We start from the raw sequence: 56,480 nt of genomic DNA on the forward strand, positions 1-56,480 counted from the left end.
TGGTCAGACGCCTCCTCGCCTTACGGTAGGGCTTTGGATTCTCGAATACTTCCCCGTCGGAGCAGGTGGCCAAGTGATGGATCCCTAAGTCCACTCCCACAACTTCCCCGGTCTTCTCCACTTGAGGCGCTGGAGCTTCATATTTGAAGGAGATGTACCAGTGTCCGGCGCGAAGACTGATGACCACGTTCTTGGGTGTGGTCGCCGGAAGTAACTCTGCACAGCGCAGCCAACCGAAGATAGGCACCTTGATGCGGTCGCCAGAAATGCGGATGCTGCCTTCTAGGTAAAAGCTGTCTCGCACTCCCTTGCGTTTGAAGCGGGGGAACTTCCCCAACCCACCCCGCCAGCGCTTAAAGGCTTGCTCCAAGTTGCGTAATGCCTGCTGAGGAGCGCATTTGGAGACCTGGTAGTACCAGGGGTTTTCCTTCTTAACCTCGGCTACCAGGCGCTTGTGCAGGTCAATGGCGGTGGGGAGTTTCTGCCGGTTCTCCAGGGCTTGCCGACAGATGGCCAGGCCCCAGTTGTAGGCGTGACGGGCTACCCCAGCGTGCTGAGCGGCTAGGGTCTTCTGCCGGTTATTCAGCTCTAAGCGGGTGCGGAATCCAAGCAGCATTCAGATAGAAATTGCAGGAGCCCCGTACGGTACCCGTAGGGTCAGTGTCGGGAGGAATGCTATAATGGTACTGCGGGCACCAGAAACAGCTTTTAGGGCACTGGTAACGGTCGATTGGGGGTGCAGTAAACCACCCCAGAGGCTCGTGGTTGGCTTGCTAACTGCAGGGCTACTAAAAGCCCGCTCCGTACCGCCTAGCGGTTGGTGTCGGGTAGTTTACATAGCCGCGGCCAACATGCTTAGTTTAATGGCTATTTCGGTTCCGCAAAGTAACCAATTGTTCAGCAGATCGGGGACTAGAGGCAGCCCCTGTAGCTTGTTCGCGAAAGCGTCACGCAGCGGTAAGGGCGCGATCCAACAATTCCATCGGGTGATAGATGGGGATCCCGGCTTTGCCCTGTAGGCGCAGATGTTTCTGGATTTGTAGGCGGCAGCCGATATTGGCAGAGACGATCCCCTGAGCACCGGTGTTAAGCAAGTTCTTTACCTTCTGGGATCCCAGCTCGTCCGCCACCTGGGGTTGCAACAGGTTATAGACGCCGGAGCTACCGCAGCAAAGGGCGGCATCGACGGGATCCCGCAGCTCCAGCCCCGGGATTTGCCGCAGCAGGTGTCGGGGTTCCTGGCTGAGCCGCTGCCCATGCAGCATGTGACAGGCATCCTGGTAGACCAGCACCAGGGGTTCCGGCTGCAGCGGGTGTAGGGGAGCCGTTAACCCCACCTGAGCGAGAAACTCCTGAATGTCCTTGACCTGGGCGGCAAATCGGGCTGCCTTCTCTTTGTAGTCGGGATCCCTGGCCAACAGGTGGCCATACTCCTTCAGGGTATGCCCGCAGCCGGAAGCGGTGATCAGAATGGCATCCAACTCGTAATCGGCAAAGGCATCGATCATCTGGCGGGCCAGGGTTTCCGCCTGCTGCAGTTGCCCTTGATGGTGGGGCAAGGCCGCACAACAGCCCTGGACAGGCGGGATCACCACCTCACAGCCGTTGTGGGTCAAGACGCGAATGCTGGCCTCATTTACCTGTGGGGCAAACAGGCGCTGCACGCAGCCCAAAATGAGTCCCACCCGAAAACGGCGTTCTCCCACCGCCGGGATCCGCTCAGGGTAACGCTTGGGCAGCAGTTGCTCCACCTCCAGGGGGGGCATCAGGGATTCCATGGCCGCCAAACGCGGGGAGACCTTTTCCAGACCCTTTCGGATCCAAGCGCCGATCCCCATTTTTTGGTACAGCCAGAGAGGCCACAGCAGCGGTTGCAGCCGCTCCGGGTAAGGAAACACCGAGAAGATGAACTGGCGGTAAAGCCGATCCCAAAAACTGCGGGAGTAGTTGCGCTCAATCTGCGGGCGGGTGGCGGCAATCAGCCGGTCGTAGCGCACCCCCGAGGGGCAAGCCGTTACACAGGCCAAACAGCCCAGGCACGTGTCGAAGTGGGAAACCACTGCCGCTGAGAGAGAGATTTGGCCCTGATTGAGGGCGTCCATCTGGTAGATGCGGCCCCGAGGTGAGTCCATCTCCTTGCCGAGGACGCGATAGCTGGGGCAGGTGGTCAGGCAAAACCCACAATGCACACAGGCATCGATCAGCTTCGGATCCGGGGGATCCACCCCATCAAAACCCGGCCCTTGCGATAAACTCATTGGCTTCGACCTATCGCGCTCTCAGCTCTACATGGCCATGCAGGGAGACAATTGGCAGCTTGCCATCCTGCCTGCAGTTTTTCTGCATCTTAATCCCAGAGTGAGGGGGTTGATTACATCCCACGGCAGAGCAAAGCTGCCAGGCCTGGCCAGAGCCTCCCAAAAAGGTCAGCTCCCGCCCTTGGGAGGCGGCACCCGGAAGCCACTTGGCAGCTTCTCGCCCTGGGCAGCCGCTTCCAGCGCCGCTAGGAGGAAGGCTTCGAATTGACGCACCGCCCCTAGGTCGAAGTACAGGTGCGTTTTGGCTGCTGCTACAGCCTTGCTGGCAAAAGCGAGGCAGCGTTCTTGGTCACGAGCAAAAGCAAGGGCTGTGGGCGCATAGTCCTCGATGGAGGGGGCAATAGGCGCAATCTCGGCGATCCCCATCTGCTCGTAGGCTGCTGCCACAAAACGCCCACGGGCAAAGCGCCCAGGCCAGGTGACAATTGGTTTGCCGTAAGCCATGGACTCGTAGAGAGTGTTGCCTGAGCCGAAATGAATGGGATCCAGCAAAACATTACAGTGGGCCACCAAAGCCATGAAGCGATCAAGCGGCTGGCCCGGCAGGAAGCAGACCCGTTCGTTGAGGATAGGGGCACTCTTTGCCCAGCGCGCCCTGAGCTGCTCGCTCCAAGCCTTGGCGAAGTTCTCAATCATGACAATGTGGCCCTCGGGGTCGCCCTCAGCAATGGCTGCTAGCACCGCGTCGAAGTCAGGGTGCAGCTTAAACCAAGATTGAGGGCAGCCGTAGAGCCGGCCGTGCTCTGGCAGGCCCAGTTCTGTGCGGGAGGGAATTGACGTTGGCAAGCTGAAAAGTTGGTAGCAAAAGGGGAGGCGGGTAAAACGCACCAAGCGCTCACTGTAGTAGGCTTCTGCTCCTTCCGGTTCCACCGGCGCATCTCCCCCTAGGAAGTAATCAACTGTATCGATGCCGGTGGTATCCGGATGGCCGTAACTAACCATCTGCACAGGCGCAAGCCGCGCATAGGCCAGAAAGTAGGTGGATGGCCACATGCCAATGTCGGGGTAGAAGAGAGCATCGAGTTCAAGGGCTGCAACTTGTGCTTGCCACTGGGGAAGTCGACCGCTGAGGGTCACCGTTCGGTCGCAAGCAGCTTCCAACCTAGCTCGCAGTTGGTCACGCTTGGCTTGTGGTGGGTAGATGAGGATGACCTCAAAGCGGGAACGGTCAAGCTGAACCAGAAGGCCCTGGTAGAGCTTGCCGATGGTGTGGTTGACAAGCACCTGGGAGCAAAAGCCAACCCGGATGCGCCGACCTGTAGGGAACTGCCAGCGGGCAACATGCGGCGCTTCAAAGTTCAACTGCGGCGCCTTAGCCCGAAAGAGCCGACAGAGACCTTCCATGAGCGCTCGGTCGTCGGCGTTGTGGTAGGCAAGGTAGAAGAAAAGAGAGCCGCTGAAGAAGTATTGGGTTGGGTCGGTCAAGGTTCCAGGCAGGTCCAGCAGAGCGTTAAGGCCCTCCCGATAGCGAGCTCGCCAGTGGGCAATGGCCGCTTGGGACTCGGGGATGGCTGGTAAGTGAAGCCGACCCGCAATCTGGGTGGCAAGGATCCGCTCGGCCGCATCGGAGGGCTGGGGTCTACATTGGCGGGCCGCCTGTAACACTTCCTCAGCTTCCCCATCCTTTCCTTGAGCTGCCAAAGCAAAGGCCAAAGCTAGATGGGCGTCGAAGTGGTGCGGCTTTTTCTGCAGGGCAAGGCGCGCACAGCTTTCTGCTTCTTGGAGTTGGTCAGAAAACTTGTAGACTCTTGCCTTTTCCAGGAGGCTCTCAACAAAGTGGGGACAAAGGGTTAGGGCTTTGTCAAAGTAATCCAGCGCCTTGGGAAAGTCATAGTTAACTACGGCCAATAGTCCAAGGCCGTAGAGTGCTTCTACCCGCTGTGGGTTGAACTGCAGTGCCGCTTGGTAGGCGCTTGCAGCTCGCTCCCCTTCGCCACTTCCCAACAGCGCACTTCCATAGTTGACCCAAGCGTCGGCATAGGTTGGGTTAAGCTCAATTGCCCGCAAGGCAACCGCTTGCGCTTCAGGCCATTTGCCAATCTTTTGCAACAGAGCTGAAAAATAGCTGTATATCTCGGCATCCTTGGGATAAGCCAGCAGTGCCTGCCGGAAGAGAGCTTCATTTTCCTCATAGCGCTCTTGGGCATGAAGAGATAGGGCCAGGGCAAGCAGGGCCTCGCGCTGATTGGGCTCAATGGCAAGAGCCCGCCGAGCTGCCTCTTCCGCTGCCACTGCCTCCCCCTGTTTCCAGCGCACCTGGGCAATAATGGCCCAGGCCAGGGCAAGACCTGGGTTTTTGGCAAGTAGCCGCTGGGCTTTTTCCAAAACAAGGGCTAGGTTGCCACTGTTGTAGGCAGCTGCTGCTTCCTGTAGCTCGCTGGCTTCTTCCTCGGTGGGGGGCTGCGTTGCTGGCAGAGGGTCAGGAGAGGGAGCTTCTCCCTTCAGGGTGGCGGCCGCTAGCCGCGCAGTTAGCTCGACAACAGCGGGCCCTTCCAAACCGTGGGCGCACGCTTCGGCAAGAACCCGCTCGGCCTCCCCGTATTCACCACACTCCAGCAGGGCTTCAACCAAAGCTAGCCAATATTGACCAACCGTTGGATTGGCGCTGACTGCCGTCACCAAATGGGACAGTGCCGACCGGGGCTGCCCCCGCTGACGGGCAAGTTGGCCCAGAAGGTGGTGGGCGTAGTGGTGGCGGGGGGCAACCTGCAGGATGGCCCGATAGAGCCGCTCTGCTTCTTCCAGGTGCCCCTGCTGGTGGTGGTCAATAGCTTGCTGCAGAAGGTTGCTTAGCTCCATCATCGGCCCTCTAGTTTGGGCAAGGCATAGGGATGAGCAGAATGCCAGTAGTCGACTAGTTGCCCTTGGTGCTCGATAAGCACCTGCTTTGGCTCTATCCCAAGCCTAGCCATCTCGGCAACAATGTCAGCGGCGCGCCATTGGGTTGGGATGATGACCACGTCTGGGGTCTGCGTTTTCAGCTCCTCTGGGCTGACAATTTGCTGGCCAACGCCGGCAACATAGGTGCCAACTTTGTTTGGATCGGAATCGACAACCCAGGTAAGCCAATTGGTCTTAACCCCAAAGTGGTGCATGAAGGCTGCCCCTTTCCCCGTGCCTCCCCAGAGGGCAACTCGCAGGCCACTGTTAGCCAGCTCTTGAAGCTGGGCAGCAATTTTGCGGCGAGCCTTTTGGCTGCCTTGCTCAAATTTGGCTGCTGCTTCAGCCCGGAGCCGCCAGGCTAGCGGTAGCTGCAGCTCAACGATGGCCAACACCACTTCCCCATCGTAGGCGTGCCACAAGCTCACAATTGCACCGACGCGCTGTAGCAGGGCACGCAGCGACTCAGTGCTAAACTGCTGGGGGTGTTCGTAGTAAAAATCCACCAGTCGCCCTGTGGCAAAGACCCGGTCGATACAGGGCACTTCAGCAAGCAGGCGCACAGTCTTTTTACAGCAACCTGCAGCCCATGCCAACTGCTGTAGGAAGGCTGCTGGTTGGCTAAAGTGCTCCAGGACATGACGCATCACCACCAGATCCGGCTGGAGGTGCAGCAGATCTTCAACAGGGTCAAAAAGCCGAGCCTCAAATTGAAACTCACTGGGGAAGTCGTCCGGTTGGTGAGGGTCAAATCCAATGTACCGCCCTTGCCGGCGAGCAGCTAAAGACCGCAGAAAGTGACCACAACCGCAGCCAATCTCAACCACGGTTGGGTTCTCAGGTAGGCGGGTCAGCACCTCATCGACCAGTTGCGCCAGATGCCGGTTCCACAAGACCCCGGCGTTGAACATGAGGTTCGGCTGACTGCCGTACGGGACATCCTCATAGCGGAAGGCGCGATTCCAGACATGGCCACAGGCGAGGCACTGCACAAAGTCAAGCCGATAGGGGGGCATGGCCCGTGCCTCCTCTTCAGTACGTGGCCAGCCCAATGTGGCAAGTGGCGCAGCCCCTCCGTCAAAAAAAGGGTGAGCCACTGATTCGCCACAGGCAGGACAGGGATCCGTATAAAGAGGAGTCATGCTCTACACTTACTCGAGCACAGTATAAGACATGCTCGTCGCGTAAGGGAAGCGAAAGAGACGGAGATTGCGGAGGCCCAGCATCTCGATCGTTGCCAGTGTTTCACCCGGAAACTGACGCATGTTGAGCTCATCGAACAAGATCACAGCTCCCTTTGGCATGCGTGGCACAAGCAACTCCAGCGCTAGCTTTGTCTGCAAATTGCTCCTTGAGTCGCTTCATTTTCACCCTCGCTTATCGTAAAGTCTTCCAAGCCTCTGCTGCCTCCTGGGAGAGAGTGCCGGCATAGTAGCCCTGAATCGGAAAGCAAAACGGTTGATCTTCAGCAGGCTTGCGCAGAACACAGTAAAGCAAGGCGTTTTGGCCAATCTGGTTTTTAGTGACCAGTTCGAGGATATCCTCGCGTTTCCATAGCTGTACGAACTTCAGTGGATTATACTCGACGTAGAGATAGGCCATTATCGTGTAGCTGTTTGCCTGGGCTAGATCCCAGAAAAAGGTCGGCTGCACGTTGTAAAAACCGTGATCGAGCCAGCCGGTAAATGGCAGACCGTGGATCATTAGGCCACCAGGCAGCGTGTAGTCGTGTATGGTTTTCATCACCTGGGCAATATTGAAGATGTGCTCGGCTGTGCCAAGGTTAAAAACAGCATGGTAACGCTGAGGCAACTCGATAGGGAAATTGAGATCCAGCTTGAGAGCTGCCTCCGTGCCATGAAGATCCACCGCTGTCATCGAACGTGGCTGCCAGAAGGTGCGCCAAAAGACCTTGGCGATCTCGAACAGCATTCCAGGGCGCTTAGCCTGAGTAATTTCATCAAGTTGACGGAAGAGGGCAGTACGTTCTTCCTCTTTGGCAAAGCGATAAATGTCTTGGCCAAGCTGCTCGACAGCCACGTCGCCGTACCAGTTGGCCTCGCCCAGTTCCAAACAGTCGCCTCCAAGCGGAATAGCGTTTTGTTGCCGCATTTGGCTAAATAGAACGTATTCGATGGCAGTGATAGCCATGGATCTCTCCTTGTTTAAAGGAAGTTGCAGCGGCGGCATGGCTCTACCTGCAGACGGTTGTCCACCGTCGCGCGCAGTCGGCGATAGCTTGGGCTGTTGTAGATGTCGAGGACATGCTGCTCCTGAACGTTGCCTATGGGGTAGCGTGCCTGGCCATCGGCGCAACAGTGGGCTACCACACCCGTTGCCGTGATTGATATGTCAAACCAGCGAGTGCAGGCTATGGGCGGTGCCGTGGGAGGCGACACATCGACCTGGCCAAGCCAGTTCATGCGCGGAAAAATGCTAACTTCGAACAATGGATACGTTGTCCTTACCCAGGTAATGAAATCCTCATCAGCTGCTGTGCCGTCTCCAACACGGGATAGCACAATGCGCATTGGCAAGCGTCCCTCAGCTTTTGCTTTGTGAAGTCTGTCCAGGCTTTCGCGAGTCCGTCTGTAGGGCAACTTCATCGTTGCCTCGTATTCGTCTGGGCGGTGATCGTTGAAGCTAACCTACAAGTAACCAAGATTGGGAAACTGTGTTAATCGTTCCACAATCCGCTCGTTGATGAGGGAGCCATTGGTAGTCAAGGTGATGGTAGCGTGCGGTAGCTCAGACTGAAGATATGTAAGCAAATCGAAGATCCGTGTATCCAAAAATGGCTCATTAACCTTAAAAGGACTTAATTGAAAGCGATGAAGACGCGGAATGTCTTTGAGGTCATTGACAATTTTTTCTATTAGAGAATCATCCATCTTTGCTCCCTTTCTTTCCAGTGAAGAATAGGGACAAAAGTTGCAGGCAGCGTTGCAACGTGCCATCGTTTCCAGATGGACATGAGCTGGAAAGTCAATGTATGAACTCTCCCGCATCGCCAGAGCTCTGCGCTGATAGTCCAGCAAGTTCGGCGGAATTGTGCTCATCTCACTGTCCTCCTGCAGCATGCAATTGTCTACTCATTAAAACATTGCAACAGGCTCCCCCGTGTGGGCGCTTCGCACCCCTAGCAGGAACGCTGCTGCCTGCGGTAACTCTAACCTAGAGCATGACTCTAGTCAGTAATAAGCTCAACCATACTGAAAATAATGTATAATATGTTCAGTACGGATTACTACCAGTTGATCTTTCTGTTTACTTTCGAGTCTGCCAACATGGTAGCCAAAGCAAAGCAGAAAATTGGTAGTAAGACGACACGGAAACTGCGCTTTGGGTATTCTACTCAAAGCTTTGCGGGATACCGCCATTCTGTTTGGAAACAAACAGAATGCTATCGCTGCATAGTTGAACAGTGATGTTCAGCAGTGTTCAGCGTAAATGTATCAGAACTTGTCCGAACTATTCCCTCTGGAGAGCCATGAACTGGCAACACCTCTTCACTCGCGCTTTTTGGGCGGCGACCCTCGCCAGCTTGTGCCTGCCGGGAGCGGTTCTGGCCCAGGCTAACCTGCGGGAGCTCCCCCCCGATCTGGCGGAACAGCTCACCACAGAGCAAATTTTGCAAGCCTGCGCCAACAACCAAGCAGATACTTTGCCCAGCCCTTTCCCGGATGTGGTGCCAAGCGATTGGGCCTACAAGGCAGTGCTTACCCTCTACTACTGTGGAGCCTACCGAGGGGCCATTCCACCGGAGCAATTCCGGCGCTACTTGGAGCAACAACGGGGATCCCAAACCTAGAAGGCTGGCCCTACTTCAAAGATCGGTACATCTCCTCGATGAGGTGAGCGTAGCGCTCCGCCACGGGGTTGCGCTTAATTTTCAGCGTCTGGGTCATGAGGCCATTTTCCACACTCAGGGGCTCTGGCAAGAAGCGAAAGTCAGCAACTTGCTCGTCGGGCCGATAGCCAGGGCGTTCTTGGATGCGGCGGCGCACCTCCTGCAAAATCAAGGTGCGGGTCTGGGGCTGGGCCAGCAGCTCGGCATCCTCAGCCGGGATCCCTTGCTCGGCAGCCCAGGCTTTGAGGGCATCGAGGTTGGGGTAGATGAGGGCAGCCAATTTCTTTTGGTCTTGCCCGACGATCACGATCTGACTGATGTAAGGAGACTGCAGACAAGCATCTTCCAGCGGCTGGGGCTCGATGTTCTCCCCATTGAGTAGGACAATGACATCCTTGGCTCTGCCGGTGATCACCAGTTGCCCGTCGGGGGTGAGCCAGCCCAGATCCCCGGTTTCAAACCAGCCGTCGGAGCTGAGCACCTTGGCAGTGGCTTCGGGGTTGTTGTAGTAGCCCATCATCACCTGCGGGCCACGGGCCAGGATCAACCCCTTTTGGCCGGAGGGCAGGGGCTGTCGGGTTTCAGGATCCACAATGCGAAACTCCGTCCCCGGCAGAGGGGGGCCAGCCGTACCGCGCACATTGTTGTCTGGACGCCGCGCGCACAACACCGGCGAAGTTTCGGTGAGGCCGTAGCCATTCAAGATGGAAATGCCCACCACCTCGTAGAACAGATCCAAGTAGGCAGGCAGGGATCCACCGCCGCTGATGGCATGTTGAAAATTGGGGCCCAACGCCCGTCGTACCTTGCGGTAGATCAGCACATCGGCCAATCGGTGCAGGGGCCAGAGCAGCCAATGTTGCAGGCGAGCCTGCAGGCGCACCCAGGGGCTGACTCCGTAATGCAAAATCGACTGGTTGCGAGCTATCCGTCCAGAGAGCACATACCTCTCACTCACGGCCATCAGAGCGCGGATCAGCCGCTGCATCAGGGGGCTTTTCTCTTTGAATTGCCGTTGGATCCCTTCATAAACGGTTTCCCAAATCCGCGGCACTGCCACCAGAAAATGGGGGTGCTCCTGTTGGAAATCTTGTTTGATAAAGCGAGGGCTGGTATAGACCAGCATGCAGGCACGGCTGAGGAGAAAATACTCGCAAGCCCGCTCATAAGAGTGCCAAGTGGGCAGAATGGTCAACACCTTATTCCCCGGTTGTGGCTGTACGACCACGCCCAAGTTCTCCACCTGGTGCATCAGGTTGCCGTGGCTGAGCATCACCCCCTTGGGCCGACCGGAGGTGCCGGAGGTGTAGATGATGGTGGCCAGTTGGGATCGCTCCAGCTTTGGGGGTTGGTAGGTGTGTTCCCGACCCTTTTGCAGCCATTGGGAAAAGTTCAGCACCCCTGCTTCCTGCTCATCGGAAAGCAACAGCAGCCGTTCCAGGCCCAGCTCCTGCACATCCGGCCGGATCCGCCTCAGGGTCTTCAGATCCTGAGCAATCAGGGCCGTGCTACCGGAGTGGCGCAAGATGTAGCCCAGCTCACTGGGATCCGCCACAGCGCTGCGGGGCACATTCACAGCTCCCGTGAACATCGTGGCCAGATCGGCCATCAGCCAGCGGGGGGAGTTATCGGCAAAAATGGCCACCCGATCCCCCGGGCAAATGCCCAAAGCCTGCAGGCCAGCCGCCAGGGTTTGAATGCGGCGAAACAGCTCTCCATAAGACATCTCGAAAACTGGCTGCGCGTGGGGATCCCGTAGGGCAACCTGACCGGCAAACTCTTCCGCCAGCACTTGCCAAACGTTCAGCAGCGTCGTCTCAGGGGCAGTGGGAGTAGCAGAAGCGGCAGCAGTTGTCATAGATCTGTACCGTAAATTACGTTTACAGTCTATTAAACCCAGCCTCTCTCCCCAGGTGTCGCTAGGACAGTTCCCAGCCTGTCACCCCATTCACCATCTTCCCCTTGCGGGGAAAAGGTAGGGATCAACACTATAAAATCTTGCGCTGGCAGAACCAGGGTGGTGATTGCTCGCCCCGGCAGATTCCGCACAAAACTTTACAATTTTGATCAAACCGGATCCCATATCTCCCATGGGGATCCCGGCTGCGAGCCTCACCTGAGGTTCAAATGAGGTTCAAGAAGGTCAAACAGGGTCAGGACAGAGGCTCTTGGGGATTCTGTTTGATTTTCTCATCTTCCAGTTTGGCAACAATCTCTTCATCAAGTGGTGAAGTCTTACCGAAAGTAAGTCAGGATTGGAATAGGACTCTACGGGCATTTTCCCCCTCACTCCTGCCTCCCCATTCAATGCTAGAAATTGGGTTAACTCGTAATATGCAGCAATCATCTCCGGCCTTTCTTGCAAGGGGGGAGAAGAGAGGCTGGAATCCTCAACCCCATAAAGTGAACAGCTTCAGTGCTATTGAGCAATGACCTCACAGCCCAGCAGTTGTAGCGGAGAAAAATCTGAGCGGCTCATCGTTTCTGGAGGTTGTGTATCGGTGATCAACCCATTCTCATCCTTCCGGTGGAGACATTCTTCTCGCTCTCCAGCTGGGATCCCAGAAGTTGAACCTCAGCCCCCAGACGCTTCCGATCCTTTTGCTTCCCAACGGGAGCAGATGGTCAAGAAACAGCTCATCAAACGAGGGATCCGAGATCCACGGGTACTGGAAGCCATGGGAAAAGTGCCGCGTCACCTTTTTGTCCCCTCTGATCTGCGGGATCGGGCCTACAGGGATTGCCCTCTGCCCATCGGCTATGGCCAGACCATTTCTCAGCCCTATATTGTTGCTTTTATGACAGAAGCTGCTCGCCTCACGCCTGAATCGGTGGTGTTGGAAATCGGCACCGGCTCCGGCTATCAGGCGGCTGTTTTGGCAGAGCTGGCCCGGCAAGTGTATAGCCTGGAGCGTCTGTCCCCATTGGCTGCTCAAGCTCAACAAACCCTCGCTGCCCTGGGCTATCGCAACGTGGAAGTGCGTCAGGGAGATGGCTACCAAGGTTGGCCGGAGCATGCTCCCTACGATGCCATCGTGGTGACGGCAGCGCCCCCAACTGTGCCCATGGTGCTGCTAGATCAACTGGCGGTGGGGGGCACCTTGGTGGTGCCGGTGGGAGAAAGCCCTTCGGACTCCGGTGCCCAGGGATCCCAGTCCTTGCTGATCCTCTGCAAAACAGCCCAAGGATGGGTTCAAAAAGGGGCTTTTCCGGTGCAGTTTGTGCCCATGGTCTAGGGTTTTGCCCCCTCTACTCCTGCCAAAAGGTGGGCGCGAATTTGCAAAGCCAATTGGGGACGGTCGGTAATCAACCCTTGAACAACGGGATTTTGTCCTACTGAGCCGGCAAATGGCTGCAAGCACAACTTCATCACTTCAGGATCGTTCACCGTCCAAACGTACAGAGGGATCCCGGCCTGTTCAGCTTCAGCCAAGAACTGCAAGTTCACCCAACTGTAGTGGGGGGCCAGAAAATCCGCTCCCAACTCCCGGCAACGGGTAAGTAAAGATCCCTTGGCTTGCTCCTCAGCCTTTGCCTCGATCAACAGGCCAACCTTGGGTTGCGGGGACAAAAGCGTTTTAACCCGCTGCACCACCTGAGGCAAAAAAGAGGTGATCACAAATTCTTCGGGGGTCAAAATATCGCTAACGAGGGCAAGGACTTGTTCCTCATAGCCTGCTTCTTTGAGTTCGATATCGAGGGTGATCTTGCCCTTGATATGTGACAGGGTCTCTTCAAGAGTGGGAATCGTGGGTTTGCGGGCCCGAATCTCGGCCCAAGTTAATGCGGCCAAAGGCTGTCCATCCAAATCGGCATCGTGAACAACCAGTGGGATCCCATCTCGGCTACAGCGCACATCCAGCTCAATTTGCTCGGCCCCCACTTCAACAGCAGCAGCAAAAGCGGCCAACGTGTTTTCCTCGGCGTGGGTGTGCTCCCCACGGTGGGCGACAATCTGGGTGTAGGGGAGCATGTCAGCACCTGTAAACTACCCGACACCAACCGCTAGGCGGTACGGAGCGGGCTTTTAGTAGCCCTGCAGTTAGCAAGCCAACCACGAGCCTCTGGGGTGGTTTACTGCACCCCCAATCGACCGTTACCAGTGCCCTAAACAACCGTTTCTGGTGTCCGCAGTATTATTATAGCATTCCTCCCGACACCGAACCTACGGGTACAGTGCGGGGCTCCTGCAATTTCTAGCTGAAGCGGGGTTGAGTGCCAGGTTGCGCAGCTCTATTATGATTGGCTCTCGGTGGTTCAGAAAGGGATCCCAGCAGGCGACACTCCCCCAGCGGAAGCGATAAGCTAGGAGAGTCAATTAGGTCTCTGAAGCTATGGACGCCGCCGAAATTGCCGCCTTGAAAGAGCGCATCAAGCTAATCCGCGAACGCCGGCCAGCGGTAGCCAAGCTGTTGGAAAAGCCAGACTTGGGCAGCTTGCGCGTGGATGTCAACCAAGCGCTGGAGGAGATCGACGAGTTGCTCCACGAGTTTGAGCAGACTTTTGGCCCGGAAAGCTAGAGGGCTAGTTCCTGATAAGCTGCTGCAACTGGGCCAGAACCTCAGCGCTGTGGCGGCTGGGGTTCACGATTGGGTCGATTTCTCGCAAAATCCCCTCCGGGTCGATCAAGAACGTATTGCGCAGGGCAACATCGCCCATCCAGGATCCGTAGGCTCGACTGACCGTGCCGTCGGGATCCGACAGCAAAGGAAACTGTAGCCCCTCTGCCGAGCAAAAGCGCCTGTGAGAGTCCACCGAGTCAGCGCTCACGCCCACAACCTGTGCCCCCATGGCCCGGAACTTGGGCAAATCTTGCTGAAAGCGGCGGGCCTCAATCGTACAGCCGGAAGTGAAGTCGCGGGGGTAAAAATACAACACCACCCACTCCCCCCGAAAATCCGCCAGCCGCCGTATTTGCCCGGATTGATCCGGCAATGCGAACTCCGGTGCCGGAGAACCTATTGGCGGGAGAGGAGTAGTTCCCCACTGGGCCCAGGCAGGCTGAGTCATCCCAAAGCCCACAAGCAGGCCCACAACCAATCCCATGAAAACCCTGCCCAATTCCCTCACTGCCCCTCCGAGACCTCTCTAGAACCCATCTCTAGTTTACATAACTTTATATGAGTCCAGGAACTCGCCTCACTGCGCAGAAGCAAGCCAGCGGGGTGGGAAGCATCTCCACTCTGCCAGCTCAATGTTGCCGCTTTGCCAATTCCTTTGCCAATTCAAGGTAACCACTTGCAGAGCAAAAGCTGCGGAGGGATCCCCAACCATCGCCAGAGTTGAGAGGTGCGTTCGATGGGGGTATAGCGCAGTTGAGCGTACAGTTGCCGCGCGGGGAGATTGTCTTCCAACACGTGCAGATGCAAACAGCGGTAGCCCCACCCTTTCGCCACCCCTTCAGCACTGAGCAAAAGCAGACGAGCAATTCCTCGCCGCCGCCAGCCGGGCAGCACCGCCAAGTTGGAGAGGTAGGGATACTTCCCGTAGGCTGTGACCCGCAAAGAGATCTCGGCAGTGCCCACCACTTCGGATCCCACCGCAGCTGCCAGACAGCAGTAGTGGGGATCCCTTGCGGCCAGCCTGAGGCGCAACTCTTCGCGAATGCCCAGCTTGCGAATTGGGTAGATCCAGCGTTGCAGGCCTGAGGGGGGATGAAAAACCTGGGCTAGAACTTCGGCCAAGGGATCCAGATCATTCGATGTAGCTGGGTAAACTACGGGGGAAGGCAACACAGGTTGAGATAGGGCAACCGCAAGCATTCTCCTTATTTTCCCAAACAACTTGCAAACAACAAAACAATAAGTGGTGACCCCCACGGGGAGCCACCACTGAACCGGTAGAACTTGGCCACAGGGAGGAAAACCACCCCTGCCGACGCGGACTAACCGCATCCAAGACTTAACTAAGACTTATTCAGTTGTCTTAACTTGTTTCCAATTTCTAGGCCAGCGCCAGTGGCCGCTCCGACACCAGAATCCGACTCTGAGGTTTACGATGAGATCTCCAGATCGCTAAAACGGCAGGCTGAGCCGTTGATGCGATAGATATCATCCGTGATGGGCTGGTAACCCACTTCCACCAGATCGGACTTGGCAGGAGCAAATATGCGGATAATTGCTCTAGCAATCTTTGAGAGAAAGGTAAACATAGCAACCTCCTGAAAGTGAGAGTGAAACTATGAACTGAGAGAACCTCGAATTGCTAAAGCCCGCAGTCCTTGTCCCACTGAGCGCTGGTTCCGACTCGCAGAGCTTGCAGGTTGAGAGCACCTGAACCTGATCACCGATTTTCCCACCCTGACTCGCTCATGAATGGAGACTCAAAATAGCCGGCTGAGCTTGTTGATCTGGCAAAACCACTTTTATTTGAGAATTATTTGAGGAACACCTAGAGCGCTCTCTCACTTTCCCAGTGGCTTGTGCAGCAAGCCCAACTGCTATCTGCTTAACTCCCTTGTTCTGCTTTGAGGAAAACCTGTCGTAGGTACCAGGTGCTCTGCTGAGCGAGACAACCACTTCTCAGGAGAGTCTGCCGAAGCAACGGATCGGAAGCTTGGATCAAAGCGTTGACCGACAGAGAATTTTGGACTTGAATTTTGGATTTGATTCAATCGAGAAGCGGTGCCTCGCGTTTGGGATGGGGATGAGATATTATCCTCCTCGCCTGAATCACCACATCCATAATCTAACCTATAGCCGATCTCTCCACCAAGGGCGGCAACCATTCTTAACAGGCTGGATCATTCCTTTAACTTGGTCTTTTCATCTCTTTTTGGTTCAGGTCAATGAGGGATCCCAGCATTCTGGATTCGGATTCCTCAGCCTCTTTCCGTCACAGGACACCTGATTTTTTGGGGAAACAAGCTGGCTCGGCGCGAGCCTTGAGCTAAACAGAAATAAACGCAAAAAAACAACGACCAACCCCTGCTTCGGGCTTAATCGCCGGAAGGAACTCATTCCCTATCCTAGAAAACTCATTCCAGCTGTAGCTCGTTTTCCAGGTTAAGAGAATCTTGATTTCGGGGCCGAGAACGCAGGATCAGCAGGGAAAAGTAGGGGGGCCGGTAGTCGGCCAGTCCTTCCAGGGTGGGGAAGAGGGTTTGCTGAGGCCAGCCGGCCCAGACCACCAAGCTGGCCTGTTGCAGCCAACCTCTTTCGGCCAGCCACTGCCAAACCTGAGGGTAGACAGAGGCCACTTTCATGAGGACGACTACCTCAGCCCAGGCACAAGCCTGCTCCAGTTCCGAGAGGGCAAACAGAGCCGGTAAAATCGCCAATTTCTCGGAGCCGAGCACCAAGGGGGATCCCAGGGCAGCAGCAGCGGCTAAGGGAGAGCACACCCCCGGTATGGCCTGGATGGGCAAGGCGGGGATCCGCTGCCGCAGGGCTTGGGCCACGTAGGCAAAGGTGCTGTAGAGGCCCACGTCTCCCTCACAGATGAAGGCGACATCTTCTCCCCTTTCTAGGAGTGGGGCCAGTTGCTGGGCAGCCGCTTGCCAGGCAGCTTGCAGGACTTCCGACCGGGTGACAAAGGGCAGGCGAAGCGGCAAGAGGGTTTGTTCCGGTCGCAGCCAAGGGCGCACAATCTGATAGGCCAGGCCCGGCTGGCCGGCGGCATTTTGGGGACAGGCCACCCAGTTGACCGTGCTGAGGATGCGGGCTGCTTTGACCGTGATCCAGTCGGGATCCCCTGCTCCAGCACTGATCCCCCAAAAGGTTCCCAGACCCATACTTATTACGTATCAGGCGGTCTCTGTACTGCCCGTACTTCCTTCCTTCAGGCGATCCAAGGCTTCCTGCAAGGAGTTGCGCAAAGATAGGAACTTCTCCAGGCGCACCAGTTTCACCGTTTGGGTAATGCGGGGGTTGCTCACCACCTGAAAGATACCTGCGCGGCCCTGCACCAGCTTGGCCAATTGCACCAGGGCGCCGACGCCAGAGCTGTCGATGAAGTCGATCCCTGTCAAATCCAGGATCAGGTTAGGGGATCCCTCTTCCAGGTATTTGGTGACCACCTTAACAAAGACCGGCTCGGAAAAGGCATCCAGAAGGCCAGTCAGGTGAAAGACCTGGCAGTTTTCCAGCGCCTCGCGGCTGCCGCGCAAGCTGACCGTCAGAGATAGGGGTTCCGGAATGGCTCTTCTCCTTTCAACCATCTCGACAGAAGGGAACACCTGAGAGAGGCCCCAGGGTGGGTTCAATCTCGGGTGTGGAGATAGCTTAGCATCCCCGTTCTCCGCGGGAGACGGTATTTTTCCGCGGGGTCTTCGGGGGAATTACGCCTGGGAGCAGGGATCTCTTCTTTCTGTTCCCTCGTGGCAAGCCAGGAGTCCTTGGGTAGGATGGGGGCAACTGTGCCGGCAAGGTCGGCCCGCAGTGCACGAATGGCTTTTGGGAGCCTGTCAGGTTTTTAAGGGGTAGGCGGTTGGGAGAGGATCACCGAGATCCAAAGATGCAGCAGCAACGATTCAACCTTTCCCCCATCACTCTAGCTGGGGTGGGTTTGGGCTTGACGGCTGCCGCCTTTGGTGCCGCCTGGGGAACAGGGATCTACCTTCAAGATCACGTGCTGCCGCAGGTGGAAGCAACCCTCTCGCAAGCGATGCGCCGGCGCGTGGAATTGGGGGAGGTGAGGTTTCTGGCCCCCTGGCAGGTGAGCTTGGGAGAAAGCCGCGTTGAACATCTGGCCAGTATCGGCTCCATCGACCTCAGCCCTGATTTCTGGACTTGGCTGCAGACGGGTCAGTGGGTGCTGAATGTTACCCTAAACCAGCCGCAACTGCTGCTGATGGAAACGCTGGATCGCGGCTGGGCGGATGTGCAGTTTCAACTGCCCGAAGGGGAGGGATCCCTGCCCTTGCATGGGCTGAACATCCGTTTGCGCCAGGGATCCCTGACGGCCATCCCTTTGGTGGGGGAGCGACGCCAGTTTGATCGGCTGCAGGGCCAGGTGCAGGTGTGGCTGACTCACAATGCCCCGCCAGGAGAGGAGGATCTTTTCGGGGGGCGGGCCAGTTTCCAGGCGACGGCACGGTTGCTCCCTCGGGAGGGGGAGGGGGGGTACCCCCTGCAGCTCAGGGGGGTGGCGGATTTTGCCCAGGCTTCCGGTTCGGTGACGCTTTCTGCAGCTCGTCTGCCTTTGGATCTCTTGCCCAGTGTGGTGCCGGCGGCCCCTTTTGCGGAGGTGCAGGGGGAAACTGGCTTGGATCTCCAGGTGCTCTGGCGGCGGGATCAACCGCTGGAGTTGACGGGGCAGGCCCAGGTTCAACAGGCTCGGCTGGATCTGGAGAGGTTGCCCCATCCTTTTGAAGAGGTGAAGGGCTCCGTTCGCTTTACCTTGCAGGGGTTGGAGCTGGAGGGGGTGAGCGGTCGCTTTGGTCAGCTTTCCTTTGCCGAGCTAAAAGGCCCGGTGGTCTGGGAGCAAGGACAGGGGTTTGGTTTGCAGGCGGAAGTAGCGCCGGCCCGCCTGCAGCAGATCCAAGAGACGTTTGCCTTTGGCCTGCCGGTGGCGGTGGAGGGGGTGGTAGGGGGATCCGTAGCGGTCACCGGAGCCTTGGATCAGCCGCAGATCCGGGGACAGTTGCGGGGGCTTTCGCCGGGGCAGGTGGATCGCCTGCCGGTGTCGGAGTATGCCTTTGGCTTCCGCTTTGCGGATCAAACCTTGGCCTTGGAAGCAATTGACCTCAAGACTGCAGGGGGTCGCATCCAAGGCTCCGGCCAGCTGCAATGGGCTGCCGGCTTGGCAGGCCAGTTCGATCTTCAAGTCAGCGGAGCCGACGTGGAGCAGGTGCTGGCCCTTTACGGCCTCAACCTGCCCCGCCGGGGCGCTCTTCCTTGGGTGGGGCCGGTTTCCGCTCAAGTGCAGGTGGCGCTGACGGGATCCCAACCGCGGGCGGAGGCCACCTGGGCAACCCAAGGGGGAGAGATCGCCGGAAGAGGGCAGCTCCAGCTCTTGCCAGAGGCTGACGGTTGGGTGGTGGAGGTGCCTCAGGCAGTCTTGGCTGTAGAAGGAGGGCAGGCGCAGGTGGCGGGGCGGTGGGCAGGAGGGCAAGTGCAAGCCCAGGTGAGCCCCCAGAATGTGCCGCTGGCTTTCTTTAACCCCCAATGGACGGGATCCCTCTCTGGCGAGCTGACGGCGCAGCTGGACAGGGCGGCGGCAGCAGAAGTGGGCTTCCTGGGGGCGTTGCGGGCGCAAGGGTCGCTGGCTTTGTTGCAGCCTTTGGGAGCGAGGGGACGGCAGTGGGTTGAGGGCATCCGCGGCCAGGTGACTTGGGAGGGATCCGGACTGCATATCCAGGAGGCGGAGGTGTTGGCAGGTGGCACTCGCCTGGCCAGGGTCGAAGGGCAGATCCCCTTGGATCCCCAGACGCTGCAGGTGGGATCCCTGGATCTGAGCTTTACCACCGATGGGATTGCGCTGGCAGAAGTACCCGGCCTGCCGCCGCTGGTGAAAGGAGTGCTGCAGGGATCCGGCCAGATCCGCGGACCTCTGGACACCTTGCAGGTGACTGGCAAGGCGCAGTTGCGGGGCTTGCAGGTGGGAGATGTGGCCTTTGAAGACTTGGCCGGGCCCTTTCAGGGGTCTGTTCAGGGGACGGAAGTGGATCTGCGGGGGAAGCGGGATCGACTGGCGCTGCAGTTGGATCCCCAGTTTCAGCCTTTGCAGTTTCAGGTGCAGCGGGGCGAGGCGGAAATTCGCGGCCAACGCCGGCAAGAGGAGCTCCAGGTGGCAGTGAACCAGTTGCCTCTGGCTTTGCTGGGGGGGGTGGCTGCCGGGCCGTGGGCCAGTCTGCAGGGAACCCTCGAGGGGGAGGTGGCAGTTGACCTGGCAAGCGGCGCCGCCCAAGGACGGGCTGCGGTGGCGGATCTGCAGTTGGGAGGGATCGAAGTACGGGGCTTTTCGGTGGATTTCGACTACCAGACTGCGGGCGACTCCGGCTCTCCCCGGCTGACCATTGCTCAAGCCCAACTGGATTTGTTTGAGAGCACCTACACCGCTAGCGGCACCCTGGAGCTGCCGGCGGATCCCCTCCAGGGCGGTTTGGAGTCTACTCCAGAGGTTTCCGTTCCTCAAATTAACCTAGAGATCAGCACCCGCCAGGGCCGCCTGGAAGACATCGTCTCTGCCTTTAAGTGGCGGCAGTGGCAAGACATCACCACTCGCGGCTTCCGGCGGCCCCCCTTGGGCCCTGCCTCGGCGTTAAAGACCGACCCGGTTGGTTTGCCCAACCATCCTCTCCTGGAGCAGCTGGAGTACTATGCCCAGATCTTGGCCGTCCACCTGGAGACCTTGGCCAGCCGCATGGATCCGCTGTTCGCGTCAGCGGTGCGGAGCACTTTCCCGCCGCCCACAAGTCTGCGAGGGGAATTCCAAGCCAGCGTTAGCCTGGTCGGCAGCCTCAACCGGCCTAGCGTCAGCTTTTACCTTGAGGGCCAGAATTGGCAGGCAGAGGAGTTTGGCATCGAAAGCCTTACTGCCAGGGGCAGCCTGGCTGGAGATGCAGTGGTGTTGGAGCCGCTGCGGTTGCGCAGTGGCGAACGTCAAGCCCTTTTTGTGGGCAAGCTGGGCCTAGAGGAACAGTCGGGATCCTTGCAAATCCAAGGATTGCCTCTGGCTTTGCTGGACCGCTTCCTGCCAGAGGAGCTGGAGCTGCAGGGGGATCTCAACCTGGACGTGGAGCTGGCCGGCAACCTGCGGGATCCCCATGCCCGCGGATCCCTGACAGTGGTCAACGCCCAGATCAACCAGGTGCCGCTGCGGGAGGTGGGAGGACAATTTGACTACCAGCGGGGGCAGCTGCGCCTGGACGGTGCCCTGCTGGCCAATGGTGACGAACCCATTCGCCTCTTTGGCCTAGTGCCCTACACCCTGCCCTTTGCCGAGGTGCGGGCCGAATCCGACCAGATCGACCTCACCCTGCAAGCCAAGCATGGCGGTCTGCGCCTGATCAACCTCTTCACCGACCAGGTGCGCTGGGAAGGCGGCCAAAGCCAACTGGAGCTGGCCATCCGCGGCACCTTGCGAGAGCCCAGCCTGCAGGGGAACTTGAGCGTCAACTCGGGGATCCTCAAGCTGGCAGCCCTGCCGGAGCCCATTACCGACCTCACAGGCCAGATCGCCTTTAACCTCAATCAGCTGCAAGTCCAGGAGCTGCGGGGACAGTTGGGGGGTGGATCCCTTTTGGCTGAAGGCTTTTTGCCCGTCAACTCTCGCGGTGCCCTGCAGATGGACGAAACCTCGCCACCCTTAACTCTGCAACTCCAAGGGATCCAGCTCAACCTGCCCAACCTCTACACTGGCCATCTGGACGGCGAGGTGGCTGTCAGAGGGCTGCTTCTGCAACCTTTGCTCGAGGGGCGGCTGGAGGTTTCTCAAGGGATCGTGGATGTCAGCCCCCGCCGGGCAGAACCTGAGGCCGCAACAGCTGCCGCCGGCTCGACTTCGCCGGATCCCTTCTGGCAGCCGCGGCTCAACGGACTGGAGCTGGTCTTGGGGCCAGGGATCCGCGTGCAGCGTCCCAATCTGTTTGAATTCAATGCTGCCGGCACCTTGCGCCTGTTTGGCACTCCCCAGGATCTGCGCCCAGCGGGCACCATTGCCCTAGAGCGAGGCCGCGTCAACCTGCCCCTTGCCAACTTTCGCCTGGATCGCTCCCGCTCCAATACCGCCACTTTTGACCTAGACAACCCCTTCGATCCCTTCCTGAACCTGCGCTTGATGACCCAGGCCATCGAGGTCTATCGCTTTCCCCAAGAGCTCTCCCCCTTTGACACCAACCGCAACCTGCCGGGATCCCAGCAGAGCATCGAGATTTTCGCCACGGTCAACGGGCGGGCCAGCCAGCTGGCTGAGGCGGATCCCCGCAACGGGGTTCTGGCCCTTTCCAGCAGCCCCAGCCGCTCCCCCGAAGAGATCGTCGCCCTCCTGGGAGGCACAGCTCTGGCCCGCCTCAACCCCGAAGCGGGAGTGGCCGGCCTGGCCGGAACTGCCTTGCTCAACGATGTGCTGGACACGCTGCGGGACACCCTGGGCCTAGACGAGGTGCGCATTAGCCCCGTCCCCCAGGTCGATACCCGCGCTGCCAACCGCTCCTCGATAGGGCTAGCGCTGGAGGTGGCCCGCGATCTGGGGCCAGCCACTTCCATCTCGGTGCAGCGCAACCTAACGGATCCCTTTCAGCCCACCCGCTACAGCGCCCGCTACCGCCTCAACAAGCAAACCCTCACCCGCGCCAGCACCGACCTCGAGGGCAACAATGTCATTTCCATCGAGTTTGAGACCCGCTTCTAATGGGATCCGCTCCGGAGTTTGGCAGCAGGCTTTGGATGGCCAGGGATCCCTTGAAAAAAGATTTAGTGGAAAAAGCTGCCTTACAGGTAACGGCTAATGTCTTCTCCTCGCTCCGCCAAAAACGACAAGGCCCGGAAGCGCAGCCCTGCCACCTGGTCGTAGAGGGGGTTGAGCTTACACATGGGCGGAATGTGCATCACCTTATGGCCAAACAGCACCACATCTCGCTCAAAGGGGCAGCGGGCCGGGATCCACTGGCAAAGGAAATGGGCCAAGCGTGGATCGCGGATGCTAAAGTTATCCATAGCCGATTGAATGGGACGCAACGGAGCCTGCAACCAGTCGCGCAGGCGACCCGTGGACTTGAAAAGCACAGAAGTCATGGAACCAGGCAGCTCCTGAGGAGCTTTGCGAGCACGTTGCCAAGAAATCGTTGTGGAACCCATAAGCTTTCACCTCAACCTTTGAAGAAGCAGCAGCCTTTGGTCGGTTACGGCGCGCAAAATTACTAGCCATCGACAATTCTCTGTGTCGAGCTTGTATTCAGGGAAACATTAGCCATCTCTCTTCCCTCTGTTAGTCTGCCTTCTCCAACGGAAAGCTTGCTTCTGTAAACAAGAATCTCTGCTCAACGTTGTAGAGCTACATGTTTTGTCTCCAAAAGTTAACATGTAACGAAAAATACAAAAACTCCTCTGCTCTTGTCTGCTAGCCGATTCACCTGTCAGGATCCCTGAGGTTCCTCAGCTTGAACTTTGGGGCCAGATGGGTATCCATCGCTCCTATTTCTAGGATGGAACAAGCCCTTTGGGCGGAGTAGGGGGATCCCCGTAATCACACTTGCCTTGGCAGGGTTGTTTTTCTTTTGATCGAGTTTGGCTTGGGAGCGTCTCGGTTGGGAGTTACGGAGGATAACAGCCAAGGGATGCCGGCTGCTGGGCGTTCTACAATGCCAGGAGAGATTCCCAGCGGGTGCACATCCGGCGGTGGGTTGGGATCACCGATCTTGTCCTTGTCTTTTTTTATTTGATGAGAGGCTGCCCATGAAATTGGCCTATTGGATGTACGCTGGCCCTGCCCATATCGGCACGCTGCGGGTGGCCAGCTCCTTCAAAAACGTTCACAGCATCATGCACGCTCCTCTGGGAGACGACTATTTCAACGTGATGCGTTCCATGTTGGAGCGAGAGCGGGATTTTACTCCGGTAACCACCAGCGTCGTTGACCGGCAGGTGTTGGCGCGGGGATCCGACGAAAAGGTGATTCGCAACATCGTCCGCAAAGACGGCGAGGAGCAGCCGGATCTGATCGTCGTCACCCCCACCTGCACCTCTAGCATTTTGCAGGAAGATCTGCATCACTTTGTCCGGCAGGCCCAGTTGGCCAGTCGCTGCGATGTGGTGCTGGCAGATGTCAACCACTACCGGGTTAACGAATTGCAGGCAGCGGATCGCACCCTGCAGCAGATTGTGGAGTTCTATATCACCAAAGCTCGCAAAAGCGGTGAGTTAGACGGCCTGCCCCAAAAGACGGAGCGGCCTTCCTGTAACATCCTTGGCATTTCCAGCCTAGGGTTTCACAATGCCCATGATCTGCGGGAGCTGAAGGCGCTGCTGCGAGATCTGGATATCGATCTCAATCTGGTGATCCCCCAGGGAGCCAGCGTCCACGATCTCAAACACCTGGGGCGGGCTTGGTTTAATGTGGTGCCCTACCGGGAGCTGGGGCCGATGACAGCTCGCTATCTGCAGCAGGAATTCGGCATGCCTTACATTGAGATCACCCCGATGGGGGTGGTGGAAACGGCTCGCTTCATCCGCCAGATCCAGCAGATCCTAAACGAGCAAGGGATCCCTGTCGATTACGAAGCCTACATCCAGGAGCAAACGCTGCACATTTCCCAAGCGGCCTGGTTTTCCCGCTCCATCGACTGCCAAAACCTAACCGGCAAAAAAGCGGTGGTCTTCGGGGATTCCACCCACGCGGCGGCCATCACCAAAATCCTGGCCCGCGAGATGGGGATCCACGTGGTGTGGGCGGGCAGCTATTGCACCTACGATGGGGAGTGGTTCCAGGCAGAGGTGGGAGGGTATTGCGATCAGATCTTGATGACGGAGGATCACACCCGCGTGGCGGACGCCATTGCCCAGGCGGAACCTGCCGCGATTTTCGGCACCCAGATGGAGCGGCATGTGGGCAAACGGCTGCGGATCCCTTGTGGGGTCATCTCGGCCCCCATCCACGTGCAGGATTTCCCTATCGGCTACCGGCCCTTTTTGGGCTATGAGGGCGCCAACCAAATTGTGGACTTGATCTACAACTCCTTTACCCTGGGCATGGAAGATCATCTGCTGGAAATCTTCGGTGGCCACGACACCAAGGAGGTGATTCACAAGAGCCTGAGCGCCGATTCCGACCTCATCTGGACGCGGGAAGCCCAGGCGGAGCTGAACAAGGTGCCCGGCTTTGTGCGCGGCAAGGTTAAACGCAACACCGAAAAATTTGCCCGCGAACGAGGCTTGACCGAGATCAGTGTGGAGGTCATGTACGCCGCCAAAGAAGCTTTTGGAGCTTGAAGGGATCCCGTTGACAACCTTTACCCTGGGTGGGATCTTCCATCTGACGTTTGCCTATGCGTCTCCTGGTTACCGGCGGGGCGGGCTACATCGGCAGCCACACCTGCAAAGCTCTGGCGGCCTCTGGCCATCTGCCCATCACTTACGACAACTTGGTTTACGGGCACCCCTGGGCAGTTCGCTGGGGGCCGTTGGAGATTGGGGATCTCGCCGACCGCCAGCGGCTTGATCAAGTCATCCAACACTATCGCCCGGAAGGGGTGATCCACTTTGCTGCCTATGCCTATGTGGGCGAGTCGGTCAAGGATCCCGGCAAATACTACCGCAACAATGTGGCCGGATCCCTGAGTTTGTTGGAGGCCATGCGGGATCACGGGATCCCTTACATAGTGTTCTCCAGCACCTGTGCCACTTATGGGGTGCCAGAGCGGATTCCTATTCCCGAAAGTCATCCGCAACGTCCCATCAACCCCTACGGCCAGAGCAAGCTGATGGTGGAGCAGATCTTGCAAGATTTCCAGGTTGCCCACGGGATCCGATCCATTAGCCTGCGCTACTTCAATGCCGCCGGAGCCGATCCCGATGGCGAAATTGGGGAGGCCCACGACCCGGAAACCCACTTGATCCCCTTGGTGTTGGAGGTCGCCGGCGGCCAACGTCTTCACATCACGGTTTTTGGAGATGACTACGATACCCCCGATGGCACCTGTATCCGAGACTACATCCATGTCACCGACCTGGCGCAAGCCCACGTGTTGGCAATAGAAGCGCTGGCCTCTGGCCGGCCCATACAACCAGCCTACAACCTGGGCAATGGCCGAGGCTTTTCCGTCAAAGAGGTCATTGCCACCGCAGCAGCCGTGACCGGAAAGCGGATCCCGGTGCAAATGGGAGCACGTCGACCTGGGGATCCCCCGCGCTTGGTGGGCGATGCCGGTGCCATCCTTCGCGATCTCAACTGGAAACCTCTCTACACCGACTTGGCCGAGATCATTCAAACTGCCTGGCGCTGGCACCAGAAGCGACCCTACTTTGGGAAAGCCAAGCCCTCGGTGAGCTAGGAACGCCTAGCCCGGCGGGCGATAGGATAGGGAGAAACCGCCCGGCTAACAACTTCCCCGCCCCGCATGGACGACAAGATCACACCCGATACCCTCGCGGTTGTCATGACCACGGTGGGATCCGAAGCCGAGGCCCATCGCTTGGCTCATACCTTGGTGGCCGAACGTTATGTGGCCTGTGCCCAGGTCTTGCCCGGGATCACGTCCTACTATCGTTGGCAGGGATCCCTGCAGACCGATGCCGAGTTCCTCATCCTGCTCAAATTGCCCGCAACTGCCTACCCCCGCCTGGAACAACGGCTGCGAGAGCTGCACCCCTACGCTGAGCCCGAGATCCTGGCTCTGGCAGCCACTCAAGTGAGCACAACCTATTTGGCTTGGGCCCGAGACCAGGTAGGGTGAGGAATAGCACGAGGTTGGCCATGATCGCCCTCTACCCCGGCAGCTTTGACCCCATTACCCTTGGGCATCTCGATGTTATCGAGCGAGCCAGTCGTCTCTTTTCTAAGGTGATTGTCGCCGTCTTGAAAAACCCCAACAAAACCCCTCTGTTCAGCCCCGAGCAGCGGCAGGCCCAGATTAGCCTGTCCACAGCCCATCTCAAAAATGTTGAAGTTGATACGTTTTCAGGTCTGACGGTGGCCTACGCCCGCCAACGGGGGGCAAAGGTGATCGTGCGCGGCTTGCGAGTTTTGTCGGACTTCGATGTGGAGCTGCAAATGGCCCACACCAACAAGCTGCTGGCTCCCGAACTGGAAACTTTGTTCCTTGCCACCGCCAGCGAGCACAGTTTTGTCAGCAGCAGCCTGGTGAAGGAGGTCGCCAAGCTGGGCGGCCCCATCGATCATCTGGTGCCCGCTCCGGTGATTCGAGATTTGCGGGAGCGCTTTCCCTTGGCCTGAGGGCTCAGGGATCCCCTCTCCTTCCCCAATCAAAATTCAAAGGGCTGCATCCCTGCCGTCACCGGATCAAACCCCACCGGGAAGCAGGTGCTGTGATTGTAGAGGGATCCCCTCAAATTGGCCCCTTCCAAGCAGGCTCCCTCAAGGTCGGCATAGCGCAGGTCGGCACAGCGCAGGTCGGCCTTTGCCAGATTGCTGCCCCGCAGGTTGGCGTAGCGCAGGTTAGCCCCATGCAAATCGGATCCCTCGAGATTGGCCCCTCGCAGATCGGCCCCCCTCAAGAAGGCATACTCCAAGCAGGACTGGGGAAAATGGCGCTCTCCCTGCCGGTAGCGGCTGAGCAACTCTGAGGCCCCTTGTAGAGCACACTGGGCAATGGTTTGAGTCATGGTACTGCTCCCAAATCAGACTGGATGCCTTATCTCTATCCTCATCCCTATCATCGGGTTGACCGGGTTTTGATCATCCCTGCTTAACAAATGATTTCAGTTTTTGAGTGGATTGTTGCCCCCAAGTTTTTTTTGGAAAGATCTATCCTCAGAGATATCGAAGGCTTTCCCAATCGGCAGCTTGTGCGGCAATGTTTCTTAATTCTTTTTGTGAAGGATGCTTAACGGCTGGGCTTGATCGCCAACTCCAAGCCCCACCGGGAGCGCAAGCTGACCTGATCTTGCTGGGTTGTATGGATCCCTCAATTTCTTCTTTTTCCAAAAACGACACGTAGGCAGAGACGATCTTCCAGCCGATATCGGGGAACCTGTACCCCATCTGGCTTTGGCGGCCCAAGCGAGGGATCCCGTTCACCGGACGGCGAAACTCTAGGGTGACCGAGCCGCAATCCGCCCCAAAGGTGACTACCTGCAAACGCAGCATCTCGCGGGCCAAATTCGTGGGAGGACGCCGTTGGCGAAAAGCCTTGATCTCGTCTCCCCCGTAGAGATTTTCCCCCACACCAAAGCGCACCACCTGGGGGCTATCCCAAAACAGGCGGTTCAGGGTGGGCACATCATTGCTCGTCAGGGCAGCTTCGTACTGATGGTAGAGCATGCCTCTAACCCCCAAAACCCTGAACTTTGCTGAATTTACTGAGCTTTAGGCGGTTTGGCAAAAGTCATTGAGAGGGATATAGTAGACCAAGTTTCCCCCTGATCCTTGAGTCCACCGCAACGGTTGCCGGGAAGTGAAGGGGGAAAGCGCTCGGGGGGTATTCCTCAGGGCTTTGCGGGATACCGCCTTCCTGTTTGGACTCCGTCCCGCTGACGCGAACAGAGATAGGCAGGATGCGATCGCTTCTTTCCTGAACCATGTTCAGGAGAGTTCAGCGTGAATGTATCAGTTCGGTTAGCTCTGCCACCACCTCGGGGCGATTCACCACACTCATGGGCCGGGCTCTCGTGCAATCGAAATGGGACCCTATCGGCTCCAGGAGCAGCAGGAGGTTCTGGAAGAACAGCGGGATCCCCCACCTTGCTCTGTCAGACAGCAGACAGCGGCAAGACATCTCCGGGTAGTCGGATCCAAGTCTAGGGGCTGAGAACGGCTTGCAAAGACCGCACATCGCAGTAGTACACCTGATGGCGGTGGGCATACCCCTTCAGCTCCACAGCCTGATGGGAGAAGCAGGCGGCTGCCTGCCCCAGCTGTTTGGCCAAGCAGGTATAGGTGTCCTGGCTGATCGCCAGGTCGGCGTTGAGGGTGCGGGTAGCGCTCTCGATGCGAAAGGCCAAATTCACCGTATCTCCCAGAGCCGTATATTCTTGGCGGGTGTTGTTGCCCACCTGGCGCACGATTGCCGAGCCTGTGTTGACCCCTGCCCCCAGACGAATGGGAGAAGGCAGCGGAAACTCACCGTTCAGCTGCTCGGTCATTTGAAACAGCTTCGCTATGGCCTGCAAAACCGACTTCACATCGAGGTGAATTCCCGGCACTTCCGTGCCCAGAGAAGCAGTGTTGGCTTGGGGCACATGGAACCAAACGGCCATAATCGCATCGCCAATGTATTTATCGACAGTGCCCCCGTACTGCTGAATGATATCCCCACCCCGCCGGAACCAATCGCCCATCACCTGGGAAAGCAGGCGCTCGTCCAGTTGTTGAGTCAGTTGTCCGTAACCTCGCACATCCACCACCGCCACCGAGATCAGCCAGCGGGTTTGTAAAACCAGGGTGTCCGAAGGTTTGGCCGCGGGGCTGGGTTCTGAGCTGGCCAGGGATCCGCTGTGGAACTCCAGCTGGGATTGTCCAAGGGTGAGGTGATCCCCATCCTGCAGCAGGGTGGGAATGCTGACGCGGCGATTGTTGACAAACGAGCCGTTGCGGCTGCCCAGATCGATGAGATAGATGCTGTTGTTGTCGAGGTATTGCAGCAGGGCATGTTGGCGGGAAACGCTGGGATCGCTCAAGACGATGGCGTTGTCCTCATCACGGCCTAGGGTCCAAGCGGTCGCTCCCGAGAGAACGTGTTTTCTTTGGCTGCCATCCGGCTCTTTTAAGACTACATAGGGTGCGGCAGTGGCGGCAGATTCGCTCGTGACGCTCATGATGGGATAAGTTGTAGACGCGACCACACTTCAATAAATACGATACCCCGCTTGCCTTCGGTTGATGGGGGGTATCCGGGCTCGATTTCTGAGCCGCCTCTGCTGGGAGATGGAGGTCTGAGGATGGGCTTGGCGGGGGGCCGACCCGACCGGTATCATTTTGTGTAGATACGTTAAGGCGTATGCTGGATCCCTTCCATCCCATTCCCGCTGAGCAACAGCCGCTCCGGCAATATGCAGAGCTGAGGGAAGCCTTTCCTTTTTCCTGGCCTGCTTTGGGGTGGATCCCTTACTTAAAACGAATCTTTGGGGTTTGGGGAGCTGTTGTGCTGGCGGTTTCCCCGCTGGTTTGGAGCAGCTTTGCCGGAGATTGGGGCCACTTTGTCTCTGGGTCGGTGCTGGGGGCCAATGTCTTGCTCGGCCTGGTGTTGCTCCATCTCTACTTGGGATGGGCTTATGTGCGGCGGCGCTTGGTACAAGCCCAGATTCCCTATGAAGAAAGTGGCTGGTACGATGGGGCGATGTATGCCAAGTCAGAAGAGGAGCTGGCTCAGCATCGGCTGATTGTCAGGTATCAGATTGATCCTGTGTTGCAGCGCCTGCGACGGAGCTTGTGGGGCGTAGTGGGCTTGAGTGGGTTGGTGGCCCTGCTGTGGCCTCTGGGGTAGGCAGTTGGTTGGCTGTTTTTAGGATCCCGAACAGTGCACATCACTTCTGATCTGGCTCAAACCTTGCGACCCACCGCTGTGGCCATCGGGAACTTCGATGGCTTGCATCTGGGCCATCAGAAGGTGCTGCAGCCGATTCGAGATTCTCTTCAGGGGGTACGTACTGTCCTCACCTTTCATCCCCATCCCCAGGAAGTCTTGACGAGGCGGCCTCAGCTGTTGCTCACTCCCCCTGCCGAAAAGCTGGATCTGTTGGCGCAAATGGGCTTTGAGCAGGTGGTACTGCTCCCCTTCACCCCTGCATTTGCCTGCCAGCCCCCCCAAGAGTTTATCCAAACGGTACTTGAACAGGGCCTGCGCGTTCGCCATCTCAGCGTCGGTTGGGATTTTTGCTTTGGTCACCGTCGCTCCGGCAACGCCCAAACGCTCCAGGCTTGGGGATCCGAGCGCTGCATTCCGGTGGAGGTAATCCCGGAGACGAAACTCAACGGGGAACGGGTGAGCAGCTCTCGCATTCGAGCTGCCTTGGCGACTGGGGAGGTGTCCACCGCCGAAGCGCTCTTGGGTCGTCCTTACCGGCTAACGGGAGAAGTGGTGCAAGGGGATCAGCGGGGCCGACAACTGGGCTTTCCCACCGCCAACCTCCGCTTGCCTCCGGAGAAGTTTTTGCCCCGCGATGGGGTGTACAGCGTTTGGGTGGATGTGCCTGCTGCTGCGGCAGCTCTACCTGGGGTGATGAACATTGGCCATCGGCCCACCTTTGCCGGTTTACAGCACACCGTCGAGGTGCATCTATTGGATTGGACAGGAGATCTCTACAGGCAAGAGGTGCGGGTGGCGCTACGGGGCTTTATCCGCCCAGAGCGGAGATTTCCCACGGTGGCAGATTTGATTCAGCAAATTCAGCAAGATTGCCAAACAGCCCGCCAGCAATTGGGTTTGGCTGAGCAAGTGGGTATGGTGTAGGGGGATCTATGCCGAAGAGAGCTCGCAAGCGCCAAGGCTCACCCAGGCGCTGGTGCCATCTCGCCAGTATTCTTTTTTCCAGATGGGGGCGTTGTGCTTGAGGGTGTCGATGGCAAATTGGCAGGCAGCAAACCCTTCGGCCCGATGAGGGGTGCCCACCGCCACCAAGACGCTGATCTCGCCAATGCGCAGCTTGCCGATGCGGTGGTGGATGACCACACTGTTGGCATCTGGCCAGCGCTGCTGAATTTGTCGGGCAATATCGGCGAAGACCTTCAGGGCCATGGGCTCATAGGCTTGGTATTCCAGGTAATCGACAGGGCGGCCATTGGTGTTGTCTCGAACGGTACCGCTCATCACCACCACGGCCCCATTGCCCGGATGGTAGGCCTCTTGGTGGACACGGTCGATGGACAGGGGAGCCAGGGTAATCTGGAAGGAAGTCTTCAGGACGGTCAGGAGCATGACTCTAGTCAATAATAAGCTCAACTATACTGAAAATAATGTATAATATGTTCAGTACGGATTACTACCAGTTGATCTTTCTGTTTACTTTCGAGTCTGCCAACATGGTAGCCAAAGCAAAGCAGAAAATTGGTAGTAAGACGACACGGAAACTGCGCTTTGGGTATTCTACTCAAAGCTTTGCGGGATACCGCCATTCTGTTTGGACTCCGTCCCGCTAACGCGAATGGAAACAAACAGAATGCTATCGCTGCATAGTTGAACAGTGATGTTCAGCAGTGTTCAGCGTAAATGTATCAGATTCATGATGGCCCAATAAGGGATCCCCACAGCAATGCTATCGCTTCTGACCATTCCACCGTAGCTCCGTAGGTATCGCCCGTGTGTCCTCCCAACTGGCGGTAGATCCAGTAGCCCACGGCCCAAGCCCCCAGGGCGGATCCCAGCGTCCAGAGCAGCAAAGGGGGCCAAGCCAAGATCCCAGCCCAGCCCAACCCCCCGGTGATGGCCAGCACAAGCAGAGTGCCCGGCCACAGGGATCCCGGCAGGGAAGTGGAGTCTTTGAGGAAGCGGGCGGATCCCTGCTCTCGCAGATAGGGGTACAGGGCAATGGCGAGCAACTGGCCCCAACGCCCCCAGGCGGGCACCAGCAGCAAGAGGGGCCAAGCTCGAACGCTGCTCAGGGCAGCAAATTTCAGCAGCAGCAGCAGCACCAAGGCCAGTACCCCATAGGCCCCGGTGTGGCTATCGCTCATCACCTGCAGACGGCGACGGGATCCCTGCAAGTCAGATTTTTGCCCATCCTCAGTTGACCGTTCCGGATCCCCTTTGTAAGGATTCTTGTGGACATTGATCGCCAAGCCATCGGCAGTATCGGCCACCCCGTCCAGGTGCAGCCCACCGGTCAAGAGAACCCACAGGGCCAAGAGCAAAGCGGCCCGCACCGGATTGGGGAAAATCTGCAGCAGGATCCCAGCCAGGGAGAGGATCCCGCCCAGCAACACACCTACCCCTGGCAGCCAGGCGGCAATGCCCTCAAACGGCAAGTCTCCGACCCACCCCAGAGGCAGGGCCGTGTAGAAAGTCAAGGCTGCCCAGAAGCGCCGCAATCGCTCAGTCCTTGAGTCTGTGTAAAGGGATCCGCCAATCCAGCCCTCTGGGAGAGAAAATAGGAATCCTTGCGAACGGTGCGCCCCACCACGATGGTGAGCTTGACAATGGTGAGCTTGGCCACCAAAGCTCCGATGGCGCCCACCGCGGCCAACACCAGAAAGAGGGCTGCTTTTTCAGAAAGACTGGGATCCGCGGAGTCTGGTTCGAGTTCATGCTGAAGATCCTCCATCGCGCGGGTTGGCAGTTCCAACTCAGTCTGCCTTAGGGGGCCGGGAACTCTCTTGGATCCCTTGCCCCGGCTCTCCCTGAGAGCTAGAAGGAATGGGCCCCAGAGTCACCGGATGTATTCCTTCAACACGCTGTTGCGGTTGGGGTGGCGCAACTTGCGCAGAGCCTTAGCCTCGATCTGCCGGATTCGCTCACGGGTGACATTAAAGATCTGGCCGATTTCCTCCAGAGTTTTCATGCGGCCATCATCCAAGCCGTAGCGCAACTTCAACACATCCCGTTCGCGGGCGGTGAGGGTTTCCAAAACGCTTTCCAGATCTTCTCTGAGCAAGACTTTGGCCACCCGATCCTCCGGCGTCTCCCCATCCGACTCGATAAAGTCTCCCAGCCGAGAATCCTCTTCCTTGCCGATGGGGGTTTCCAAAGAGATGGGAAGCTGGGCCGACTTGGCGATAAAGCGCAACTTCTCGATGGTGATCTCCATGCGGGTGGCGATCTCCTCTTCGGTGGGCTTGCGGCCCAATTCCTGGGAAAGCAACTTGGTTACCTTTTTGATGCGGGAGATCGTCTCGTAGAGGTGGACAGGCAGGCGAATGGTGCGGGATTGGTCGGCAATGGCGCGGGTGATGGCCTGTCGAATCCACCACGTCGCATAGGTGGAGAACTTGTAGCCCTTCTCGTGGTCGAATTTCTCGGCTGCCCGAATCAGGCCCAGGGATCCCTCCTGAATCAAATCCTGAAAAGACAGGCCCCGGTTCATGTACTTTTTGGCGATGGACACCACCAAACGCAGATTAGACTGCACCATCTTTTCTTTGGCCCGCCGCCCCCGATGCAACCGCCGCCGAAATTCCGGCAAGGACATCTTGACCTCTTCTGCCCAGAGGGTGTCCGGCACCTCTTCTGGGTCTGACCAGAGGCCCATACGCTGAAAAACGGCCTCGCGAGCGCGCTCTAGCTCCAGCAGATCGGCAATTTTTCGGGCTAGCTCGATTTCTTCATCGGCCCGCAGCAGCCGGATACGCCCAATTTCTTGCAAATAGACCCGGATAGAGTCATCGGTGTAGGGCTTTTTCTTACTGGCCGCCTTGCGCTTTGAGCGACCTTTGGCACCGGCGGCGGCAGTCTCTCCATCCTCCTCTGCTGCCTCTTCGTCGTCGTCATCCTCATCAAAAGCATCAGTGTCACCGGTATCCAGTTCGCTCTCGAGGGTATCTGTCTCCGTGTCCAACTCCAGGGTGCCAGAAGGTGGATTTTCCAGATCCGACTCGAGAAGAGCTGTTTGACCAGATTTCACCAATTCCTTTGCTTGAGCCATGCTGAGTTCCTCGTGATCCTAATCACAGACAACTAAAGGTGACTAAGGGAGCTTAGACGCCAAAGGGAGAGGAGCAAGTTGCAGCCCTGCTGCATCCCACAACGCCAGAGTGAGGGAGCCGATATCCGCAAGCCAAAGCCTGAGTTGCCCTAGGCCAGCCTGCCCGCTTCTGGATAACCGATTGCTCGGGTCAATCTGGAAGCAGATATCGCTCATGGGGCTCAACTGAACTGGCGCAAGACCCGTCATCTTGGTGGGCGGAACCTCTCAAGATGGCGAGAGGTGGATCTTTCTCTTCGCCAATCCTGCGACGGGGTGCGAGGCACTTCACTGGGGGGGCGGAACATTCAGCACCTCAACCACTCCAACCCGCGAGGAGAAGATCGCTCTACAGCAGGCGGCAAGTGACCCTGGGAGGAACACTTGCGAGCAACTGTAGCCGTTCACACCAAAACGTCTTCCCTAAATTAGCCCGACCTGGGGGAAACAGCAACGGGGCAGGCAAAGAAAATGTTAAATTCACCTCAACAATGGCCAAGATGGGATCCCTGGCCCCTCGGCCTAGTCCGAGCAAATGGCTCGATGCTAACTTAAATCAGACTCTAGGTCGATGACACCCTGCCTGACTTTGACTTCTATGACCCATCCCTTCCTGCAGCATCTCCAGGAACGTGTAATTGTCTTCGATGGGGCGATGGGATCCTCCCTCCAGGCCCAGAACCTGACCGCAGCGGATTTTGGTGGGCCGGAACTGGAGGGCTGCAATGAGATGCTGGTGCTGACCAAGCCGGAGGCGGTGGAGCGGGTACACCGCGGCTTTCTGGAAGTGGGGGCCGACGTTGTTGAGACCAATACCTTTGGGGCTACCTCCATCGTTTTGGCCGAATATGGGATCCCGGAAAAAGCCTACGAGCTGAACGTGGCGGCGGCGCGACTGGCCAAGCGGGTAGCAGCCGAGTTTGCGACGCCGGAAAAGCCCCGTTTCGTGGCCGGCTCCATCGGCCCCACCACCAAGCTGCCCACCCTGGGGCACATCAGCTTTGATGAGATGCGGGCTGCCTACGAGGAGCAGGTGCAGGGGCTAGTTGACGGTGGGGCGGATCTGCTGATCATCGAGACCTGCCAGGACATTTTGCAGACCAAGGCGGCCCTGGTGGCCGTGCAGCAGGAGTTTGCCCGACGCGGGATCCGCCTGCCGGTGGTGGTGTCCCTGACCTTTGAGGTGCAGGGGACAATGCTGGTGGGCACGGAGATCGGGGCGGCCCTGGCCATCCTGGAGCCCTATCCCGTCGATGTGCTGGGCCTCAACTGCGCCACTGGCCCCGACAAAATGGTGGAGCACATCCGCTACCTCTCTCGGCATTCCCCCTTTCCCATCTCCTGCATTCCCAACGCCGGCCTGCCGGAAAACATCGGCGGCAAAGCCCACTACAAGCTCACGCCGGAGCAGTTGCGCTTCCACCTGGAGCACTTTGTGCGGGATCTGGGGGTAGCGGTGGTGGGAGGCTGCTGTGGCACCCGTCCGGAGCACATCGCCGCCTTGGTGGAAGCCGTGCAGGGGTTGCGGCCTAAACGCCGCTCCGTCGAGCGCATTCCCGCTGCTGCCTCGATTTATGCCCCTCAGCCCTACCTGCAGGACAACTCGTTTTTAATCATCGGCGAGCGCCTCAACGCCAGCGGCTCCAAAAAGATGCGGGAGCTGCTTAATGCCGAAGACTGGGACGGCCTGGTGGCCCTAGCGCGGGAGCAGGTGCGGGAGGGAGCCCACATCCTGGACGTGAATGTGGACTACGTGGGCCGGGATGGCGTGCGGGATATGCGGGAGCTGGTCTCGCGGCTGGTTACCCAAATCCCAATTCCCCTGATGCTGGATTCTACCGATTGGCAAAAGATGGAAGCGGGCCTCAAGGTGGCGGGGGGCAAGTGCCTGCTCAACTCCACCAACTACGAAGACGGGGAAGAGCGCTTCTTCAAGGTGCTGGAGCTAGCTAAAACCTACGGCGCCGGGGTGGTCATCGGCACCATCGACGAAGAGGGCATGGCCCGCACTGCCGACAAGAAGTTCCAGATTGCCGAGCGCGCCTATCGTCAGGCGGTTGAGTACGGGATCCCGCCCTACGAGATTTTCTTTGACCCCCTGGCTTTGCCCATTTCCACCGGCATCGAGGAAGACCGGGCCAACGGGGCAGCCACCCTGGAGGCCATCCGCCGTATCCGCCAGGCTTTCCCGGAGACCCACATTCTCTTGGGCATTTCCAACATCTCCTTTGGGCTCTCGCCGGCAGCCCGCGTGGTGTTGAACTCGGTGTTTTTGCACGAGTGCCGCGAGGCCGGCCTGGATGCCGCTATCGTCAGTGCCGCCAAGATCCTGCCCCTGAACAAGATCCCCGAAGAGCAGCAGCAGGTGTGTCGGGATCTGATCTGGGATCGGCGGCAGTTTAACGCCGTTCGCGTTAGCGGGACGGAGTCCTCGGGCATTTGCACCTACGATCCCCTGGCGCGGCTGACGGAGCTGTTTGCGGGCGTTTCCGGGAAGGAACTGCGCTCTGGCGGATCTTTTGCAGATTTACCCCTGGAGGAGCGGCTGCGGCGGCACATCATTGACGGGGAGCGGATTGGCCTGGAGGAGACCCTGGCGGAGGCACTGCAGAAATATCCTCCCCTGGAGATCATCAACACCTTTTTGCTGGACGGCATGAAGGAGGTGGGGGAGCTCTTCGGCGCTGGCAAAATGCAACTGCCCTTTGTGCTGCAATCGGCAGAAACCATGAAAGCGGCGGTGAAATACCTGGAGCCCTTCATGGAAAAGGTGGGAGGGGAAGTGTGCAAAGGCACTCTTTTGATTGCCACCGTCAAGGGGGATGTCCACGATATTGGCAAAAACTTGGTGGACATCATCCTCACCAACAACGGCTACAGGGTAATTAACTTGGGCATCAAGCAGCCGGTGGAGAACATCATCGAAGCCTATGAAAAGAGCAAGGCCGACTGCATTGCCATGAGCGGCCTGTTGGTAAAATCCACCGCCTTTATGAAGGAGAACTTGGAGGTGTTTGACGAGCGGGGCATCACGGTTCCCGTCATTTTGGGAGGGGCTGCCCTTACCCGCCGCTTTGTGGAAGAAGACTGCCGCCAGACCTACAAAGGCCAGGTGATCTATGGCCGCGACGCCTTCGTCGATCTCCACTTTATGGATCGGCTGATGCAGGCCAAAGCTGCCGGACGCTGGGACGACCGGCTGGGTTTTCTGGATGACTTGGAGCAGGGATCCCCCTCTGCCAATGGCCAGAAAGAGGCTTCTTGGGTTCCAGAGGAAACGGATCCCAGCCTGCCCCCTGCGGAGACCACCGTGGGAGCTGCTCCCGCCCTCACCCTCTCCGAGTCCCAAGACACCCGCCGCTCTGAAGCCGTTGCCCTGGAGACCGAGCGACCCATCCCGCCTTTCTGGGGATCCAAACTTCTCGCCTCAGATCAGATCCCTTGGCCGGAAGTCTTCTTCTACATCGACAAGCAGGCCCTGGTGGCCGGACAATGGCAGATTCGCAAGCCCCGCGACCAGTCGGCGGAGGAGTTTGCCGAGTTTATCGCCACCCAGGTGGAGCCGGTGATCGAGCGCTGGAAAGAGCGGATCCTGGCAGAAGATCTGCTGCACCCCCAAGTGGTCTACGGCTATTTCCCGGCGCAGGCGGAAGGAAATACTCTAATCCTGTTCGACCCGGCCAGCTTCCCGGAGCTGTTTGCCCTGGAGCCCGACTCCACCACCTACTTCCAACTGCCGACGGTCGAGCGGCCCCAGCTTTCTCCCCAGGTGCGGGAATTGGCCCGCTTCACCTTCCCCCGCCAAAAGAGCGGCCACCGCTACTGTATCGCTGACTTCTTTGCCGATCGCTCCACTGGCCTAGTAGATGTCTTCCCCATGCAGGCGGTCACGGTAGGGGCAGAAGCCACCGCCTATGCCCAGCGCCTGTTTGCCGAGGGCCAGTACACCGACTACCTGTATTTCCACGGCCTGGCTGTGACCCTGGCGGAAGCCCTGGCGGAATGGTGCCATGCCCGCATCCGGCGGGAGCTGGGGTTCGGCCACGAAGATAGCCCCGACATCCGCAAGATCCTGCACCAGGGCTATCGGGGATCCCGCTACAGCTTCGGCTATCCCGCCTGCCCCAACATCGCCGACCAACGGGTTCTGCTGCAGGTGCTCCAGGCCGAGCGCATTGGCCTCACCATGGACGAAAGCGATCAATTGGATCCGGAACAGTCCACCACCGCCATCGTTGCTTACCATCCGGCAGCCCGCTACTTCAACACTTAGGCTTAGCTTGTCGGGGTGTGGGGGTAGCTAAGCCCCGCACTGTACTCGTAGAGTCAGTGTCGGGATACAGATACCCCCACATGGTGTATGATGGGAGTACTTGCACAAAACGGCTTTTGCCGGAATCTGGTGCAACTACGCGGTAGGGCATTCCGTGTCTGCTCGTGGAGGGTTCTTGCGTAGGCTCCCCGATGAAGCGAGAAGCCTACGCTGTACCCGTAGGGTCAGCAATGGGAGTATGTCACGCCCTCATCTCCAACCTCTCTCAGGGGGAGAGGGGGAACTGTCGAGAACGGCTAGCGGGATCCCAGGCGGGAGCGGCTGTTCGCGTCAGCGGTGCGGAGCACTCCGCAGGGGGAAGCCCACGACCAAGATCAAGGTAACCAGAATGATCAAGGTGGAGAGGGCATTGATTTCCGGGGTAACTCCTCGTCGCGCCGTGCTGTAGATCAAAATTGGCAAGGTCAGGCTCTCCGGCCCACTGGTAAAAAAGGAGATGACAAAATCATCTATCGAAAGGGTAAAAGCCAGCAAAGCGGCAGCTTGGATCCCTGGCATGGCCAAGGGCAAGGTGACATAGCGTAGCTTTTGCCAGGTGTTTGCATAGAGGTCATAGGCTGCTTCTTCCAGGGCGGGATCCAAAAGTTGGAGACGGCTGCGCACCACAATAGCCACAAAAGCAATCTGAAACGTAATGTGGGCCAAGATCATCGTCCCCAAGCCCAGCTCAAAGAGGCCCGTGTAAAAGCGCACAAACTGGTAGAATAGCAGCAGCGCGATGGCCATCACAATATCGGGGACGATCACCGGCAACAGCATCAGCCCCTGCAGGATCTTTTTACCGGGGAAGCGATAGCGATACAGCCCATAGCCCAGCAGGGATCCCAGCAGCGTGCTGACCAGCGTGCTGACCAACGCCAGGACGAGGGTATTTTGCGTGGCCTGCCAGACCAGGGCATTCTGAAACAGGGAAAGGTACCAATCGAAGGTAAAACCTGTCCACGCCAGGCCAAAGCGGGCTCGGTTAAAGGAGTAGACGGCGATCAGCAGAATTGGCAGGTAGAGAAAGCCATAGATGGCATAGCTGACTCCCCGCAGCCAGGTGGGTATCCTTGCCAACATTCGCGTGTGCTATCTCAGTTGCGTCTATCCCACTGTAGAGCAGGCTGCCAAAATTGCAGCAACTCCCTAGGCTTTATACATCAGCCTGCAACCCTGTCTATCACGCCAAAGTCCGTTATCAATGGGATATCAATGTGAGGTTATCTGTGGCTGGATTTGTTGAATTGATGATGGGATCCCTGAAGCTGTAAAGACGGCAATCAAAGAACGTGAGCCAAACGAAATGTTTTGCTGTTCGCGTTAGGGGGACGGAGTCCTTGCCTTATTCGGGCAACCCGATACCTGTGACTGGGAAATTGGCAGCACAGGCATTCCCCAACGCCGGCAGTGGGCACTTCCGCGAGGATTGCTAAACTTAGGCTCGGAGTGGTGTGAAAAAGCTGCAACCCATGCCCAAAAGCAGTTCTGGTCGTCTTCGAGAAAAACAAAATCCAGAGGAACCGCACGCGAAAACCAAGGGTATGTCTCGGCCTGTCGGTCGCGTCAGCGGGACGGAGTCCAAACCGTTGCGGTGGGGCAATACGGCCTACTGGGAGGCGGCTGGGCTGATGTTGCTAGGGATCCTGCTGATCGTCTATCGCTGGCGGGGCACCCTGCTGATGTTGATCAATCCCGGCTACGTGAATGTGGCGCTGTTGGCCGGGCTGTGTCTGTTGGGCTTGGGGATTGGCCGTTGGCGAGGAGCCAAAGTTGCCTCTTCTGAAGTCCATGCCTCACTATTGGGGCCGCGGCTGGGCGCAGGACTGTTGATCCTGACGGCCCTGCTGGGGTTTTGGGTCGAGCCACGACCACTCTCCAGCCAAACTGCCCTCAACCGAGGGGTATCTCCCTATCTGGGGGTATCTCGTAGCCAGCCGCAGGCTTTTCGCCCCAAGCTCGACCCCCGTCAGCGAACTCTGCTGGACTGGGTGCGCACCTTGGATGTTTACCCGGATCCCTACACCTATGAAGACCAGCCGGTGCGGGTGCAGGGGTTCGTCATTCCTGACGAGCGACCCGACCACTTTGTTATTGCTCGGTTTTTGGTTAGCTGCTGTGCTGCCGATGCTTACCCCGTGGGCTTGCCGGTGCGCTGGCCAGAGGCAGAGCAGTTAACTGCCGACAGTTGGCTGCGTCTGGAGGGGCGCATGGCCGTGGAGCAGCGGGATGGCCAATCTCAGTTGGTAATCGCTGCCGAGCAGGTGGAGCCGATACCGGTGCCGCCAAACCCCTATGCCGACGAATAAGAGCAGGCGCTTAGATATCGGTTTAGATATCGGTTTCGCTCAGCTTAGCGCTCAGGTAATCGAAGGGCTCGGCCACAAAGCTGTAGTCTTCGCCGGAGCCAAGCAGCTCCAGGGTGCGGGTTTTCATGTTTTGGATCCCAATCACCGTCGGGGCGATGGGCACGCCGAGGGAGTTGTAGGTCTCCCGCAAGCCCGCTAACACCCGCTCATCCAGAATGCTGTTATCGGCAGCCACCAGCGCGTAGGAAGCGTAGCGCAAGAAGTAGTCCATATCCCGCAAACAGGTGGCATAGCGGCGGGTGGTGTAGGCGTTGCCTCCCGGACGAATGAGATCTGGCACCTGGGCGAACATGGCCGCAGCAGCCGTTTTGACGATATCCACTGAGTTGAGATTGATCACGTTCACGGCCTTGATGCGCCGCAGCCCCGAGTCATAAAAAGCCTTGAGCGCATCCATTGCCTCCCGATCCAAGTAGCGGCCCGTCAGGTCGTAGGTTTTGATCAGCGTGGTTACGGCATCCCGCATATCCCCAGCTCCATTCTTGTGACTTTATTTTGTAAAGTAGCTTGAGATGAAAAAATGAGAAGAGATTTTGCCGGACAACATCCAAAGGTCAACCTTGGAAAATCGAGCCAGAGCCCGGCAACGGCGACGCTTCAGGCTCCCCTTCGCCCTCAGAAGTTTAGCATGCAGGGGTTTCTTTCCCGCTTCCCCCTGAGACAATGGCAAATGTTGTTACGAAAATGTAACTTTTCTGCAACACTCTAGGGATCCGGCGGCAACACCCGCAGCGGCTTGAGCTGGCCTGCCTGACCATACCCCAAGCCCAAAAACTTGCCCGCCTCGTCCAGCACCCGCAAAGTAGGGGCATCGACAACAGGCCGGTCGAGGAGAATGGCCCGACCCTGCAGCCACTGCTTCGCTTCGGCGGAAGAGAGCTGTACCGCACCCCAATCGGCAAATCCCCACTCGATGGGCAGCAGGGCAGCAGCGGGATCCCCGGATCCCTGCCATTTCTCCAGGGGCAGGCTTTCTGCGATGCGAAAGGGGCCACTTTGCAGCCGTCGCAGCCGGCTCATCAGCCCTCCACAGCCCAATTTTTCCCCCACATCGCGGGCAAGGGCACGAATGTAGGTGCCGGGGCCACAGGCAACTTCCAGATCCACTTCCGGAAAGTCTCCGGCTCGCCAGCCCAGGATGCGCAGTTGCCGAATGACCACCCGTCGGGGTTCCAACTGGAGTTCCGCAGCCTCCACGCCGGCACGGGCCAACTGGTAGAGCTTTTTCCCCTGCCGCTTAAGGGCGCTGTAGAGGGGCGGCACCTGCCAGATCTCGCCGGTAAACTCCCGCAAGCACTGCTCTACCTGCTCGCGACTCAACCCAGGACAAGGGGATCCCACCCGGATCTGCCCTTCAGCATCGTCGGTGTCGCTGCGCTGTCCCAATCGGAAGGTTGCTTGATACACCTTATCCCCCGACAAAAACGACAAAAAGCGTGTTGCCCGTCCCACCGCAATCGGCAAAACCCCCGTTGCCGCCGGATCCAAGGTGCCCCCATGCCCCACCTTGCGGGTGCGCAAGACCCGCCGCACCACTGCCACACAGTCGTGGGAGGTGAGCCCCGCCGGCTTGTCCAGGTTGAGAAAGCCCTCCAGGGATCCCATGCCAGGCATAATATGCATCAACAGTTAAGATTTGTAACTGAGCTGCCCCAGCGCTTAACATGGGGTTAACTTCCGTCTCTGAGTTTGAAGCACCCATGGCCCAGTCTGACCTGTTCTTTCAGCCTATCTGGCAACGCCTCCTGATGATTGCCCCCTTTTTCCTGTGGGGCTCGGCGATGGTGGTGATGCGAGACGCCCTCTCCGAGACCACCCCCCTCTTTATTGCCATTCTGCGGTTGCTGCCGGCAGGGATCCTGGTTCTGGCCTTTCGGCTCTGGCAGGGGCGGGGCTCTGCGGCCTCTCACGCCTGGCATCCCAGAGGGCTGCGCGGCTGGCTATGGGTGTTGGCGTTTGCGCTGGTGGACGGCACATGTTTTCAGGGATTTTTGGCCCAAGGGCTGAAAGAGACAGGGGCGGGCCTGGGATCCGTGCTCATTGACTCGCAGCCGCTGGCGGTGGCTCTGATGGCCACCTGGTTTTACCGCGAGCGGATGGGATCCCTGGGCTGGCTGAGCCTGGGGCTGGGGGTTTTCGGCATTGGCCTCATCGGCCTATCCGGTGGGGGATCCCTGCAGTTGGGGGCCGGCGTCGTTTGGATGTTGATGGCCTCCCTGTCGATGGCCATCGGCACCGTGATGATGCCCAAGGTGGCGGAGGTGGCGGATCCGGTGCTGGCGACGGGCTGGCACATGGTGTTGGGCAGCCTGCCCTTGATCCTGCTGTCGGGACTGACGGAGACTCAGCAATGGCAACACCTGAGCGGGATCCACTGGCTGGGCCTCCTCTACGCTTCGGTGATGGGGAGCGCCTTGGCCTATGCCCTCTTCTTCTATTTCGCCTCCCAGGAAAACCTCACCGAGTTCAGCTCCCTGACCTTCCTCACCCCCATCTTTGCCCTGCTGTTTGGCAGCACCTTTCTGGGGGAATCGCTGACGCGGCTGCAATGGCTGGGAGTGGGCATCACTCTGGTCTGTGTGTACTTGATTAACCACCGGCAAGAATGGCAGGAGCGCCTCCACCTGGGCTGGAAAGGGATCCTCTCAGAGCTGGGTTTAGACTGGCTGGTGAGCGCCTTGAGCACCGTCGAGATCCGCGATGGCAACCCCGACTGATCAAAGCTTGGGCAGGGATCCCTTAGGGGGGCAAGAACCCCATGGCCTCTCTCACCCTTTGTAGCGTTTGCTCGGCGATGGCCCGGGCCTTAGCGGCATTCTCCCGAATCAGAACGAGCAGGTGGTCGGGGTTGCTCCACAGTTCCCGGTAGCGCTGCTGAATGGGCTCCAGGGCAGCGATGATGCTGTCGGCAAGGAGGGGCTTGAACTGCCCCCACCCCATCTCGGCACACTCAGCCGCCACCACCTCCTTACTTTTGCCGGAGGTGAGCATGTAAATCGTCAACAAATTGTGGGCTTCGGGACGAGCCGGATCGTCAAAGGCAATGCCCCGAATGGGATCGGTCTTGCATTTTTGGATCTTCTTGCGGATGGTATCCGGGTCATCCAGCAGATGAATACGGCTGAAATCCGAGGGATCCGACTTGGACATCTTGCGCGTACCATCGGTCAAGCTCATTACCCGCGCCCCCTCCGGACGAATCAGGGCCTCTGGGATCAAAAACACCTCTCCAAAACGGTCATTGAAGCGGCGGGCAATATCCCGACACAGCTCAATATGCTGCCGCTGATCCTCCCCCACTGGCACATACTTGGGTTGGTAGAGCAAAATATCCGCCGCCTGCAAAATCGGGTAGCTGAACAAGCCAACGCTGGTCTCCTCCCCCTGTTTTTCCTTCTTCTCCTTGTATTGGATCATGCGCTCCGCCCAGTTCATGGGGGTGATGGTGTTGAACAGCCAGGCCAGCTCCGTATGGGCAGGCACGTGGGACTGGACGAATAGCACGCAATGCTCCAGGCTGAGACCGCAGGCCAAATAAAGGGCAAACAGCGAACGGGTTCGCTCCCTCAGCAGCTTGGGATCCTGAGGAACGGTGATGGCGTGTTGATCGACGATGCAAAAAAAGTTCTCGTAGTGCTCCTGCTCGGCCACCCAGTTTTTAATTGCCCCCAAGTAGTTGCCCAAATGCAGTTCGCCAGAGGGCTGAATGCCAGAGAGGGTGCGCGGCTTGGCCATAGGGAAAGCAGATCTCAAACGCCAACAAGACGGAGGACAAGAGCAAGGAAAGTCTTTTTCAGGATATCAAGAGAGGCGCAACCCGTTGGTTCATGATGGAAAAAAGACGCCCAACCCCACACCATGTTAGACTCAGAACCCGAACTGTTACGTGCTGCCAACCACTATGTGCTGCTGATCCCGGGCTTGCCGGAGCAATTTCTCAGCCCTGAGGAATTGCAGGAGTTTCTCGTGCGGCTGTTGCAGGAACATCCCCACCTGGTGGATGCAGATCTGGCCCGCTATCCCACCCCTCAAGCGCAGGCACAGCGGCTGATCGACACCGCCTGTGAGATCGAAGTTTCCCCCGGCGAAACCGTGCAGTGGCATCCTGTGCGCCTGAGCAAGCGCTCCTCGACACAGTCTTGACAGGTCGGAAGTTCGTTGACAAGGCCGTTTGTGGCCTCGTTGCAGCAGCGTTGCAGTTCCCCTGCCGTAGCCTGAGACAGAGCCCTCATGGAGTTGTGTTTCGGATCCCGCCTTGGGCGTGATACAACGCAAGAAAGAAATCCTGAGTTCTAAGTTCTAAAAGAGGTCAGCCATGCCGCGCAGCATGAAGAACGACAACTTCATCGACAAAACCTTTACCGTCATGGCCGATCTGATCCTGAAGCTGCTGCCAGGGGTGAGTTCTGAGCAAAAGAAAGCCTTTGCCTACTACCGGGATGGCATGGCCGCTCAGAGCGAAGGAGAATATGCCGAGGCCCTAGAAAACTACAGAGAAGCCCTCGCCCTCGAGCAAGGGGAAGAAGACCGCAGCTACATCCTCTACAACATGGGCCTGATCCACCAGAGCAACGGCGAACTGGACAAGGCTCTGGAGTACTATCACCAAGCTCTGGAGTTGAACCCAAGACTTTGCTCTGCCCTGAACAACATTGCCGTGCTGCTGCACCACAAGGGCGAGCTGAGCCTGCAAGCCGGGGATGAGGAAACAGCAGAGTCCCTGTTCGACGAGGCTGCCCAGTACTGGATTCGGGCCATTCGCATTGCGCCCAACAACTACATCGAGGCCCAAAACTGGCTGAAAACCACCGGGCGCGCCAACCTGGAGGTGTACTGAGCTTTCCTGCAGAAGGACTCCGTTCCGTTAACGCGAACGGTTGATCTCGGCTACCCTGGGCTAAGTCAAGTCGATAATCTGGGAGCCGGAGGAGAGGATGCTGAAACGGGAAGAAGTCCAACATGTTGCTCACTTGGCTCGTCTGGAGCTAACCGAAGAGGAGGAGATCCAGTTCACAGAGCAGCTAACAGACATCTTGGCCTATGTGGAGCAACTGAAGGAGCTGGACACGGAGGGGGTAGAGCCCACCTTTCATGTCCTGGACATGGAACTGCCCACCCGCCCCGATGAAGTCGAGCCCTACCCGGATATCGAAGGGATCCTGGCCAACGCCCCTGACCGGGCAGACATGTTCTTCAAGGTGCCCCGCATTTTGGAAGGGGAAGACTGACATGGGTCGGCAGGGATTCGAACCCTGGGCCAATCGGTTAAAAGCCGAGTGCTCTACCGCTGAGCTACCGACCCAAGTTTGCAGCTTCGTCATATTAGCAAAGCTTCTGTCACATTCGCAAAGGTTCTGGCCGTATCCCCAAAAATCTTGCTATGCTGGACTCAAGTCAACCCTGGGGCTGTAACGGTTTCGACGGGGTGGCGAACATGGGTTCATGAGGCAGGTCGGGATTGAGCTTATCCCGTTACCACCAGGCTCAAAAAAGTACGTGCGAACAACGTCGTACCCTTTGCTCGTAAAGCAGCTGCTTTGGCTGCCTAAGGCTCAGTAACCGAAAACTTACTCTGAGCTCGAGGATCTGCTCACGACCCCGTTAAGTGGGCGGATCACAACCCCAACGGGTGCAGCTCTCTACTCTGGCTCCGTCGAGGGAGAGACTAAGATTAGGCGGAGAACTCCCATCGCCGGGATCCAAACGGCGATCCCCGCCTCGAGGGTCAAAGAGGCTAAACCTGTGAATGAGTGATCCCTCAGTACCCATCTCGGACACGGGTTCGACTCCCGTCAGCTCCATCTCCCAGCAGTTAACTACGAGCCAAAAACTGCCAGCTTTCAGCCATGCCCTAGGAGCAGATCCTGCTTAGTCTCTAAAGGTTTTACGGAGCGTGGGCGAGTTTGATGACAAGGTGCCGGTTTTTGTCCACCGCAACCCAGCCCTGCTGGCGAAAGCGGTTTAGGAGACGGGTAATGGTGACCCGGGTAGTGCCGATGGCATTGGCCAAGTCCTGGTGGGTAAGGCGCACTTGCAGGCGCACCCCTGTTGCAACCGGGGATCCCAGCTCCACAGCCAAAAGGGAGAGCAACTGGCGCAGCCGATCCTCTACCCGCCGCCGTCCGGCCAAGGCGAGCAATGCTTCGGTTTGGCGCAGCCGACGCACCACCTGCTTGAGCAGCCCTTGACTCAGGATCTCTGAGGCTTCCACCTCTGCTGCCGGCAGCCGCAGCACATCAACTGCCGTCAAAGCCTTAGCTTGGTAGGGATCCAGCATCGTCAGCGGGGATCCCAGGGGCATGGAGGGGCCGGCAAACCCCAACAACGCCTCACCGCCATTGGGATAGAGGGTGGTCAACTGTACCACGCCCCGACAGACGATCACCCATTCCTCAGGAAACAGAGGGATAACCTGGCCAGGAGTGTAGGGGGATAAACTGCGGCTGCGGTAGAGGTCTTCCAGCAGTTGGCGCTCCCGTGTGGACAGGCCGGCAGCAAAATGGCTAGGCATCGCTTCAGGCATAGGCTGGCTCCGCTAGGAAAACTGGGCGCACCAGTCGTTGGGCTCCCCCTTGCAAACCAACAGCAATGGGCTGGCCGTCAATGCTGAGGTTGGGGCATGAGATAAGTGTTCCCGACAACACCTTAGCGCTTGCCTCCCAGTCTGAAGTAAAGGCAAGGTTATGTCCAGGTTAAGTGTAGCTGCCCCGAGAGAATAAAGACAAAAGGGGAACCAGGCAAAGCTGCAGGGATCCTAATCCGCTAGGATCGAAACCAGGGTGCTCCGCACCGTCGACGCGAAAGTGCTCAAGCTTTCAGGAGATCTGTCGTGACGCTGATGGTTCGTGTGATTACCCCCGACCGCACGGTTTGGGATGCCCCCAGCGAGGAAGTGATCCTCCCTGCCACTTCGGGCCAATTGGGCATTCTCACCGGGCACGCCCCCCTCTTAACTGCTATCGGCAATGGCGTTATGCGGGTCAAAGCCGATGGAAAGTGGTCGGCCATTGCGGTCATGGGCGGATTTGCAGAAGTCGAAAACAACGAGGTAACCGTCCTGGTCAACCGAGCAGAGCGGGGTGAAAAAGTGGATAAGGCAGCGGCTCAGGCCCTCTTGGACGAAGCAAGCAAAGTTTTGAATACCAGCAGCGACAAGCAAGAGCGCTTGCAAGCCAAGTTGGATCAACAGCGAGCCAGGGCCTTGATCCAAGCTGCCGAGATGGGCAGCAAGACTGGAAGCTGACCCTGTCCCGGCGCGGGATCTGCAGATGGAGCTCAAGCTGCAGGAGAGATGGAGGGGCTGAGGCGCAGCCAGGGGGCCATTTTCGATCTTTGGGGATTGGCTTTGTTAGCTAGACCGGCGGGAAGCCCCGCCTTCTGTTAGTGACTAGTGGCTGGTCACTATCCACTCACCACTATCCAGGGTGAGGGTCGGGATAAAAGGCGAGGACACGATGCTTCGTCCTTACTGGTGCTATGACCGGCGTAGCAGGATTTTATACCCTCATCATGAGAACTGCTTACCAGTATCGCTTACGCCCTACTTCTAGCCAAGTTGCTCTGATGGACCAATGGCTAGACTTGTTACGCAAGCAGTACAACTACCGCTTGGCAGAGCGCTTTGCGTGGTGGGAACACAATCGCTGTGATATCAATGCTTGTCCCTTAATCTGTCACTTGCCTGAGCTGAAAGACAAGCCCGATTTCTACTCCCAGAAACGGGACTTGGTGAGCACGAAAGCCCTGTTTCCGCAGTACAGAGCAGTCCATTCGCAAGTCCTGCAAAACTGCATAGAGCGAGTGCACAAAGCATTCGACCGCTGGCTGAAGGGGGACGGTAACGGCAAGCGGGCAGGGAAACCCAGATTCAAGGGAGTTGGGCGGTATCGCTCCTTCAGTTTCCCCCCGATGCAACAGGACTGCATTTGCGGGCAGTTTATCCATCTGCCCAAAATCGGTGCTGTTCGGATAATTCAGCACCGTCCTTTGCCTGAGGGCTTTGTGATTAAGACCGCTGCCATCAGCCGCAAGGCAGACGGGTGGTATGTGACCTTGAGCCTGCAAGATTCGTCCGTCCCTGAGTTTACTCCTGAGCCTGCAACACTGGAGAACACGATGGGGATCGACGTGGGGCTGGACTCCTTTTTGGTGACCGACGCGGGGGAGTCTGTTCCAGTTCCCCAGTACTATCGCAAGGCAGAGCTCAGGCTCAAGAGGTTGCAGCGAGCCTTGTCTCGCGAGAAGAAGGGGTCAAACCGCCTATGGCTAGTGACTAGTGGATAGTGACCAGTGGATAGTGAATAGTGACTATCCACTAACCACTATCTCAGCGCAAAGATTTTCATGACAAAACAGCGAACTGGCTGGTAAGCAAGGGCAAGCATATTGGGTACGAAGCCCTGAATATCAAAGGTGTTGCTAGAACCCGACTAGCAAAATCCACCTATGATGCTGGGTGGGGACAATTTCTGCAAATGCTGGCAGTCAAGGCTGAAAGAGCTGGGCTGAGGGCGATTGCAGTGAATCCCAACGGCAGCAGTCAAAACTGCTCTCGGTGCGGTCAAAGAGTACCGAAAGCGATTCAAGACAGGTGGCATTCTTGTTCCCATTGTGGGCTAGAACTAGGGCGCGACCACCATGCGGCCATCAACATCAAGCACAGGGCGGTGGGGCATCCCGTTCTTTTCGCGTCAGCGGGACGTAGTCCTCAAGCGCAGGAAACGTCCTTTTCGCGCTAGCGGCGCGGAGCGCTTTGCATCAGCATGAGTGCGGGAGTATGTCACAACAGCTCAAGTTGGAATAGAACCGTTTCGTCGCGGTATCCATAGCACCCCTCTCCTTTTGGAAGAAGGGCTGGGAGTGAGGGAGAAAGGCTCAAGTCAAAGGCTGCCAATGGCCCGTTTCAGTTGCACCAAGGCGCGATTGTAGGCGATTACAGCATTGGAAAGGTTGCCACGGGCAGTGGTGAGGGCAGCTTCAGCATTGATCACCTCCGTTTGGGTGCCCACCCCCGCTTGCAGGCGCAGCCGGGCCAAGCGCAGGCTCTCTTCTGCTGAGGCAATTGCCACTTTGGCCGAGTCGATCTGTTCGCGGCTGGAGCTGAGGGTCAGGAAGGCTTCTTCCACCCCCCGCTGGATTTCATTGCGGGTGCCGACGAAGTTGCTCACGGCCACCTGTCCATCGATCTGGGCTTGGCGGGCTTGGGCAGCCGCTTCTCCTCCATCGAACCAAGTCAAGCTGAAATTGGCTCCCACCGAATAGCCAACATCAAAACTGTTGCGGCTGGCGTTGAAATCGTTAACGGCATCGAGGCTGGCGAACAAGCCAATTCGGGGGCCATTGCGGGCTTGTGCCAGGCGCAGGCGGCTTTGGGCCTGCTCCAATTCTCGGCGCCGGCGCTCCAATTCCTGTCGTTGGGCAAAGGCAGCAATGATGGTCTCTTCCAGGCTGAGATCCCACTCTCCCATCGGCTCGATGCGGTCGCTGGCCAACACGTCGGTGGGGCTGGGAAAATTCAGCAGTTCGGCCAGGCGGCGGCGATTCAGTTGCTGGGTGTTCTGGGCCACCAGCAAGGTTTGTCGATTGTTGGCCAATTCCGTCTCTGCCTGGAGAATCTCAAAGCGGGTACCCAGCCCGGCCCGTTCTCGGGCTTGAGCATCCCGCAGGGTGGCTTCGGAACTTTCGACGGCAGCTTGGCTGATGGCAACCCTGGCATCTGCGCTTTGCAGATCGTAGTAGGCATTGGCCACAGCTTGTTTGACCGTCTGCAGCGTTTGCTCCAGCTGCAGTTGGGCGATGCGCAGCGCTTCTTGGGCCAGCTTCAGGTTTTGCTCCCTAAGGCCACTGTCAAAGGCGGTATACTCCACCCGCACCACACTGGCCGAGAGGGTGTGGGATTCGCGCCTTGGCCCACCACCAGGAGAGGGAGCCTCACTGTACTGGTAGTTGGCACGGCTGGAGAGGGTGGGAGCAAAGGCAGCTTGAGCTAGAGCTACCCCGGCCTCGGCCCGCTCGACAGTCAGTCTGGCCTGCTGCACAGCCGGGTTCTGGGCAACGGCGATCTCCAGAGCTTCTTCCAAAGACAAGCCCTCCCTTCGCTCGATGCGCACCTGCAAGGGGGATTGGGGCACCACCAATTCTTCAGCCGTCAAAGCCCCCTTTAGAGTCAGGTCAGCCGCAGGGGTGGAGTCAGCAGGGTTGGGGGGAATCGATAGGGTGGGGGGGGGTGGGGGGGTGAGGATTTCGCGGCTGTTGGGCAGAGCAAAGGCAGCAGAGCTGGGAGCTTCTGGCTGAGCAAGAGCAGGGACAGCCCAGAGCAGGCTCAACAGTAGGCCACAGGGGGCAGAACAGGCAAGGTTCAACTGGGATCCCGCCGAGCCCGTCTGCTGTTGAGGAAGTTGAAGCGGATCCCTGGCTCCATTTTGCATCGCCATCGTGCGGTCATTCTCAACATCACCCCTAGCAGTATCGCAAAAGAAAGGACAAAGATAAGACGGTTTTCCGCAGGCTCGCTGGCTGCCCTGTTCGGGCCATTGGAAGGGGATCCCCGCATCATTTGCCCCCGCAGCAACGAGGCCAGTCTGCTTCTGCCGGGATTTGGATCCCTGGGCCCAGGCGAGGCGCCTCTACACCTAGGCAGAGATGTTTTGGAAGGCAACCAATGCATCTACAACGCATCTACACTTGAGTCACAGTCGCCAGACTGCTGAGTTCAAGGCTTACGGCCCGCCCGCGCGAACAGAGCGGTTGACTACCCTGCCGCTGCCTTGAGTCCATCACAAAGCTGTCTTACAGGACAGGGCTTTAGGCCCAGTTTTTTGGTAGATTTTTTGAGGTGGTGCAGCCATTTGTCCGCGATAGCGATGGTGGGTGGTGTGGGTGATGAGAGGGGGCAGTGTGGCAGGTTCTCAGAGCAGCAGCGGGCCGGAGTTCATATCGAAGGATGAGGAAATCTCTTCCCGTCGGGATCGGGCCTCGCGGCCGAAAAAAAGTAAGCCAAGCCCTTCTGCCCAGTCCGGGGATTTGGGAACCTCAGAAGCAAGAGCGCGGCCAAAACAGGCCGATAGCACTCCGCGCCGTGCGGAGCAGCAGGAGATTTTACAAGATCACCCTTCTGGCTTGAACCCGCCCAAAAATCTCTCTATACTGCAGGGAACTTTATCATTTGCTCCCGCTTCTTCATCTCTCCTTCAATCTATGCGTGCTCCCTCTTCAGGTGACTCGGATCCCATCCTTTCAGAGACTCATGCGGGCTGTTCAGCATCCGAACCGGATCCCAGCACGGAGCGCCATTTGGCCCTGAGGCAGCGCCAGGAATTGGAGAACCGTCTGCTCAAAGCCGAAGCCGAGCTCCAAGAGCGGCGAGTTCTTCAGGAACAACTGCAGGCTTTGCACCAGAAGGTGGCCGAACAAGAGAAGGCGCTGCAGGAGCGGGAGCATCTCTTGCAACAGTTGCAGCAGACTTTGGCGGCTCAGAAAGTCCAGATCTCGGATCAGGAAGCTCAGCTTGCTGCTCGGCAACGCTTAAATGAACGGCAGCGGCAGGATATCGAGGCCCTGCAGGAGCAGATTGAGCAGCTACGCTTGGCCCACGCTCAGGAGCGCCGTCAATGGGAACAGCGCCAGCAGGAGCTGCAGGCCTCTCTGCTGGAAGCCCAGGATGTGGCGGAAAAGCGGGTGGAAATGCTGCAACGCTTTAAGGCAGAGCTTTCTCTGGCCCGCACTCAAATTGCCGAAACTCAGGCGGAGCTGAGCAGCCTGCGGGCTTTGTACAGCGACCAACAGGCAGCCTGGCAGGAGCAACGGGAACACCTCGAGGCCCGTTTGGCGGGCTATGCCGAGACGGAAGCCGAGGCCGAGCAGCGCTGGCGGGAACAACGGCAAGAGCTAGAAGCAGCCCTGGCCGAAGCCCAAGCTCAATTGGCGGCTTTGCAAGCTCAGCAGGAGCATCTGCGCCAGGGATCCCTGGCGCAGCAACAGCTTCAACAGCAGTGGCAGGCCCAGGCCGAAGCGCTGCAAGTGGCCCTCTCTCAAGCCCAGGCGGAAGTTACCCGTTGGCAGCAAGAGCACCGCCATCTGCAGGAACAGTACGCCCAAGCCCAGCAGCATCTCTCCGCCATGGAGCGGCAGTTGCAGGCTGCCTTGGAGCAGTTGGCCGCCCAACCCGACTGGCAGCCACAGTTGCGCTCTGCGCAGGCAACCATTCTCCATCTGCAAGAAGAAATTGCAACCTTGTCCACGCAACTGGAGAAGCAAGCAGAGCAGATCAAAGCCCTGCAAGGGGAGCGTGCTGCCCTGTGGGAAGAAAACCGCTCTCTCCGAGAAAAATACGAGCAGCAGCAGATGCATGTGCTGAGCTTGAAGGCGGCTTTGGAACGCAAAGGCTTGGATGTCCCACCTCGGGCCGATACCTCCAGCGCCCTCACGCGAACAGAGTCCCTTGGCCAGGCTCTGTCTCCAACCCCTGCTGCCAAGCCTACAATTCAGCCCCTGGCCCAACCTCTACCGTCTCGGGCAAGCAAGCGGGCGGTCGATCTGCCGAGGTTTCTGCCCCGTCCGTGAGGGATCCCGTGTTGCAGCCTGTTCCTCCCCGCTGGCTGGAAGTGTGGGTGGATCATCCCCATTTGGGGGGTTGCTTTACCTATCGTGTGCCAGAGGGATCCGCACCAGAAGCGGGCGACCTTCTCAGCGTGCCCTTTGGTCGGCAAATGGCAGGGGCGGTGGCCTTGGGTTGGCGCTCCGAGCTGCCGGCAGGGGTGGATCCGCAGTCGGTGCGGGAGATCGAGGCGGTGGTGGCCAAAGGGATCCTGCCCAAAGAATTCTGGCCCCTGCTGCAGCGGGTGGCCGACTATTACCTCACCCCTCTGGCCCAGGTGGTGCGCACGGTATTGCCCCCCGGCTTGCTCAGCCGTTCTCAGCGGCGTGTCCGCTTGCTCAGGCTCCCTGCCGAAGGGGAGGAATGTTCGCCTGCTGCCCAAACCCTGCTGCAGCTGCTTCAGGCCAAAGGGGGAGAGCTGTCTTGGCGCTATGTGCAACAGCAGGTGCCCACTGCCGCCCTCGCCCTGCGGGAACTGCAGCGACGGGGTTGGGTGGAGAGCTTTTGGCAGGAGCAACAGGGGGGCAGGGTGAAAACCCAGCTGGCCGCCAGTCTGGCCGACGACTCCCCAGAGGGGCTGAGCCTCCCTCAGCAGAAGGCGCTGCAGATCCTCAAGCAGAAGGGGGGAGAGCTGCTGCTCGCCGAGTGGGAGCGCCTGGCAGGAGTGAGCCGAGCGGTTCTGCAGGGGTTGGCCCGCAAAGGCCGTGTCCACCTCTACGAGCGCCCACTGCTGCGGCTGGGAGATGCCAGCCTGCCGGGGTGGCGGGATCCGCCCAGGCCCTTGACGGCCGCCCAGGCCCAGGCGGTAGAGGCGATCCGGCAAGCTTTGGGCCGGTTCCAGCGGTTTTTACTGCACGGGGTCACCGGTTCTGGGAAAACGGAAGTGTACCTGCAGGTGATCGCCCAGGTGCTGCAGCAAGGACGGTCGGCGCTGGTGCTGGTGCCCGAGATCGGCCTTACCCCGCAACTGATGGATCGGTTTCGGGCGCGGCTGGGATCCCAGGTGTGGGCCTACCACAGCGGCCTCTCGGAAGGCGAGCGCTACGACACCTGGCGGCAGATGCTGTCCTCCACCCCCCAAGTGGTGATCGGCACCCGCTCGGCGGTGTTTGCCCCCTTGTCCAAGCTGGGCCTGATCGTCTTGGACGAAGAGCACGACGACAGCTTCAAGCAGGATCAGCCCCAGCCCTGCTACCACGCCCGTCAGGTGGCCGAGTGGCGGGCCGAGCTGGCCGGTTGTCCCCTGGTCCTGGGCAGTGCAACCCCAGCAGTGGAAACCTATGCCGCCCATCTGCAGGATCCGCAGCGGTGGATCCGGCTGGCCCTGCCGCAGCGCATCCCCCAAGCTGGGATCCCGGCCACCCTGCCCCAACTGGAGCTGGTGGACATGCGCCAGGAGCTCCAAGCCGGCAACCGCAGCATCCTCAGCCGCCGTCTACACCAGGCCCTGCAGCAGACGCTGGACAGAGGGGAACAGGCCATTCTCTTTGTCCCCCGCCGCGGCCACAGCACCTTCGTCTTGTGCCGTAGCTGCGGGTTTGTCCTCACCTGCGAGCATTGTGATGTTTCTCTCACCTTTCATCTGGCCCATCTCGGCGGGCAGGAACTGCGCTGCCACTACTGCGGCGCCCGCCAACCCCATCCGCAGCGCTGCCCCGCCTGTGGATCCCCCTACCTCAAGCACTTCGGCACCGGCACCCAAAAAGTGGTGGAAGTGCTGCACCAGCATTGGCCGCAGCTCTCGATTTTGCGCTACGACAGCGACGCCACCCGCCGCAAGGGATCCCATCGAGAGTTGCTGGAGCAGTTTCGCAGCGGCAAGGCCCAGGTGTTGGTGGGCACGCAAATGCTCACCAAAGGGCTGGACATACCCCAGGTAACCTTGGTGGGCGTGATGGCCGCCGATGGGCTGTTGCACCAAGCCGACTATCGCGCCGGCGAGCGCAGCTTTCAACTGCTCACCCAAGTGGCGGGGCGCTCGGGCCGGGGATCCCTGCCGGGACAGGCGATTGTCCAGACCTATCTGCCGGAGCACCCGATTTTGAGGGCGGTGCTGGCCCAAGATTACGAGGGCTTCTTGCGGGCAGAACTGCAACAACGGCAAGAGGGGGGCTATCCTCCCCATCGAGCCTTGATTTTGATCCGCTTGAGCAGCACCCGCCTGGAAGCCCTGGAGCGTTATTGCCATCGGGTGGCCGAACGCCTACAGGGGATCCCGGCAGAGGTGTTGGGGCCGGGGCCGGCCCAGGTGGAGCGGGTTGCCGGACGCTACCGCTGGCAGATCCTGCTGAAGCAACTGCCCGACCAAGATTGGGATCGCCCGAAGCTGGCTGCCCAGATTCAGGCCGCCATTGGCCATCTCCCCCAAGGGATCCGCGTCAGCCTGGATGTGGATCCCCTGCGGATTCTCTAGGGGCGGTCGGCGAAAGCAGAGAGCCCAGAGATCTAGAGAGATCTTGAGGTAGTCTAGTTTCGGGGCCACCCGTATCCAACTCAACTCTGGCAAAGCATGGCTGAAAACCGGACTGGTGCGTTTATCGGTGGGCTGTTGCTGGGAACTGCTGTGGGCACCGCCATTGGCCTGCTCTTGGCTCCCCGCAGCGGACGGGAAACGCGGCGACTGCTGAAGAAATCGGCAGAGGCCCTGCCAGAGGTAGCAGAAGATGTGACCAGCAGCCTGCAGTACCAATCGGAAAAGCTGCTCGACTCCGCCCAAAAAAGTCTGGACGAGGCCCTGCTGAGGCTGCAACAGGCGGTGGCGGTGGGCAAAGAGGCGATGCTGCAAAAGCGACAAGAACTGAGCCAAGCCCAAAACCGCAGCGTCCTGGCCAGGGAAGAAGCGAACTTAGAAGCCCAAGATCGACAGGAAGAAGCGCGATGACCGATCCGGTATTTTGGCTGGGCCTCTCGGTAGGTCTGGTGGCAGTGGGCATTTTGGCGGTGATCCTGACCCTGCTGCCCGCCGTCATTCAACTGGGTCGAGCCGC

Annotated in this window: 48 protein-coding genes, 1 tRNA gene, 1 other RNA gene and 2 pseudogenes (2 of these 52 cut by a window edge); 23 read left to right on the top strand and 29 right to left on the bottom strand. The window is 58.4% G+C overall.

All coding sequences use genetic code 11. The features are described from left to right. The 7 genes from ACVWZF_RS02540 to ACVWZF_RS02570 form a co-directional block, all read right to left on the bottom strand. Positions 1 to 616, bottom strand: partial view of an RNA-guided endonuclease InsQ/TnpB family protein gene (locus ACVWZF_RS02540; protein WP_011433754.1) — the 5' portion only. 590 nt of this gene lie to the left of the window's left edge; 616 of the gene's 1,206 nt are visible here — the first part of the coding sequence; it begins with the start codon at positions 614 to 616; its stop codon lies beyond the left edge, outside the window. 331 nt (positions 617 to 947) lie between these two features. Further along, entirely contained in the window at positions 948 to 2,258 is a 1,311-nt protein-coding gene (locus ACVWZF_RS02545; protein ID WP_457410741.1) for a (Fe-S)-binding protein, read from the bottom strand. A gap of 168 nt (positions 2,259 to 2,426) precedes the next feature. Next, entirely contained in the window at positions 2,427 to 5,120 is a 2,694-nt protein-coding gene (locus ACVWZF_RS02550; protein ID WP_457410742.1) for a tetratricopeptide repeat protein, read from the bottom strand. Beyond that, the gene (locus ACVWZF_RS02555) at positions 5,117 to 6,340 is read right to left on the bottom strand and encodes a class I SAM-dependent methyltransferase (RefSeq protein WP_011433757.1); all 1,224 of its coding nucleotides are present in this window, start codon (positions 6,338 to 6,340) and stop codon (positions 5,117 to 5,119) included. The genes ACVWZF_RS02550 and ACVWZF_RS02555 overlap by 4 nt, the downstream gene beginning before the upstream one ends. Positions 6,341 to 6,575: 235 nt before the next feature. Continuing rightward, the gene (locus tag ACVWZF_RS02560) at positions 6,576 to 7,349 is read right to left on the bottom strand and encodes a methyltransferase domain-containing protein (protein ID WP_041436669.1); all 774 of its coding nucleotides are present in this window, start codon (positions 7,347 to 7,349) and stop codon (positions 6,576 to 6,578) included. Positions 7,350 to 7,363: 14 nt separating this feature from the next. Continuing rightward, positions 7,364 to 7,621 carry an SPASM domain-containing protein gene (locus tag ACVWZF_RS02565; protein ID WP_457410744.1) on the bottom strand — a complete coding sequence of 86 codons (258 nt, stop codon included), beginning with the start codon at positions 7,619 to 7,621 and terminating at the stop codon, positions 7,364 to 7,366. A 225-nt stretch (positions 7,622 to 7,846) separates the two neighbouring features. Next, positions 7,847 to 8,257 carry a radical SAM protein gene (locus ACVWZF_RS02570; RefSeq protein WP_457410745.1) on the bottom strand — a complete coding sequence of 137 codons (411 nt, stop codon included), beginning with the start codon at positions 8,255 to 8,257 and terminating at the stop codon, positions 7,847 to 7,849. Between the two features lie 431 nt (positions 8,258 to 8,688). Here ACVWZF_RS02570 and ACVWZF_RS02575 point away from each other — a divergent pair, with 431 nt between their 5' ends. Next, positions 8,689 to 9,009 carry a hypothetical protein gene (locus tag ACVWZF_RS02575; RefSeq protein ID WP_414341908.1) on the top strand — a complete coding sequence of 107 codons (321 nt, stop codon included), beginning with the start codon at positions 8,689 to 8,691 and terminating at the stop codon, positions 9,007 to 9,009. 10 nt (positions 9,010 to 9,019) lie between these two features. Here ACVWZF_RS02575 and ACVWZF_RS02580 read toward each other — a convergent pair whose 3' ends face one another. Then, positions 9,020 to 10,906, bottom strand: a complete 1,887-nt coding sequence (locus tag ACVWZF_RS02580; RefSeq protein ID WP_457410747.1) for an AMP-dependent synthetase/ligase — start codon at positions 10,904 to 10,906, stop codon at positions 9,020 to 9,022. Positions 10,907 to 11,549: 643 nt separating this feature from the next. Between ACVWZF_RS02580 and ACVWZF_RS02585 the strand changes: the two genes are divergently transcribed. After that, positions 11,550 to 12,284, top strand: coding sequence for a protein-L-isoaspartate(D-aspartate) O-methyltransferase (locus ACVWZF_RS02585; protein ID WP_457403335.1), 735 nt, complete (start codon positions 11,550 to 11,552; stop codon positions 12,282 to 12,284). Here the strand turns inward: ACVWZF_RS02585 and ACVWZF_RS02590 are convergent. Beyond that, entirely contained in the window at positions 12,281 to 13,021 is a 741-nt protein-coding gene (locus ACVWZF_RS02590) for a glycerophosphodiester phosphodiesterase (protein ID WP_457410749.1), read from the bottom strand. The genes ACVWZF_RS02585 and ACVWZF_RS02590 overlap by 4 nt on opposite strands. A 361-nt stretch (positions 13,022 to 13,382) precedes the next feature. Between ACVWZF_RS02590 and ACVWZF_RS02595 the strand changes: the two genes are divergently transcribed. Then, positions 13,383 to 13,568, top strand: coding sequence for a hypothetical protein (locus ACVWZF_RS02595; RefSeq protein ID WP_011433765.1), 186 nt, complete (start codon positions 13,383 to 13,385; stop codon positions 13,566 to 13,568). Between the two features lie 4 nt (positions 13,569 to 13,572). Here ACVWZF_RS02595 and ACVWZF_RS02600 read toward each other — a convergent pair whose 3' ends face one another. From ACVWZF_RS02600 to ACVWZF_RS02620, 5 genes are all read right to left on the bottom strand, one after another. Next, entirely contained in the window at positions 13,573 to 14,058 is a 486-nt protein-coding gene (locus ACVWZF_RS02600; RefSeq protein ID WP_238376979.1) for a peroxiredoxin, read from the bottom strand. A 215-nt stretch (positions 14,059 to 14,273) separates the two neighbouring features. After that, positions 14,274 to 14,732 (bottom strand): GNAT family N-acetyltransferase, encoded by a 459-nt coding sequence (locus tag ACVWZF_RS02605; RefSeq protein ID WP_238376763.1) that lies wholly within the window; start codon positions 14,730 to 14,732, stop codon positions 14,274 to 14,276. Positions 14,733 to 15,040: 308 nt separating this feature from the next. Continuing rightward, positions 15,041 to 15,199: a hypothetical protein gene (locus tag ACVWZF_RS02610; protein ID WP_011433768.1), complete on the bottom strand. Its 159-nt coding sequence runs from the start codon at positions 15,197 to 15,199 to the stop codon at positions 15,041 to 15,043. Positions 15,200 to 16,024: 825 nt separating this feature from the next. Next, on the bottom strand, positions 16,025 to 16,780 hold the full coding sequence (locus tag ACVWZF_RS02615) for a precorrin-2 C(20)-methyltransferase (protein ID WP_011433769.1): 756 nt from the start codon (positions 16,778 to 16,780) through the stop codon (positions 16,025 to 16,027). A 12-nt stretch (positions 16,781 to 16,792) separates the two neighbouring features. Then, positions 16,793 to 17,206 (bottom strand): STAS domain-containing protein, encoded by a 414-nt coding sequence (locus tag ACVWZF_RS02620; protein ID WP_011433770.1) that lies wholly within the window; start codon positions 17,204 to 17,206, stop codon positions 16,793 to 16,795. 296 nt (positions 17,207 to 17,502) lie between these two features. Here ACVWZF_RS02620 and ACVWZF_RS02625 point away from each other — a divergent pair, with 296 nt between their 5' ends. After that, entirely contained in the window at positions 17,503 to 22,341 is a 4,839-nt protein-coding gene (locus tag ACVWZF_RS02625; RefSeq protein WP_011433771.1) for a translocation/assembly module TamB domain-containing protein, read from the top strand. A gap of 80 nt (positions 22,342 to 22,421) precedes the next feature. On the opposite strand, the pseudogene ACVWZF_RS02630 reads toward ACVWZF_RS02625, so the two are convergent. Then, positions 22,422 to 22,667, bottom strand: a pseudogene (locus tag ACVWZF_RS02630) (Mo-dependent nitrogenase C-terminal domain-containing protein); the annotation flags it as partial. A 717-nt stretch (positions 22,668 to 23,384) separates the two neighbouring features. Between ACVWZF_RS02630 and bchB the strand changes: the two are divergent. From bchB to coaD, 4 genes are all read left to right on the top strand, one after another. After that, a complete protein-coding gene (bchB, locus tag ACVWZF_RS02635) occupies positions 23,385 to 24,917 on the top strand; it encodes a ferredoxin:protochlorophyllide reductase (ATP-dependent) subunit B (protein ID WP_457410752.1) in 1,533 nt (510 codons plus the stop codon). Positions 24,918 to 24,973: 56 nt separating this feature from the next. After that, entirely contained in the window at positions 24,974 to 25,978 is a 1,005-nt protein-coding gene (gene galE / locus ACVWZF_RS02640) for a UDP-glucose 4-epimerase GalE (protein ID WP_457410776.1), read from the top strand. Positions 25,979 to 26,044: 66 nt separating this feature from the next. Next, positions 26,045 to 26,380 (top strand): divalent-cation tolerance protein CutA, encoded by a 336-nt coding sequence (cutA, locus tag ACVWZF_RS02645; protein ID WP_414424577.1) that lies wholly within the window; start codon positions 26,045 to 26,047, stop codon positions 26,378 to 26,380. A 20-nt stretch (positions 26,381 to 26,400) separates the two neighbouring features. Further along, a complete protein-coding gene (gene coaD, locus ACVWZF_RS02650) occupies positions 26,401 to 26,880 on the top strand; it encodes a pantetheine-phosphate adenylyltransferase (RefSeq protein WP_011433776.1) in 480 nt (159 codons plus the stop codon). 29 nt (positions 26,881 to 26,909) lie between these two features. Here coaD and ACVWZF_RS02655 read toward each other — a convergent pair whose 3' ends face one another. The 3 genes from ACVWZF_RS02655 to ACVWZF_RS02665 form a co-directional block, all read right to left on the bottom strand. Next, a complete protein-coding gene (locus ACVWZF_RS02655) occupies positions 26,910 to 27,269 on the bottom strand; it encodes a pentapeptide repeat-containing protein (RefSeq protein ID WP_414355752.1) in 360 nt (119 codons plus the stop codon). 148 nt (positions 27,270 to 27,417) lie between these two features. Then, positions 27,418 to 27,927: an AtzH-like domain-containing protein gene (locus ACVWZF_RS02660; RefSeq protein WP_457410754.1), complete on the bottom strand. Its 510-nt coding sequence runs from the start codon at positions 27,925 to 27,927 to the stop codon at positions 27,418 to 27,420. A 476-nt stretch (positions 27,928 to 28,403) separates the two neighbouring features. Beyond that, positions 28,404 to 29,420 carry an FHA domain-containing protein gene (locus ACVWZF_RS02665; RefSeq protein ID WP_457388162.1) on the bottom strand — a complete coding sequence of 339 codons (1,017 nt, stop codon included), beginning with the start codon at positions 29,418 to 29,420 and terminating at the stop codon, positions 28,404 to 28,406. Positions 29,421 to 29,602: 182 nt separating this feature from the next. Between ACVWZF_RS02665 and ACVWZF_RS02670 the strand changes: the two genes are divergently transcribed. After that, complete coding sequence (locus ACVWZF_RS02670) at positions 29,603 to 30,088, top strand: CGLD27 family protein (RefSeq protein WP_414390435.1); 486 nt, start codon at positions 29,603 to 29,605, stop codon at positions 30,086 to 30,088. Positions 30,089 to 30,121: 33 nt separating this feature from the next. Beyond that, positions 30,122 to 31,054, top strand: coding sequence for a bifunctional riboflavin kinase/FAD synthetase (locus tag ACVWZF_RS02675; RefSeq protein ID WP_011433782.1), 933 nt, complete (start codon positions 30,122 to 30,124; stop codon positions 31,052 to 31,054). 6 nt (positions 31,055 to 31,060) lie between these two features. Here the strand turns inward: ACVWZF_RS02675 and ACVWZF_RS02680 are convergent, their stop codons facing one another. From ACVWZF_RS02680 to rpoD, 4 genes are all read right to left on the bottom strand, one after another. Then, on the bottom strand, positions 31,061 to 31,519 hold the full coding sequence (locus ACVWZF_RS02680; protein WP_041436693.1) for a molybdenum cofactor biosynthesis protein MoaE: 459 nt from the start codon (positions 31,517 to 31,519) through the stop codon (positions 31,061 to 31,063). Between the two features lie 302 nt (positions 31,520 to 31,821). Next, positions 31,822 to 32,607: an adenosylcobinamide-GDP ribazoletransferase gene (locus tag ACVWZF_RS02685; RefSeq protein WP_238376764.1), complete on the bottom strand. Its 786-nt coding sequence runs from the start codon at positions 32,605 to 32,607 to the stop codon at positions 31,822 to 31,824. After that, complete coding sequence (locus ACVWZF_RS02690; protein ID WP_011433785.1) at positions 32,604 to 32,882, bottom strand: hypothetical protein; 279 nt, start codon at positions 32,880 to 32,882, stop codon at positions 32,604 to 32,606. Before ACVWZF_RS02690 ends, ACVWZF_RS02685 begins: the two co-directional genes overlap by 4 nt. 84 nt (positions 32,883 to 32,966) lie before the next feature. Next, positions 32,967 to 34,178 carry an RNA polymerase sigma factor RpoD gene (rpoD, locus tag ACVWZF_RS02695; RefSeq protein WP_414417736.1) on the bottom strand — a complete coding sequence of 404 codons (1,212 nt, stop codon included), beginning with the start codon at positions 34,176 to 34,178 and terminating at the stop codon, positions 32,967 to 32,969. A 637-nt stretch (positions 34,179 to 34,815) separates the two neighbouring features. On the opposite strand from rpoD, the gene metH reads away from it, so the two are divergent. Continuing rightward, positions 34,816 to 38,490 (top strand): methionine synthase, encoded by a 3,675-nt coding sequence (gene metH, locus ACVWZF_RS02700; protein ID WP_457410756.1) that lies wholly within the window; start codon positions 34,816 to 34,818, stop codon positions 38,488 to 38,490. Between the two features lie 330 nt (positions 38,491 to 38,820). Here metH and ACVWZF_RS02705 read toward each other — a convergent pair whose 3' ends face one another. Beyond that, positions 38,821 to 39,612: an ABC transporter permease gene (locus ACVWZF_RS02705; protein ID WP_011433789.1), complete on the bottom strand. Its 792-nt coding sequence runs from the start codon at positions 39,610 to 39,612 to the stop codon at positions 38,821 to 38,823. Between the two features lie 461 nt (positions 39,613 to 40,073). On the opposite strand from ACVWZF_RS02705, the gene ACVWZF_RS02710 reads away from it, so the two are divergent. Continuing rightward, on the top strand, positions 40,074 to 40,838 hold the full coding sequence (locus tag ACVWZF_RS02710; RefSeq protein ID WP_457403762.1) for a TIGR03943 family putative permease subunit: 765 nt from the start codon (positions 40,074 to 40,076) through the stop codon (positions 40,836 to 40,838). Between the two features lie 22 nt (positions 40,839 to 40,860). Here ACVWZF_RS02710 and apcB read toward each other — a convergent pair whose 3' ends face one another. Then, complete coding sequence (gene apcB, locus ACVWZF_RS02715) at positions 40,861 to 41,364, bottom strand: allophycocyanin subunit beta (protein WP_011433791.1); 504 nt, start codon at positions 41,362 to 41,364, stop codon at positions 40,861 to 40,863. Between the two features lie 239 nt (positions 41,365 to 41,603). Next, the gene (gene truB / locus ACVWZF_RS02720; RefSeq protein WP_457410758.1) at positions 41,604 to 42,521 is read right to left on the bottom strand and encodes a tRNA pseudouridine(55) synthase TruB; all 918 of its coding nucleotides are present in this window, start codon (positions 42,519 to 42,521) and stop codon (positions 41,604 to 41,606) included. Positions 42,522 to 42,598: 77 nt separating this feature from the next. On the opposite strand from truB, the gene ACVWZF_RS02725 reads away from it, so the two are divergent. Further along, entirely contained in the window at positions 42,599 to 43,615 is a 1,017-nt protein-coding gene (locus tag ACVWZF_RS02725; RefSeq protein WP_457410759.1) for a DMT family transporter, read from the top strand. Positions 43,616 to 43,637: 22 nt separating this feature from the next. Here ACVWZF_RS02725 and trpS read toward each other — a convergent pair whose 3' ends face one another. Beyond that, positions 43,638 to 44,633 (bottom strand): tryptophan--tRNA ligase, encoded by a 996-nt coding sequence (gene trpS, locus ACVWZF_RS02730; protein WP_414375193.1) that lies wholly within the window; start codon positions 44,631 to 44,633, stop codon positions 43,638 to 43,640. Between the two features lie 123 nt (positions 44,634 to 44,756). Here trpS and ACVWZF_RS02735 point away from each other — a divergent pair, with 123 nt between their 5' ends. The 3 genes from ACVWZF_RS02735 to gatC all read left to right on the top strand — a co-directional run bounded on the left by ACVWZF_RS02735 (position 44,757) and on the right by gatC (position 46,126). Further along, a complete protein-coding gene (locus tag ACVWZF_RS02735; RefSeq protein ID WP_011433795.1) occupies positions 44,757 to 45,041 on the top strand; it encodes a chlororespiratory reduction protein 7 in 285 nt (94 codons plus the stop codon). Positions 45,042 to 45,213: 172 nt separating this feature from the next. Further along, a complete protein-coding gene (locus ACVWZF_RS02740; protein ID WP_457410760.1) occupies positions 45,214 to 45,735 on the top strand; it encodes a photosystem I assembly protein Ycf3 in 522 nt (173 codons plus the stop codon). 97 nt (positions 45,736 to 45,832) lie between these two features. After that, entirely contained in the window at positions 45,833 to 46,126 is a 294-nt protein-coding gene (gatC, locus tag ACVWZF_RS02745) for an Asp-tRNA(Asn)/Glu-tRNA(Gln) amidotransferase subunit GatC (RefSeq protein ID WP_011433797.1), read from the top strand. 2 nt (positions 46,127 to 46,128) lie between these two features. Here gatC and ACVWZF_RS02750 read toward each other — a convergent pair. After that, positions 46,129 to 46,200 (bottom strand) — tRNA-Lys (locus ACVWZF_RS02750). A gap of 100 nt (positions 46,201 to 46,300) precedes the next feature. Between ACVWZF_RS02750 and ssrA the strand changes: the two genes are divergently transcribed. After that, positions 46,301 to 46,702: a transfer-messenger RNA gene (gene ssrA, locus ACVWZF_RS02755) on the top strand. Between the two features lie 80 nt (positions 46,703 to 46,782). On the opposite strand, the gene ACVWZF_RS02760 is transcribed toward ssrA, so the two are convergent. Further along, complete coding sequence (locus ACVWZF_RS02760; RefSeq protein ID WP_011433798.1) at positions 46,783 to 47,421, bottom strand: Crp/Fnr family transcriptional regulator; 639 nt, start codon at positions 47,419 to 47,421, stop codon at positions 46,783 to 46,785. 306 nt (positions 47,422 to 47,727) lie between these two features. On the opposite strand from ACVWZF_RS02760, the gene atpC reads away from it, so the two are divergent. After that, on the top strand, positions 47,728 to 48,141 hold the full coding sequence (gene atpC / locus ACVWZF_RS02765; protein ID WP_414330392.1) for an ATP synthase F1 subunit epsilon: 414 nt from the start codon (positions 47,728 to 47,730) through the stop codon (positions 48,139 to 48,141). A gap of 266 nt (positions 48,142 to 48,407) precedes the next feature. Then, a pseudogene (locus ACVWZF_RS02770) lies at positions 48,408 to 49,636 on the top strand (RNA-guided endonuclease InsQ/TnpB family protein). A gap of 141 nt (positions 49,637 to 49,777) precedes the next feature. Here the strand turns inward: ACVWZF_RS02770 and ACVWZF_RS02775 are convergent. Further along, positions 49,778 to 51,331, bottom strand: a complete 1,554-nt coding sequence (locus tag ACVWZF_RS02775) for a TolC family protein (protein WP_457410761.1) — start codon at positions 51,329 to 51,331, stop codon at positions 49,778 to 49,780. Positions 51,332 to 52,190: 859 nt separating this feature from the next. On the opposite strand from ACVWZF_RS02775, the gene ACVWZF_RS02780 reads away from it, so the two are divergent. The 4 genes from ACVWZF_RS02780 to ACVWZF_RS02795 all read left to right on the top strand — a co-directional run. Next, entirely contained in the window at positions 52,191 to 53,459 is a 1,269-nt protein-coding gene (locus tag ACVWZF_RS02780; protein WP_457410763.1) for a hypothetical protein, read from the top strand. A gap of 8 nt (positions 53,460 to 53,467) precedes the next feature. Next, positions 53,468 to 55,906 carry a primosomal protein N' gene (priA, locus tag ACVWZF_RS02785; protein WP_457410765.1) on the top strand — a complete coding sequence of 813 codons (2,439 nt, stop codon included), beginning with the start codon at positions 53,468 to 53,470 and terminating at the stop codon, positions 55,904 to 55,906. A gap of 96 nt (positions 55,907 to 56,002) precedes the next feature. Then, the gene (locus ACVWZF_RS02790; RefSeq protein ID WP_414409151.1) at positions 56,003 to 56,374 is read left to right on the top strand and encodes a YtxH domain-containing protein; all 372 of its coding nucleotides are present in this window, start codon (positions 56,003 to 56,005) and stop codon (positions 56,372 to 56,374) included. After that, positions 56,371 to 56,480, top strand: partial view of a hypothetical protein gene (locus tag ACVWZF_RS02795; protein ID WP_457410767.1) — the start only. 439 nt of this gene lie beyond the right edge of the window; the window shows 110 of its 549 coding nt (coding positions 1-110); its start codon is at positions 56,371 to 56,373; its stop codon lies off the right edge, out of view. The genes ACVWZF_RS02790 and ACVWZF_RS02795 overlap by 4 nt, the downstream gene beginning before the upstream one ends.

It is taken from the genome of Thermostichus sp. OS-CIW-30, assembly GCF_054060215.1.

Excerpts from the sequence above, each read along its gene's own strand:
- ACVWZF_RS02680 (WP_041436693.1), bottom strand. The coding sequence starts at position 31,519 with ATGCTCCTGACCGTCCTGAAGACTTCCTTCCAGATTACCCTGGCTCCC.
- ACVWZF_RS02760 (WP_011433798.1), bottom strand. The coding sequence starts at position 47,421 with ATGCCTGAAGCGATGCCTAGCCATTTTGCTGCCGGCCTGTCCACACGG.
- ACVWZF_RS02560 (WP_041436669.1), bottom strand. The coding sequence starts at position 7,349 with ATGGCTATCACTGCCATCGAATACGTTCTATTTAGCCAAATGCGGCAA.
- ACVWZF_RS02580 (WP_457410747.1), bottom strand. The coding sequence starts at position 10,906 with ATGACAACTGCTGCCGCTTCTGCTACTCCCACTGCCCCTGAGACGACG.
- ACVWZF_RS02565 (WP_457410744.1), bottom strand. The coding sequence starts at position 7,621 with ATGAACTGGCTTGGCCAGGTCGATGTGTCGCCTCCCACGGCACCGCCC.
- ACVWZF_RS02610 (WP_011433768.1), bottom strand. The coding sequence starts at position 15,199 with ATGTTTACCTTTCTCTCAAAGATTGCTAGAGCAATTATCCGCATATTT.
- ACVWZF_RS02710 (WP_457403762.1), top strand. The coding sequence starts at position 40,074 with ATGTCTCGGCCTGTCGGTCGCGTCAGCGGGACGGAGTCCAAACCGTTG.
- ACVWZF_RS02615 (WP_011433769.1), bottom strand. The coding sequence starts at position 16,780 with ATGGGTCTGGGAACCTTTTGGGGGATCAGTGCTGGAGCAGGGGATCCC.
- ACVWZF_RS02620 (WP_011433770.1), bottom strand. The coding sequence starts at position 17,206 with ATGGTTGAAAGGAGAAGAGCCATTCCGGAACCCCTATCTCTGACGGTC.
- truB (WP_457410758.1), bottom strand. The coding sequence starts at position 42,521 with ATGCATATTATGCCTGGCATGGGATCCCTGGAGGGCTTTCTCAACCTG.
- ACVWZF_RS02660 (WP_457410754.1), bottom strand. The coding sequence starts at position 27,927 with ATGCTCTACCATCAGTACGAAGCTGCCCTGACGAGCAATGATGTGCCC.
- galE (WP_457410776.1), top strand. The coding sequence starts at position 24,974 with ATGCGTCTCCTGGTTACCGGCGGGGCGGGCTACATCGGCAGCCACACC.
- trpS (WP_414375193.1), bottom strand. The coding sequence starts at position 44,633 with ATGGCCAAGCCGCGCACCCTCTCTGGCATTCAGCCCTCTGGCGAACTG.
- ACVWZF_RS02790 (WP_414409151.1), top strand. The coding sequence starts at position 56,003 with ATGGCTGAAAACCGGACTGGTGCGTTTATCGGTGGGCTGTTGCTGGGA.
- ACVWZF_RS02705 (WP_011433789.1), bottom strand. The coding sequence starts at position 39,612 with ATGTTGGCAAGGATACCCACCTGGCTGCGGGGAGTCAGCTATGCCATC.
- metH (WP_457410756.1), top strand. The coding sequence starts at position 34,816 with ATGACCCATCCCTTCCTGCAGCATCTCCAGGAACGTGTAATTGTCTTC.
- ACVWZF_RS02625 (WP_011433771.1), top strand. The coding sequence starts at position 17,503 with ATGCAGCAGCAACGATTCAACCTTTCCCCCATCACTCTAGCTGGGGTG.
- ACVWZF_RS02665 (WP_457388162.1), bottom strand. The coding sequence starts at position 29,420 with ATGAGCGTCACGAGCGAATCTGCCGCCACTGCCGCACCCTATGTAGTC.
- ACVWZF_RS02740 (WP_457410760.1), top strand. The coding sequence starts at position 45,214 with ATGCCGCGCAGCATGAAGAACGACAACTTCATCGACAAAACCTTTACC.
- cutA (WP_414424577.1), top strand. The coding sequence starts at position 26,045 with ATGGACGACAAGATCACACCCGATACCCTCGCGGTTGTCATGACCACG.
- ACVWZF_RS02595 (WP_011433765.1), top strand. The coding sequence starts at position 13,383 with ATGGACGCCGCCGAAATTGCCGCCTTGAAAGAGCGCATCAAGCTAATC.
- ACVWZF_RS02670 (WP_414390435.1), top strand. The coding sequence starts at position 29,603 with ATGCTGGATCCCTTCCATCCCATTCCCGCTGAGCAACAGCCGCTCCGG.
- gatC (WP_011433797.1), top strand. The coding sequence starts at position 45,833 with ATGCTGAAACGGGAAGAAGTCCAACATGTTGCTCACTTGGCTCGTCTG.
- ACVWZF_RS02600 (WP_238376979.1), bottom strand. The coding sequence starts at position 14,058 with ATGACTCAGCCTGCCTGGGCCCAGTGGGGAACTACTCCTCTCCCGCCA.
- ACVWZF_RS02735 (WP_011433795.1), top strand. The coding sequence starts at position 44,757 with ATGTTAGACTCAGAACCCGAACTGTTACGTGCTGCCAACCACTATGTG.
- ACVWZF_RS02545 (WP_457410741.1), bottom strand. The coding sequence starts at position 2,258 with ATGAGTTTATCGCAAGGGCCGGGTTTTGATGGGGTGGATCCCCCGGAT.
- rpoD (WP_414417736.1), bottom strand. The coding sequence starts at position 34,178 with ATGGCTCAAGCAAAGGAATTGGTGAAATCTGGTCAAACAGCTCTTCTC.
- apcB (WP_011433791.1), bottom strand. The coding sequence starts at position 41,364 with ATGCGGGATGCCGTAACCACGCTGATCAAAACCTACGACCTGACGGGC.
- ACVWZF_RS02590 (WP_457410749.1), bottom strand. The coding sequence starts at position 13,021 with ATGCTCCCCTACACCCAGATTGTCGCCCACCGTGGGGAGCACACCCAC.
- ACVWZF_RS02725 (WP_457410759.1), top strand. The coding sequence starts at position 42,599 with ATGGCCCAGTCTGACCTGTTCTTTCAGCCTATCTGGCAACGCCTCCTG.
- ACVWZF_RS02655 (WP_414355752.1), bottom strand. The coding sequence starts at position 27,269 with ATGACTCAAACCATTGCCCAGTGTGCTCTACAAGGGGCCTCAGAGTTG.
- ACVWZF_RS02550 (WP_457410742.1), bottom strand. The coding sequence starts at position 5,120 with ATGATGGAGCTAAGCAACCTTCTGCAGCAAGCTATTGACCACCACCAG.
- ACVWZF_RS02775 (WP_457410761.1), bottom strand. The coding sequence starts at position 51,331 with ATGGCGATGCAAAATGGAGCCAGGGATCCGCTTCAACTTCCTCAACAG.
- bchB (WP_457410752.1), top strand. The coding sequence starts at position 23,385 with ATGAAATTGGCCTATTGGATGTACGCTGGCCCTGCCCATATCGGCACG.
- ACVWZF_RS02555 (WP_011433757.1), bottom strand. The coding sequence starts at position 6,340 with ATGACTCCTCTTTATACGGATCCCTGTCCTGCCTGTGGCGAATCAGTG.
- coaD (WP_011433776.1), top strand. The coding sequence starts at position 26,401 with ATGATCGCCCTCTACCCCGGCAGCTTTGACCCCATTACCCTTGGGCAT.
- ACVWZF_RS02570 (WP_457410745.1), bottom strand. The coding sequence starts at position 8,257 with ATGAGCACAATTCCGCCGAACTTGCTGGACTATCAGCGCAGAGCTCTG.
- ACVWZF_RS02575 (WP_414341908.1), top strand. The coding sequence starts at position 8,689 with ATGAACTGGCAACACCTCTTCACTCGCGCTTTTTGGGCGGCGACCCTC.